At 71.9% G+C, this 57,414-nt stretch carries 44 protein-coding genes and 3 pseudogenes (1 of these 47 cut by a window edge); 33 read left to right on the forward strand and 14 right to left on the reverse strand.

Going from position 1 to position 57,414, the window contains the following annotated elements:
• On the forward strand, positions 1-262 hold the 3' portion of the coding sequence (locus GA0115240_RS11420; RefSeq protein ID WP_093736559.1) for a type II toxin-antitoxin system VapC family toxin. The gene continues 149 nt to the left of window position 1, outside the view; only the last 262 of its 411 coding nucleotides appear in the window; its start codon lies beyond the left edge, outside the window; the stop codon is at positions 260-262.
• A gap of 185 nt (positions 263-447) precedes the next feature.
• Entirely contained in the window at positions 448-2,373 is a 1,926-nt protein-coding gene (locus tag GA0115240_RS11425; protein ID WP_093736560.1) for a GmrSD restriction endonuclease domain-containing protein, read from the forward strand.
• Between the two features lie 50 nt (positions 2,374-2,423).
• Here the strand turns inward: GA0115240_RS11425 and GA0115240_RS11430 are convergent, their stop codons facing one another.
• Complete coding sequence (locus GA0115240_RS11430) at positions 2,424-3,596, reverse strand: pyridoxal phosphate-dependent aminotransferase (protein ID WP_093736561.1); 1,173 nt, start codon at positions 3,594-3,596, stop codon at positions 2,424-2,426.
• A gap of 367 nt (positions 3,597-3,963) precedes the next feature.
• Between GA0115240_RS11430 and GA0115240_RS11435 the strand changes: the two genes are divergently transcribed.
• The 11 genes from GA0115240_RS11435 to GA0115240_RS11485 all read left to right on the forward strand — a co-directional run bounded on the left by GA0115240_RS11435 (position 3,964) and on the right by GA0115240_RS11485 (position 15,281).
• On the forward strand, positions 3,964-4,485 hold the full coding sequence (locus tag GA0115240_RS11435) for a DUF2617 family protein (protein WP_093736562.1): 522 nt from the start codon (positions 3,964-3,966) through the stop codon (positions 4,483-4,485).
• A 122-nt stretch (positions 4,486-4,607) separates the two neighbouring features.
• Entirely contained in the window at positions 4,608-6,146 is a 1,539-nt protein-coding gene (locus tag GA0115240_RS11440; protein ID WP_093736563.1) for a polyamine aminopropyltransferase, read from the forward strand.
• Positions 6,147-6,307: 161 nt separating this feature from the next.
• Entirely contained in the window at positions 6,308-7,420 is a 1,113-nt protein-coding gene (locus tag GA0115240_RS11445) for an SRPBCC domain-containing protein (protein ID WP_093736564.1), read from the forward strand.
• Between the two features lie 19 nt (positions 7,421-7,439).
• On the forward strand, positions 7,440-8,237 hold the full coding sequence (locus tag GA0115240_RS11450) for an aldose epimerase family protein (protein ID WP_093736565.1): 798 nt from the start codon (positions 7,440-7,442) through the stop codon (positions 8,235-8,237).
• Positions 8,238-8,335: 98 nt separating this feature from the next.
• Complete coding sequence (gene pyrE, locus GA0115240_RS11455) at positions 8,336-8,878, forward strand: orotate phosphoribosyltransferase (protein WP_093736566.1); 543 nt, start codon at positions 8,336-8,338, stop codon at positions 8,876-8,878.
• Positions 8,879-9,122: 244 nt separating this feature from the next.
• Complete coding sequence (gene fbaA / locus GA0115240_RS11460; RefSeq protein ID WP_093736567.1) at positions 9,123-10,145, forward strand: class II fructose-bisphosphate aldolase; 1,023 nt, start codon at positions 9,123-9,125, stop codon at positions 10,143-10,145.
• A 227-nt stretch (positions 10,146-10,372) separates the two neighbouring features.
• Positions 10,373-10,786, forward strand: a complete 414-nt coding sequence (locus GA0115240_RS11465) for a DUF3151 domain-containing protein (protein WP_093736568.1) — start codon at positions 10,373-10,375, stop codon at positions 10,784-10,786.
• Positions 10,787-11,187: 401 nt separating this feature from the next.
• Positions 11,188-11,994 carry a DUF3152 domain-containing protein gene (locus GA0115240_RS11470; RefSeq protein WP_093736569.1) on the forward strand — a complete coding sequence of 269 codons (807 nt, stop codon included), beginning with the start codon at positions 11,188-11,190 and terminating at the stop codon, positions 11,992-11,994.
• Positions 11,995-12,166: 172 nt separating this feature from the next.
• Positions 12,167-13,003: a tryptophan 2,3-dioxygenase family protein gene (locus tag GA0115240_RS11475; RefSeq protein WP_093736570.1), complete on the forward strand. Its 837-nt coding sequence runs from the start codon at positions 12,167-12,169 to the stop codon at positions 13,001-13,003.
• Positions 12,996-14,306 carry a kynureninase gene (kynU, locus tag GA0115240_RS11480; RefSeq protein WP_093736571.1) on the forward strand — a complete coding sequence of 437 codons (1,311 nt, stop codon included), beginning with the start codon at positions 12,996-12,998 and terminating at the stop codon, positions 14,304-14,306. The genes GA0115240_RS11475 and kynU overlap by 8 nt, the downstream gene beginning before the upstream one ends.
• 3 nt (positions 14,307-14,309) lie before the next feature.
• Entirely contained in the window at positions 14,310-15,281 is a 972-nt protein-coding gene (locus GA0115240_RS11485) for an alpha/beta hydrolase family protein (RefSeq protein ID WP_093736572.1), read from the forward strand.
• Between the two features lie 223 nt (positions 15,282-15,504).
• Here GA0115240_RS11485 and GA0115240_RS11490 read toward each other — a convergent pair whose 3' ends face one another.
• Positions 15,505-16,179 carry a Crp/Fnr family transcriptional regulator gene (locus GA0115240_RS11490; RefSeq protein ID WP_093736573.1) on the reverse strand — a complete coding sequence of 225 codons (675 nt, stop codon included), beginning with the start codon at positions 16,177-16,179 and terminating at the stop codon, positions 15,505-15,507.
• A gap of 196 nt (positions 16,180-16,375) precedes the next feature.
• Here GA0115240_RS11490 and nth point away from each other — a divergent pair, with 196 nt between their 5' ends.
• The 3 genes from nth (at position 16,376) to GA0115240_RS11505 (ending at position 19,177) form a co-directional block, all read left to right on the forward strand.
• Positions 16,376-17,218, forward strand: coding sequence for an endonuclease III (gene nth, locus GA0115240_RS11495; protein ID WP_093736574.1), 843 nt, complete (start codon positions 16,376-16,378; stop codon positions 17,216-17,218).
• Entirely contained in the window at positions 17,215-17,898 is a 684-nt protein-coding gene (locus GA0115240_RS11500) for an NUDIX hydrolase (RefSeq protein WP_093736575.1), read from the forward strand. The genes nth and GA0115240_RS11500 overlap by 4 nt, the downstream gene beginning before the upstream one ends.
• Positions 17,899-17,977: 79 nt before the next feature.
• A complete protein-coding gene (locus GA0115240_RS11505; protein WP_093736576.1) occupies positions 17,978-19,177 on the forward strand; it encodes a MarP family serine protease in 1,200 nt (399 codons plus the stop codon).
• A 90-nt stretch (positions 19,178-19,267) separates the two neighbouring features.
• Here the strand turns inward: GA0115240_RS11505 and GA0115240_RS38015 are convergent, their stop codons facing one another.
• The 7 genes from GA0115240_RS38015 to GA0115240_RS11540 all read right to left on the reverse strand — a co-directional run bounded on the left by GA0115240_RS38015 (position 19,268) and on the right by GA0115240_RS11540 (position 28,228).
• Positions 19,268-19,450 carry a hypothetical protein gene (locus GA0115240_RS38015; protein WP_093736577.1) on the reverse strand — a complete coding sequence of 61 codons (183 nt, stop codon included), beginning with the start codon at positions 19,448-19,450 and terminating at the stop codon, positions 19,268-19,270.
• A 160-nt stretch (positions 19,451-19,610) separates the two neighbouring features.
• Positions 19,611-20,567, reverse strand: coding sequence for an alpha/beta fold hydrolase (locus GA0115240_RS11515; protein ID WP_093736578.1), 957 nt, complete (start codon positions 20,565-20,567; stop codon positions 19,611-19,613).
• Between the two features lie 13 nt (positions 20,568-20,580).
• On the reverse strand, positions 20,581-21,036 hold the full coding sequence (locus GA0115240_RS11520) for a phage holin family protein (protein WP_093736579.1): 456 nt from the start codon (positions 21,034-21,036) through the stop codon (positions 20,581-20,583).
• Between the two features lie 42 nt (positions 21,037-21,078).
• The gene (gene nhaA / locus GA0115240_RS11525) at positions 21,079-22,434 is read right to left on the reverse strand and encodes a Na+/H+ antiporter NhaA (RefSeq protein ID WP_093736580.1); all 1,356 of its coding nucleotides are present in this window, start codon (positions 22,432-22,434) and stop codon (positions 21,079-21,081) included.
• 142 nt (positions 22,435-22,576) lie between these two features.
• A complete protein-coding gene (gene acs / locus GA0115240_RS11530) occupies positions 22,577-24,535 on the reverse strand; it encodes an acetate--CoA ligase (RefSeq protein WP_093736581.1) in 1,959 nt (652 codons plus the stop codon).
• 88 nt (positions 24,536-24,623) lie between these two features.
• A complete protein-coding gene (locus GA0115240_RS11535; RefSeq protein WP_093736582.1) occupies positions 24,624-26,939 on the reverse strand; it encodes a bifunctional SulP family inorganic anion transporter/carbonic anhydrase in 2,316 nt (771 codons plus the stop codon).
• A gap of 248 nt (positions 26,940-27,187) precedes the next feature.
• Complete coding sequence (locus tag GA0115240_RS11540) at positions 27,188-28,228, reverse strand: ATP-binding protein (protein ID WP_093736583.1); 1,041 nt, start codon at positions 28,226-28,228, stop codon at positions 27,188-27,190.
• A gap of 105 nt (positions 28,229-28,333) precedes the next feature.
• Here GA0115240_RS11540 and GA0115240_RS11545 point away from each other — a divergent pair, with 105 nt between their 5' ends.
• Entirely contained in the window at positions 28,334-29,191 is an 858-nt protein-coding gene (locus GA0115240_RS11545) for an oxidoreductase (RefSeq protein WP_093736584.1), read from the forward strand.
• Positions 29,192-29,331: 140 nt separating this feature from the next.
• On the opposite strand, the gene GA0115240_RS11550 is transcribed toward GA0115240_RS11545, so the two are convergent.
• Positions 29,332-30,177 (reverse strand): HAD family hydrolase, encoded by an 846-nt coding sequence (locus GA0115240_RS11550; protein ID WP_093736585.1) that lies wholly within the window; start codon positions 30,175-30,177, stop codon positions 29,332-29,334.
• Positions 30,178-30,616: 439 nt separating this feature from the next.
• Between GA0115240_RS11550 and ssd the strand changes: the two genes are divergently transcribed.
• The 7 genes and pseudogenes from ssd to GA0115240_RS11585 all read left to right on the forward strand — a co-directional run.
• Positions 30,617-31,726, forward strand: coding sequence for a septum site-determining protein Ssd (ssd, locus tag GA0115240_RS11555; protein ID WP_093736586.1), 1,110 nt, complete (start codon positions 30,617-30,619; stop codon positions 31,724-31,726).
• Positions 31,723-32,877: a TadA family conjugal transfer-associated ATPase gene (locus GA0115240_RS11560; protein ID WP_093736587.1), complete on the forward strand. Its 1,155-nt coding sequence runs from the start codon at positions 31,723-31,725 to the stop codon at positions 32,875-32,877. The genes ssd and GA0115240_RS11560 overlap by 4 nt, the downstream gene beginning before the upstream one ends.
• Before the next feature lie 17 nt (positions 32,878-32,894).
• On the forward strand, positions 32,895-33,860 hold the full coding sequence (locus GA0115240_RS11565; protein WP_237554787.1) for a type II secretion system F family protein: 966 nt from the start codon (positions 32,895-32,897) through the stop codon (positions 33,858-33,860).
• Positions 33,861-34,255: 395 nt separating this feature from the next.
• Positions 34,256-34,669, forward strand: a complete 414-nt coding sequence (locus GA0115240_RS38020) for a type II secretion system F family protein (RefSeq protein ID WP_237554788.1) — start codon at positions 34,256-34,258, stop codon at positions 34,667-34,669.
• Between the two features lie 331 nt (positions 34,670-35,000).
• Positions 35,001-35,138, forward strand: coding sequence for a DUF4244 domain-containing protein (locus GA0115240_RS11575; RefSeq protein ID WP_237554789.1), 138 nt, complete (start codon positions 35,001-35,003; stop codon positions 35,136-35,138).
• 55 nt (positions 35,139-35,193) lie between these two features.
• Complete coding sequence (locus GA0115240_RS11580) at positions 35,194-35,544, forward strand: TadE family type IV pilus minor pilin (RefSeq protein ID WP_370673318.1); 351 nt, start codon at positions 35,194-35,196, stop codon at positions 35,542-35,544.
• 71 nt (positions 35,545-35,615) lie between these two features.
• Positions 35,616-35,840 (forward strand): annotated as a pseudogene (locus GA0115240_RS11585) (Rv3654c family TadE-like protein); the annotation flags it as partial.
• A gap of 39 nt (positions 35,841-35,879) precedes the next feature.
• Here the strand turns inward: GA0115240_RS11585 and GA0115240_RS11590 are convergent.
• On the reverse strand, positions 35,880-38,516 hold the full coding sequence (locus GA0115240_RS11590; protein WP_093736589.1) for a DEAD/DEAH box helicase: 2,637 nt from the start codon (positions 38,514-38,516) through the stop codon (positions 35,880-35,882).
• Between the two features lie 184 nt (positions 38,517-38,700).
• Here GA0115240_RS11590 and bldG point away from each other — a divergent pair, with 184 nt between their 5' ends.
• The 5 genes from bldG to GA0115240_RS11615 all read left to right on the forward strand — a co-directional run bounded on the left by bldG (position 38,701) and on the right by GA0115240_RS11615 (position 44,824).
• A complete protein-coding gene (gene bldG, locus GA0115240_RS11595; RefSeq protein WP_093736590.1) occupies positions 38,701-39,042 on the forward strand; it encodes an anti-sigma factor antagonist BldG in 342 nt (113 codons plus the stop codon).
• A gap of 83 nt (positions 39,043-39,125) precedes the next feature.
• Positions 39,126-39,539: an ATP-binding protein gene (locus tag GA0115240_RS11600; RefSeq protein ID WP_093736591.1), complete on the forward strand. Its 414-nt coding sequence runs from the start codon at positions 39,126-39,128 to the stop codon at positions 39,537-39,539.
• A 340-nt stretch (positions 39,540-39,879) separates the two neighbouring features.
• Positions 39,880-42,306 carry a sodium-translocating pyrophosphatase gene (locus tag GA0115240_RS11605; protein ID WP_093736592.1) on the forward strand — a complete coding sequence of 809 codons (2,427 nt, stop codon included), beginning with the start codon at positions 39,880-39,882 and terminating at the stop codon, positions 42,304-42,306.
• Positions 42,307-42,635: 329 nt separating this feature from the next.
• Positions 42,636-43,208, forward strand: coding sequence for a hypothetical protein (locus GA0115240_RS11610; RefSeq protein ID WP_093736602.1), 573 nt, complete (start codon positions 42,636-42,638; stop codon positions 43,206-43,208).
• 26 nt (positions 43,209-43,234) lie between these two features.
• Positions 43,235-44,824 (forward strand): DUF7059 domain-containing protein, encoded by a 1,590-nt coding sequence (locus GA0115240_RS11615; RefSeq protein ID WP_176725043.1) that lies wholly within the window; start codon positions 43,235-43,237, stop codon positions 44,822-44,824.
• A gap of 69 nt (positions 44,825-44,893) precedes the next feature.
• Here the strand turns inward: GA0115240_RS11615 and GA0115240_RS11620 are convergent, their stop codons facing one another.
• The 3 genes and pseudogenes from GA0115240_RS11620 to GA0115240_RS38025 all read right to left on the reverse strand — a co-directional run bounded on the left by GA0115240_RS11620 (position 44,894) and on the right by GA0115240_RS38025 (position 46,313).
• On the reverse strand, positions 44,894-45,340 hold the full coding sequence (locus tag GA0115240_RS11620) for a DUF2752 domain-containing protein (RefSeq protein WP_370673319.1): 447 nt from the start codon (positions 45,338-45,340) through the stop codon (positions 44,894-44,896).
• Positions 45,333-45,885: pseudogene (locus GA0115240_RS11625) on the reverse strand (TM2 domain-containing protein). Before GA0115240_RS11625 ends, GA0115240_RS11620 begins: the two are co-directional and overlap by 8 nt.
• 74 nt (positions 45,886-45,959) lie before the next feature.
• Positions 45,960-46,313, reverse strand: coding sequence for an ABC transporter permease (locus GA0115240_RS38025; RefSeq protein WP_093736593.1), 354 nt, complete (start codon positions 46,311-46,313; stop codon positions 45,960-45,962).
• A gap of 51 nt (positions 46,314-46,364) precedes the next feature.
• Between GA0115240_RS38025 and GA0115240_RS11635 the strand changes: the two are divergent.
• From GA0115240_RS11635 to GA0115240_RS11650, 4 genes and pseudogenes are all read left to right on the forward strand, one after another.
• A pseudogene (locus GA0115240_RS11635) lies at positions 46,365-47,147 on the forward strand (ATP-binding protein); the annotation flags it as partial.
• Between the two features lie 466 nt (positions 47,148-47,613).
• On the forward strand, positions 47,614-50,400 hold the full coding sequence (gene topA, locus GA0115240_RS11640) for a type I DNA topoisomerase (protein WP_093736594.1): 2,787 nt from the start codon (positions 47,614-47,616) through the stop codon (positions 50,398-50,400).
• Positions 50,401-50,697: 297 nt separating this feature from the next.
• Entirely contained in the window at positions 50,698-54,066 is a 3,369-nt protein-coding gene (gene tmk, locus GA0115240_RS11645) for a dTMP kinase (protein WP_093736595.1), read from the forward strand.
• Positions 54,067-54,241: 175 nt separating this feature from the next.
• Positions 54,242-57,414, forward strand: a 3,173-nt coding sequence (locus tag GA0115240_RS11650) for a BTAD domain-containing putative transcriptional regulator (RefSeq protein WP_093736605.1), incomplete at its 3' end; no start/stop codon positions are given.

Raw genomic sequence — 57,414 nt, forward strand, 5'->3', positions numbered from 1 at the left:
GGAGCGGTGGCCGAAGGTTGAAGCCGCCTTCCTCACCGAGGTGGCCCGTGGCACCTTCGAACTCGTTCACCTCACGCCCGTCGATCTCATCCGCATGGGAGAGCTGATTCTCCAGTACGCAGACTTCCCCTTGGGCGGAGTCGATGCCTCGGTCATCGCCATTGCCGAGCGCTTCGGCGTGGACCGGGTGGCCACCCTGGACCGACGGCACTTCGGCGTCGTCAAGCCATCTCACGTGCCGGCTCTCGTGCTGTTCCCTTAGCAACGGGTGGGCAGGCTGCCCGTGCGTGTTGTCCGTGACTCCTATGTCGGCGATCACGGAGGAGACCGAAGGCAATCATCTGCTCCGCAGAGGGGAGTCGGGCGATTGAAAATACTTCGTCCCTGCGTCGGCGGAAGTGGTTAGGGTGTGGACCAGACACGTTGTGATGAGCGCGGGGGAGCTGCATGGGGCTGGCGAACGAGGAGATCATCTCCCAGGTGGACAGCCTGTTGGCCGGCCGGATCGTCATTCCGTCCATCCAGCGCGACTTCGTCTGGATGCGTACGGACGTACGTGATCTCTTTGACTCCCTTTACCGCGGCTACCCGGTTGGCGCCCTGCTCCTGTGGAGGACGAACCTGGAGGTTCCCTTCCGCACGGCTGCGGTAGTCCAAGCCAGTAAGTCAGCCCACCCGCCTCTGTACCTGCTGGATGGGCAGCAGCGGCTCACCTCACTGGCATGGGTCTACTGTCCCGAATCAAAGGCCGACGGTCGGCTCATCGACCTTCGCTTCGACGTGCGTACCGAGGAGTTCGTCAATCCCAGCGCGGTGCAGCGCAAGGATCCGCTCCTGATCCCCGTCTCGCTGATCCTCAAGCAGAACATCCAGTTCTACGAGGTCCTCGTGGATGCCGGGGTGGAGATGGCCAACCCCGAGTTCAAGCTCTGGACATCCAGGCTTCAGAAGGTTCATAGCATCCGCCAGCATCAGGTCGCCGTGATCACCTACGATTCCGACGACTACGAAGAGGTCGCCGAGGTTTTCGCCAGGCTCAACAAGGGCGGGCGTCGGCTGTCCAAGGGCGATCTGGTCTACAGCGCTATCGCAGCTCGTTGGGCAGACGGCTTGCAGACCATGGACGCCTTCCACGATGAACTGAAGGACATCGGCTTCGCTTTGGACCGCGAGGCGGTCCTCCGGCTTATGAGTCTACTGGCGGGGACGGGGGCCCATCACATCAGGCTCATCGGGGCCGTCATGGATGAGGCGGCCCTCAAGGACGCATGGAAGACCACCGAGACTTCTTTGCGATACGCCATCGACTTCCTGCGCGTTGAGTGCGAAATCCCCCGCTCGGAAATCCTGACCTCGCCGAACGTGGCTGTGGTCCCCGCCCTGCTGCTCCACCAGCGCCAAGGCAAGTTGCTTTCTGGGGAAGCAGCACTGCTGCGCCGCTGGGTTTACACCGCAATGGCCTTCAGTCATTACTCGCTGCAGGTTGAGGGCAAGCTCGACGCGGAAGCTCGGCTGGTGAAGGGCCGGGTTGGTGAGGACCTGTTCACCGAGCTCATCCGCCGGGCCTCCGGGCCCCGTTCCGTGGACAGCCCAATCCAACCTCGGGACTTGGAGCAGAAATATTCCACCCATGCCTTCTTCCGTCTGCTGTACATCGCCGCATTGCAGGGGAAGGCCAAGGACTGGGTCAGCAATATGGCCATCAACGACAAGCCCATGGTCTCCGGTTCCAAGATTGAGTACCACCACGTCTTCCCACGGGCGCGGGTGCAAACCCGGTACGCCAAGGAGGAGTGGAACAGCCTGGCTAACTTGGCGTTCGTAACAGGCCAGACCAACAAGATGATCTCCTCCAAGCTGCCCTCCGAATACATGGCTCAGATCGAACACGAACGCCTAGCGGAGCAGTGGATCCCCGTCGATCCGGAATTGCGGTCACTGGACCGCTTTCCCGCATTCCTCGCCGCGCGGCGTCATCTGATGGCGAATGTCCTCAACAGGCTGCTGGGACTTCCCTCGTACACTGGTCAGACCAGCCATAGGGACGTCGACGAACCGCCGGCGGACGACGAGGTGATCGCTGAGGACGCTGTCGGCCCCAGCCCTGTCCCGGAAGCAGGAGTGGTCGAGGCAACGGACGTCGAGGTCGAGGTGCATGCGGCCTACGACGGGCACCGGGTCTCCGGCCGTTACGACACATCGACCGGCGTACTCACCGTCACGACGGGCCCCGCTCAGGGTACGTACGAATCCCCGAGCGGCGCGGCGGTCGCAGTGGTGAACGATCTCAACCCGCATGTCAAGCCAAATCGCAACGGCTGGTCGTTCTGGACAGTCACCGTCACGGGAGAGCCGCTTCAGAGCCTGAGATAAATGAACCGGCTTTGACGCGACTGCGAGGAAGCTGATTCGGTGAGCGTTGCTCAGCCGCTGAAGGCTTTGCGGAGGCGGGAGGCTGCTTCGGTGAGGACGGTTTCGCGTTTGCAGAAGGCGAAGCGGACTTGGGTGCGGCCGGCGGTGGGGTGGTCGTAGAAGACGGAGTTGGGGACGGCGACGACGCCGCAGCGTTCGGGGAGTGCGCGGCAGAAGGTCAATGCGTCCAAGCCTGGGGCGAGTTCGGCGATGTCGGTGGTGATGAAGTACGTGCCCTGCGGGACGTAGACCTGGAAGCCTGCGTCGGTGAGGCCGGCGGCCAGGAGATCGCGTTTCGCGAGGAGGTCGTCGCGGAAGTCGGCGTAGTACGTGTCGGGCAGGGCGAGGGCCTCGGCGACGGCGTACTGGAACGGGCCCGAGGCCACGTACGTCAGGAACTGCTTGGCGGTGCGGACGGCCGCCACGAGCGGAGCCGCGCCCGTCACCCAGCCGACCTTCCAGCCGGTGAAAGAGAAGGTCTTGCCGGCCGAGGAGATGGAGACGGTGCGGTCCCGCATGCCCGGCAGGGAGATCAGCGGGATGTGGGTGCCGTCGAAGACGAGGTGTTCGTAGACCTCGTCGGTGACCACGAGGAGGTCGTGTTCGACGGCGAGGGCGGCGATCGCGGTCAGTTCCTCGCGAGTGAGGACCGTGCCCGTCGGGTTGTGGGGGGAGTTGAGGAGCAGCAGCCGGGTGCGGGGGGTGACGGCGGCGCGCAGGGCGTCGAGGTCGGGGCGGAAGGCGGGGGCGGGCAAGGTCAGGGGCACGCGGACCCCGCCGGCCATGGCGATGCAGGCGGCGTAGGAGTCGTAGAAGGGCTCGAAGGCGATTACTTCGTCGCCCGGTTCGAGCAGGGCGAGCATGGCGGCGGCGATCGCCTCGGTGGCGCCGGCGGTGACGAGGACTTCGGTGTCGGGGTCGAAGCCGAGACCGTGGAAGCGCTGCTGGTGCTCGCTGATCGCCGTGCGCAGTTCGGGGACGCCGGGACCAGGCGGGTACTGGTTGCCGCGGCCGTCGCGCAGGGCGCGGACCGCGGCTTCCCGCACCGACTCGGGTCCGTCGGTGTCGGGGAAGCCCTGGCCGAGGTTGATCGCGCCGGTCGCGACCGCCAGCGCCGACATCTCGGCGAAGATCGTCGTCCCCATGCCTGCCAGCCTGCGGTTCAGCAGCGGCCTCGCGCTCATCCGGGCTCCTCGCGTCTCGTCGTCGGGCCCATCATGCGGTGGGGCCCGACCGCAGACAAGCAGGCCGGGGAAAGGTCGGCCGCCCGGTGGAGTCCGCCGGAAGGCGGGCCTTTGGCCGCTGATCAGTCGGCGGGCGGCCGTGCCTGGGCTTCGAATGTCGGTTTTCGCGCGCTACCTGAACACCTGAGCCCTAAAGCGCTCCCAGGGATGGAAAGAGGGCACAGATGGGTAAAAACGCTGAAGAGGAACGGCGTTTCATGATTCCGTAGTCGAACGGACCCCACGTGGGCACGAGCCGACGCACCTACCCGAATCGGGGCCTGATGCGGTCGGCCCATCATCCACTGCGTGCTTGCGGAGCCGATCCATGCTCACCACCCTGCGTACCCCTTATACGGACACTCGTGCCGGAGACCTCGCCTGGTGCCTCGACAAAGAGCCGCTGCCGGCGCTCGCCGTGCTCGACATCGAAGTCGAGGACGGCCTGGGGCTGCGCGCCGAGGTCGGCTTGCGGCTGCTCGGCGCGTCCCACCAAGTGCTGGTCGACACCGGGCGCGGGGGCTGCTCGGAGACGGTGGCCTGCATACCCGGCAGCCAGTCACCGCTGCCTTTCGGGGTGGCCAAGCGGGTCGGGCCGTGGGAGTACGAGTTCGCGGCCCGGATCGAATCGCTCTCGCGCGGGTCCTTCGCCGGCCGGGCCCAGGAACTGCTGGCGCTGGTCGCCGAGCACCCGCACGGGCTGGCCGGCACCTTTCCCGGCGACCCGCATGCCTTCACCGCGATGCTCGTGCAGTGCGGGGACGGCGGCGTGCAGTGGCGGACCTGGCACGCGTATCCACAGGAGGGACGGTTGGTGACCACCAGGACCCGCGTCACCGTGCCGAGTTGAGCGCGGGGCGCACGACCCCTGGCGGGGTACGCCGGGGACGCGCGCGTGAACGCCGTCAGCCGCCACTGATCCCACTCTTGTGGGTGACTTGTGGTCGCGCCTACCTGACTTAGCGTGCACTCATGATCGACCAGCAAGGCCGCACCAGCGCGGCCCGACTCGCCGTGACGTTACCCGTGCCCGCCGGGGCGGCACGCGCGCTGGTCCTCGCCGCGGTGTTCGTCTGCGCTGCCTGCGGCCTGATCTACGAACTCGAACTCGTCGCGCTCGCGTCCTATTTGGTGGGCGACTCGGTCACCCAGGCGTCCGTCGTGCTGTCGGTGATGGTCTTCGCGATGGGCTGCGGCTCGCTGCTCGCCAAACGGCTGCGCGGCTGCGCCGCCCTCGGCTTCGCCGCCGTCGAGGCGGCCCTCGCGCTGGTCGGCGGGCTGTCGGTGATGGTGCTGTACGCGGTTTTCGCCTGGTACGGAGAGGCCAGACCGGCGATCGTCGGCTGCTCGTTCGCGATCGGGGTGCTGATCGGGGCGGAGGTGCCGCTGCTGATGACGCTGGTGCAGCGGGTCAGGCGGCAGGACGCGGGCGGCGCGGTCGCCGACCTGTTCGCGGTGGATTACGTGGGCGCGCTCGTCGGCGGCCTCGCCTTCCCGTTCCTCCTGCTGCCGGACTTCGGGCAGCTGACGGGAGCGCTGGTCACGGGGGTGGTCAACGCGGTGGCCGGTGGCGCCACCGTGCTGTGGCTCTTCCGGGGGGATCTGTCGCCGCGGGCGCGGGGCTGGCTGGTGGTCGCGAACCTCACCGTGCTGGCGGTGCTGGCCGCCGCCGCGATGGCGGCCGGCCCCTTCGAACGGGCGGCGCGACAGGCGGTGTACGGCGGCGCGGTCCGGGTGGCCCGGCAGACGGCGGTGCAGGAGATCGTGCTGACCGGCACGCCGGACACCTCGGCCTCCCTGCGGCTCTACCTCGACGGCCGACTGCGGGTCTGCGGGGCGGACTCGGCCGGCTACGACCGGGCGCTGGCGGTCCCGGCGATGGCCGCGGGCCCGCACGGCCGCGTCCTGGTCCTCGGCGGCGCGGACGGCCTGGCCCTGCGCGAAGTGCTCGGCTTTCCCGGCGTACGGGCGGTGACGGTGGTGGACACCGACGCCGTGCTGATGCGGCTCGGCCGCGCCGATCCCGGGCTCGTCGCGCTCAACGGCGACGCCTTCGACGACGGCCGGGTCCGCGTCGCCACCGCCGACGTCTTCGACTGGCTGCGGACGGCCGCCACCACGGCGCCCGGCTCCTACGACGTCATCCTCGCCGACCTCCCCGCCGCCGCCGTCTCCAGCAGCGCCAAGCTCTATTCGCAGGAGTTCTACGGCCTCGCCGCCCGCGCCCTTGCCCCGAACGGGCGGCTGGCGGTGCACGCGGCCCAGTCCGTCTGGACCGTCGCCGCCAGCCTCCGCGCGGCCGGCCTCCCCGCCACGGCCTACCGACTGCCGGCCGCCGCTTGCCCGGCGCCGCCCGGCTTGCGGCCCGCCCCCACCACCTGGGCCTTCCTGCTCGCGGGGTCGTCGCGGCCGCCGCTGCCTGCTTCCTTCCACCGGGCCGCGGCCGCCGCTGCCCGGTCCCGCCCCGCGACGTCACCACCGCCCTCGACGCTGCTGCACCCACGGCTGTAGGGGGTCGGGGGAGGGGGCGGACTTCCGGGGAGCGGGTGGTCGGCCGGGGCGGCGCGCGGCGGGCGGGTGGCCGGCTGAGGAGCGGCCGGCTCCTCGCGGAGTGGGAAAAATGACGTGCCCGCACCCGTCATGGCGCCGCACTCCTGGGTAGGCTCCGGCCCATGGAGCACGAGTCCTTCGTTCCGATCCCGCCGGCCCGGCTGACGCGGGCCCTGCGTACGCCCACCGCGGTTGCCGCAAGCCTGCCCGGCTGGCAGCCCGATGGGGGCGACGGGGTGGCGGACGCGAAGGCACCGGTCACCGGACGGCTGCGGCTGCGTATCGGCGGCTCCACGATCACCTACCGGGGCACCGTGGAGGTCACGGGCGACGGCCCGACGTTCACCGTCGTGGCGCAAGGCACGGAAGTACGCGGCAGCGGCACGGTACGCGCGAGCGCTTCGGTGACCGTGCGGGGCACCGAGCGTCCCGAGGCCGGCTCGGCCGTCAGCTGGCAGGGCTCGGCGCGGACGGACGGGCGCCTGGCCGGGTACGAGGCAGCCGTGGTGGAAGCCGCGGTACGCCGCCTGCTCGACCGTTTCGCGGCGGAGTTGGCCGCGCACGCGCCGGAGGACGAGTCGGAGGCTCGCGCGGAAGCCGGAGCGGGGGCCGCGGCAGACGCTGAGGCGGAGGCGGAGGCCGGAGCTGAGGCGGGAACCGACGCCGGGGCGCCGGCGGACGCGGCACAGGACGTGGTGGCGCGCGCGGAGGCCGAGGCGGAAGTAGCAGCGGAAGCGGCAGCCGACGCGGACCTCGCGGCGTGGGCCGAGGACGAAGCGGTGGCGCCAGCGGAAGAGGAAGCGGCGGCGCCGGCCGAGGAGGACGTGGCGGCTGCTCCCGGGGCGGTGCCGGCCGCGCAACCCGCCGGTCAGGCGGAAGACGACGCGGAGGCCGAGGGCGAGGACGAGTCGGATGTCGTCGACGACCTCGGCGGACCTCTGCCCGCCGCGGAGCTCGAGGAATTCGAGCTCGTCGAGGTGGAGGTCGAGGTCCCGGAGAGCGCGGCCGCCCTGGACGACCTCGTGCCGCCCGCCGAAGCCGCGCACGCCCGCCGTACGATGATCGGCCGCAGCGCCGAAGAGGTCGACCACGCGCCGCCGCGCGGACGCTACGCCCCCGTCCCGGCCCCGGACTCCGGTACGGCCACCGCCACCTTGCGCTGGGCGGCCCCCGCGGCGGCGGCTTTGCTCGCATCCGCGGTGGTCGTCGGCCGTGTACTGCGGCGCCGCAAGTGATCGCCGCTAGGCTCCTCCCGTGGAGAACGAGAAGAAGCTGACGGCGGGCGACGCCGAACTGACCTTGCAGCCCGAGCACGGTTGCCGGATCGCCTCGCTGAAGGTGGGCGGGACCGAACTCCTGCGCCAGGGCGAGAAATTCGGCGCCTTCATCATGGTGCCGTGGTGCGGCCGCACCGAGAACGGGGTGTTCCGCAACGGCGGGGTGAGCCACCAGCTCCCCGTCGACGCGCCACCCCACGCGATCCATGGCACCGGCCGCCATTCCGTCTGGCACGAGGCGGCGCCGGCCACCGAGACCACCGCCGCGTACTACTTCGACCTGGCCGACCCCTGGCCGTATCCCGGCCGGGTAACGCACACGATCGAGCTCGCCCCGCACTCGGTGAAGCTGGCGCTCAGCGTGGAGGCGTCCGAGGACTCCTTCCCGGCGCAGGCCGGCTGGCACCCGTGGTGGCTGCGCAACCTCGGGCAGGGCGGTCAGGACGTCGAGTTGGCCTTCAGCGCCGCCTGGCAGGAGGAGCGCGGCGAGAACCATCTGCCGACCGGCAAGCGCATCGACCCCGAGCCGGGGCCGTGGGACGACTGCTTCGGGATGCCCGACGGGGTCGACGTCACGCTCACCTGGCCCGGGGAGATGCGGCTTCAGGTGGAGAGCCCGTCGCAGTGGGCGGTGATCTACACCGAGCAGCCCGAAGCGGTGTGCGTCGAGCCGCAGTCCGGCCCGCCCAACGGCCTCAACACCCTGCCGCGCCTGGTCACCCCCATCGACCCGCTCGAGATCAGCACCACCTGGAGCTGGCACCGGATCGGCTGAGAGCTGGGATCCGCCGCCCGGAGATTCCGGGGTCCGCCGGCGTGCAGCTGTTTTCCCCTGGCCGGGGGCCCCGAGGGCCCTCGGCTAGTCTCGTGGCCATGAGCGACGACGTACGCGCTGCGCTGCTGCGGCACATCAAGGAAAAGGCCGTGGTGCACGGCAAGGTGACCCTCTCGTCGGGCCTGGAAGCCGATTTCTACATCGACCTGCGCCGGATCACCCTGGACGGGGAGGCCGCGCCGCTCGCCGGCCAGATGATGCTGGACCTCACCGCCGACCTCGACTACGACGCGGTCGGCGGACTGACGTTGGGTGCCGACCCGGTGGCCGGTTCGATGCTGCACGCCGCCGCGGCGCGGGGGCAGCGGCTGGACGCGTTCGTGGTCCGCAAGGCCAACAAGGCACACGGCCTGCAGCGCCGTATCGAGGGCACCGAGGTCAAGGGCCGCCGGGTGCTGGTGGTCGAGGACACCTCCACCACCGGCGGCTCCCCGCTGACCGCTGTCGAGGCGGTGCGCGAGGCCGGTGGTGAAGTGGTGGCGGTGGCGGTGATCGTGGACCGCGGGGCGGCGGCGAAGATTACCGAGGCGGGTCTGCCGTATCTCGCCGCCTACTCGCTGGCCGATCTCGACCTCGGCTGACGACCGCGCCGCGTGGATGCCAGGGCGGTGGCGCAGCCCGGACGGCGGACGGCTGTATGCGCCCTGACCTGCTGTTTTACCGATCCTGAGATGTTTCACGTGAAACACTGCGGGAGCCGGGGTATGCCCCTCCCCGACCGAGGTGGTGTATCCGTTCGCGTCTGGGAAGATAAGGGCGACGATGACGTCGCCACGCCAGCCGTACGCCAGCCGTACCACCCGCAGATCATGAGGAGCGGACACGATGCCCATCGCAACCCCCGACGTCTACAACGAGATGCTCGACCGGGCGAAGGCCGGCAAGTTCGCCTACCCAGCCGTCAACGTCACCTCGTCGCAGACCCTGCATGCCGCACTGCGTGGCCTGGCCGAGGCGGAGAGCGATGGCATCATCCAGATCTCCACGGGCGGCGCGGAGTTCCTCGGCGGTCAGTACAACAAGGACATGGTGACCGGTGCGGTCGCGCTCGCCGAGTTCGCGCACATCGTCGCCGAGAAGTACCCGATCACCGTCGCGCTGCACACCGACCACTGCCCGAAGGAGAAGCTGGACGGCTACGTCCGCCCGCTGCTGAAGATCTCCCAGGAGCGAGTGGCCGCCGGCCGCAACCCGCTGTTCCAGTCGCACATGTGGGACGGCTCGGCGGAGACGCTGGACCACAACCTCGAGATCGCCAAGGAGCTGCTGGCCGAGGCGGCCAAGGCCAAGATCATCCTGGAGATGGAGATCACCCCCACCGGCGGTGAGGAGGACGGTATCTCGCACGAGATCAACGACAACCTCTACACCACGGTGGACGACGCGTACCGCACGGTCGAGGCGGTCGGCCTCGGCGAGCACGGCCGCTACCTGCTGGCCGCCTCCTTCGGCAATGTGCACGGCGTCTACAAGCCGGGCAACGTCGTCCTGCGCCCGAGCATCCTCAAGGAGCTCCAGGAGGCGGTGGGCCAGAAGTACGGCAAGCCCCAGCCCTTCAACTTCGTTTTCCACGGCGGCTCCGGCTCCTCGACCGAGGAGATCAACGAGGCGCTGGAGAACGGCGTCGTCAAGATGAACATCGACACCGACCTGCAGTACGCCTTCACCCGGCCGATCGCGGACCACATGTTCCGCAACTACGACGGTGTGCTGAAGGTCGACGGCGAGGTCGGCAACAAGAAGGTCTACGACCCGCGCGTCTGGGGCAAGTCCGCCGAGGCGGGTATGGCCGCGCGTGTCTCCGTCGCCGCCCACGACCTGCGGTCGGCGGGCAACAAGCGCAAGTGACCCGGCGAGGCTGACACCGGCGCCGGACCCGGCCCCGAGGCCCGGGCCGGGTGCCATGGGCCCCGAAGCCGGGGCCGAGCCCCGGCCCGCGGACCAACGGCGCGGACCAACGGCGCCGGTCAAGGATGCGGGTCAAGGGCGCACTATGCGTCAACCTCCTGCGCGGATCGAGGCCCCCGGCATCTGCCGGGGGCCTTCCGTGTACCGGCTCGGGCAGACTGGGGCCCATGGCCATTAACCAGAACCTGCTCGGGGGCCCTGCCCCGACCCATCTGCCCGACGACCCGGAGCCGCGCGAACTGCTGGCCTCCGGCGCCGCGCCCGCCGAGGTCGCCGCCAAGTACCCGTCCTCCTCGCTGGCCTGGGCGCAGCTGGCCGACGACGCCTTCGAAGGCGGCCGCGTCGTGGAGTCCTACGCCTACGCCCGCACCGGCTACCACCGCGGTCTCGACGCCCTGCGCCGCTCGGGCTGGAAGGGCCACGGCCCTGTCCCCTTCGAGCACGAGCCGAACCGCGGCTTCCTGCGCGCCCTGCACGCTCTCGGCCGCGCGGCCCAGGCGATCGGCGAGCAGGACGAGTACGAGCGCTGCTCGGTCTTCCTGCGCGACAGCTCCCCGACCGCGGCGGACACGCTGAGCTGAGCCGCCGGGACCCGGTGGCTGCGCCCCGGCGGCGGACCCGGGACCGGAGCCGGGCGGGCGAATTCGGCCCGGGCCGGGGTGTCCGCCGGGACGAGTCCGGGGTCGGCCGGGGCCGGCCGGGGGCGGGCCGGGCGGATTGAGCTGCGCGGATTCACTCAGCACATGAGCTGGGCGGATGAGCCGGGCGACCCGGGCCAGGGGCCCCTGCCGCAGTCCCGGCGGTGGGGGCCCCGGCTTGTCACCCGTGCGCACGGATATGCGATTGTGAACCCTGCTGCCGATGTGCCGACCGCACGCGAGGCGGCATGCACGGCATGCGCACCGCGCATCGTCACGTCGATACGCAGTTCGCACGAGCGGCCGGAGGCCGGAGCGCGGCTGCGCACCCGCAGGGGGAAGCCATGGCCGCAAGCCGCACCAAGAGCCGCGCCGCGATAGCCGGCCCGCTCGTCATCCTCTGCGTGATAGCCCTGGGCTGCGGCGCCGCCTACGCCTGGCACACCAGTAGAGACAGCGGCGGCTCGTCGGGCGCCATCGCCACCCCGCTCACCGCCACCAGCAGCCCGGTCGGCCGCGCCGCGCCGGATGCCGCCCACCCGGTCAGCAGCCCCCGGGCCACCCCGAGTACCAGGCCCACCGCGGTCCCCAAGTCCGGCACCGGCCGCTTCACCACCGCGCACGCCTCCGGCAAGGCCGCCGGACACGGCGAGGTGCGCCGCTACAAGGTCGAGGTCGAGGGCGGCATCGACCTGTCCGCGACCGACGCGGCCAACGAGATCTCCTCGATCCTCGCCGACCCGCGCGGCTGGACCGCCGACGGGCACGACGCCTTCCGACTGGTGAGCTCCGGGCCGGTGGACTTCGTGATCAAGATCGCCACCCCGGACACGGTCGACGCCATCTGCGGCGCCGCCGGCCTGCAGACCGAGGGCGAGGTCAACTGCGACGTCGGCGCCACCGTCGTGGTCAACCTCAAGCGGTGGGAACTCGGGTCCCCCGAATTCAGCGGACCCATCGACGACTACCGCGCCCTGATCATCAACCACGAGGTCGGCCACCGCATCGGCCACGGCCACGAGGGGTGCCCCGGACCCGGCAAGCTCGCGCCGGTGATGATGCAGCAGATCAAGGGCCTGCACGGCTGCATCGCCAACGCGTGGCCCTACGACCGCCACGGCCACTACCTCAGCGGACCGCCCACCGCCTGAGCCTCCTCGCCGCACCGTCCCGCCGCGCTCCGTCCTGCCGCGCACCGGGGTGTCTCATCGTCTCGCCTGATCGTCTTGCCTGATCGCCTCGTACCGCAGATGATCTCGGCACGGCCCGGTCGCGCCCCCTGACCCCGTAGGGGACTCCCAGGGCCCTGCTTGGAGGCAACCCATGTCCGACGACCCGATCGGCGAGGCGGAGACCCCGAATCTCGCGTTCGAGGGCTCGACCCCCTACGAGGACTACGTGCAGGCGTCCGTCCTCACCCACATGCAGCACCCCCTGTCCGACGAACCCGGTGAGATGGCGTTCCTGGTCACCACCCAGGTCATGGAGCTGTGGTTCACCCTGCTCGTCCACGAGTGGAGCACCGCCGCCACCGCCCTGGGCGGAGACGACCTGCCCACCGCCATGGCCGCGCTGCGGCGCAGCCTGCCGGAACTCGAATCGCTCAACGCCTCCTGGAAACCGATCGCTCACCTCACCCCCGCCCAGTTCAACGCCTACCGTTCCGCCCTCGGTGACGGCTCCGGCTTCCAGTCCGCGATGTACCGGCGGCTGGAATTCCTGCTCGGCGACAAATCCGCGTCCATGCTCGTGCCGCACCGCGGCACCCCCAGCGCCCACGCCGAACTGGAGAAGGCGCTGACCGAGCCGAGCCTCTACGACGAGGTGCTGCGACTGCTGGCCCGCCGCGGCTACCCGGTGCCCGCCGAAGTGCTCGACCGCGACCCCACGCTCCGCTACGAGCCCCACCCCGAGGTCGAGGCCGTCTGGCAGCGCGTCTACGCCGCCGACGACCAGGACTCCGAACTGATCCGGCTCGGCGAAGCCCTTACCGACGTCGCCGAACTCGTCTGGCGCTGGCGCAATGACCACCTCGTGGCGACCCGCCGCGCGATGGGCGCGAAGGCCGGCACCGGCGGTTCCGCGGGGGTGGCCTGGCTGGAGAAACGCACGACCAAGAATGTCTTCCCCGAACTGTGGACGGCCCGCAGCCATGTCTGAACCGAGCACCTACGACCGCCCGGGCGTCTCCGCACCGACCCCGGCCGTTGCCCCGGACGGCGGTCCCGCCGCGGAGCGGGAAGCCGCGCCGGGCTCCCGGCCCGCATCGGACGAGGCGCTGGCCGCGCGGGCCGCCGAGCTGGACGGCGCCGACCCGCTGGCCCCCGTCCGGGACCGCTTCACCCTCGATGACACGGTCTATCTCGACGGCAATTCGCTCGGCGCCCTGCCCGCCGCTGTCCTGCCACGGCTCACCGAGGTGGTCAGCCGGGAGTGGGGTGAGCTGCGCATCCGCTCCTGGGAGGAGAGCGGCTGGTGGACGGCCCCGGAGCGGATCGGCGACCGGATCGCCCCCCTGGTCGGCGCCGCGGCCGGCCAAGTCGTGGTGGGCGACTCCACCAGTGTGAATGTCTTCAAGGCGCTGGTCGCCGCGGTCCGGATGGCGCCCGAGGCGCGTGACGAGATCCTGGTGGACGCCGCCACCTTCCCCACCGACGGCTACATCGCGCAGTCCGCCGCCCGCCTCACCGGCCGCACCGTACGGGCCGTGTCCGCCGCGGAGATCGCCACCGAGGCCGGGGCCCGTACGGCTGTCGCCCTCGTCAACCATGTCGACTACCGCACCGGGCGGCTGCACGACCTGCGCGGCATCACCGCGGCCCTGCACGGCGCGGGCGCGCTGGCTGTATGGGATCTGTGTCACAGCGCCGGGGCGCTGCCCGTCTCGCTGGACGCGGACGAGGTGGACCTCGCGGTCGGCTGCACGTACAAGTACCTCAACGGCGGGCCCGGCGCGCCCGCCTACCTCTACGTACGCCGGGAGCACCAGGCGCGCTTCGACTCGCCGCTGCCCGGCTGGAACTCGCACGCCGACCCCTTCGGCATGGCGCCCGGCTACGAACCGGCGGACGGCGCCCCGCGCGGACGGGTGGGCACGCCGGAGATCTTGTCGCTGCTCGCCCTCGACGCGGCGCTCGACGTCTGGGACGGGGTGGCCGTGTCCGACGTCCGGGACAAGAGCATCGGCCTGACCGACTTCTTCTTGCGGTGCGTGAGCCCGCTGGTGGACACCGGGCGGGTGCAGGTCGTCACCCCGCTCGCGCATACCGAACGCGGCAGCCAGGTGTCGCTGCGCTGCGCCGGCGCCGGCGACGTGATGCGCGAGCTGACCGCCCGGGGGGTGGTGGGCGACTACCGCAGGCCCGATGTGCTGCGCTTCGGCTTCACCCCGCTCTACACCCGCTACACCGACGCGTTGCGCGCCGCGAGCACGCTGGCCGCCGTACTGGAAGGAACCGCTTAACCGATGACCGCAGCCGACGCCCGCACGTCCCCTCCCGGCCTCGCTGATCCCGTTGACCAGGCGGCGGCCGAGGAGGCGTCGGCCTTCGGCCACCCGCCGGTGCCGCCGGACGCCACCGCGGCCTACGGCGGCCACCCCGACCAGGTGATCGACTTCTACCGGCCGCGCACCCCGAGCGCCCGCCCCGCCCCCCTCGTCGCGCTCCTGCACGGCGGCGCCTGGCGGTCCGCCTACGACCGGGTCCACATCTCGCCGCTGGCCGCCCACCTGGCCGCCCATGGCTTCGCGGTGGCCTCGCTGGAGTACCGCCGCGGCGGCCCGGTGAACGACCCGCAGCAGCCGCCCCAGCACCCCGCGGTGACACCTCCCGACCGGACCGAGGCCGCAGGCGGCGCCCCGCTCCGGCCCGCCGGCCGCTGGCCGGAAACCTTCGACGACGTGGCCGCGGCCCTCGACGCCCTGCCCGGGCTGGCCCTGCGGGCGCTCGGCGACGACACCGTGGATCCGCAGCGCACCCTGCTCAGCGGGCACAGCGCGGGCGGTCATCTCGCGCTGTGGGCCGCCGCACGCCATGTGCTGCCCCCCGATTCCCCTTGGCACCTCTCCACACCTCCCCCGTTGCGTGGCGTCGTGGCTCTCGCCCCGGTCGCCGACTTGGCCTCGGCGATCCGGCTGCGCGTCTGCTCCGGCGCGGTCGTCGATCTGCTGGGTGGCCCCGACCACCTCACCGACCGCATACCGCTTGCCGACCCGGCCGCGCTGCTCCCCACCGGAATCGCTACAACCATCGTGCACGGCACCACTGACAATGTGGTTCCGCCGCAGGTCAGCGAGGCTTTTGCCCGCGCTGCGGCCGCGGCCGGCGAGGGGCCGGTGGTGGCCTGGCTCGCGGAGACCGGCCACTTCCCGCTGATCGACCCGGCCAGTCCGGCGGTCATGGCTCTCATCGATGAGATAGGCCAACTCGTCTGGTGATCGTCCGCTGACCGGCCGACCGACTGACCGGCGGACCGGCTGACCGGCGGACCGGCTGACCGGCCGATCGGCCGATCGGCCGGCTGACCCGGCCCGGCCGTACCGCCGGCACGCCGCGCGTGCCCGGCGCGCCCGCCCGTTCGGTCCCCGGAACGCGAAAGAGCCCCCTGCCGGGGGCAGAGGGCTCCTTCGCGAGTGTCGTCGAGCGGCGAACCGCGCGGGCTCAGCGGCTGCGCTTCGCCAGCCGTTCCACGTCCAGCAGGATCACCGCGCGGGCCTCCAGGCGCAGCCAGCCGCGCCCGGCGAAGTCGGCCAGTGCCTTGTTGACCGTCTCGCGGGACGCTCCCACGAGCTGGGCCAGCTCCTCCTGCGTGAGGTCGTGGACGACGTGGATGCCCTCCTCGGACTGGACGCCGAAGCGGCGCGACAGGTCGAGCAGCGCCTTGGCGACGCGGCCGGGCACGTCGGAGAAGACCAGGTCGGACATGACGTCGTTGGTGCGGCGCAGGCGGCGCGCGACCGCCCGGAGCAGCGCGGTGGAGACCTCGGGCCGTACGTTCAGCCAGGGCTGCAGGTCGCCGTGGCCCAGGCCGAGCAGCTTGACCTCGGTCAGCGCGGTCGCGGTGGCGGTGCGGGGCCCGGGGTCGAAGAGGGACAGCTCGCCGATGAGCTCACCGGGGCCGACCACGGCCAGCATGTTCTCCCGGCCGTCGGGCGAGGTGCGGTGCAGCTTCACCTTGCCGTCGGTCACCACGTACAGCCGGTCCCCGGGGTCACCCTCGTGGAACAGTGAATCACCACGCGCGAGCGTGATCTCCGTCATGGAGGCGCGCAGTTCAGCGGCCTGCTCGTCGTCGAGCGCCGCGAAAAGCGGGGCGCGGCGCAGAACGTCGTCCACGAGCTCTCTCCTTGTCGACATCGAGGGGATCTCCCCATGATGCATGACGTCTCAAACAGTGCGATCAATCACAAGGATGTCTTATCAGAGCGCACGCGGGTGCCACGGGGGTCCGATCGAGGGTCGGCACCCGGTGCCCGGAGCCGGTTCGAGGGCGGATGTCGGTGCCGAGGCTTAGGCTGGCCGGGTGTCAGATATGCCGAGCGCACCGAAGAAACGGACGGCCAAGGCGGCCAAACGAGTGGTCGCCAAGCCGGATTCAGCCGTGAGCGAACAAGCCCCTGCGCCGGCTCTGGTGCGGCGCGCCCGCCGGATCAACCGGGAGCTCGCCGAGGTGTATCCGTACGCCCACCCGGAGCTGGACTTCGAGAACCCCTTCGAGCTGCTGATCGCCACCGTGCTGTCCGCGCAGACCACGGACCTGCGGGTCAATCAGACGACCCCGGCGCTGTTCGCGAAGTTCCCCACACCCGTGGCGATGGCCGCCGCCGACCCCACCGAGATGGAGGAGATCCTCCGTCCCACCGGCTTCTTCCGGGCCAAGGCGAGATCGGTGATGGGCCTGTCGGCGGCACTGCGCGACGAGTTCGGCGGCGAGGTCCCCGGCCGGCTGGAGGACCTGGTCAAGCTGCCCGGCGTCGGCCGCAAGACGGCCAATGTGGTGCTCGGCAATGGATTCGGCGTGCCCGGCATCACCGTCGACACCCATTTCGGCCGGCTCGCCCGCCGCTTCGGCTGGACGACCTCGCAGGACCCGGAGAAGGTCGAGCAGGACGTGGCCCGGCTCTTCCCCAAGTCCGAGTGGACGATGCTGTCGCACCGGGTGGTCTTCCACGGCCGCCGGATGTGCCACTCGCGCAACCCCGCCTGCGGGGTCTGCCCGATCGCCGCGCTGTGCCCGTCCTTCGGCGAGGGCGAGACGGATCCGGAGAAGGCGAAGAAGCTGCTCAAGTACGAGAAGGGCGGCTTCCCCGGGCAGCGGCTCAAGCCGCCGCCGGACTACCCGGGGCAGCCCGCGCCCCCGCTGGTGGCCTCATGACCCAGGCGCAGGGGGCGGGCGCGGCTGGTGTCGAGGTCAGTGCGGCCGGCGTGCCCGGCTGGCTGCGTCCGGTCGTCGCCGCGATGGACGGGATGCGTCCCGAGCAGCTCAGCCGCTTCCTGCCGCCGGCCGACGGCGGCCGCCCCTCAGCCGTTCTGATCCTGTTCGGCCACGGCGATCATGGCCCCGACCTGCTGCTGATGGAGCGCTCGGCGGCGCTGCGCTCCCACGCCGGCCAGCCGTCCTTCCCGGGCGGCGCGCTGGATCCCGGGGACGGCGACCCCGAGGGCGAAGGGCCGCTGCGCGCGGCCCTTCGCGAGGCCGAGGAGGAGACCGGGCTCGACCCGGCGGGCGTGCAGGTCTTCGGCGTGCTGCCGCAGCTCTACATCCCGGTCAGCGGCTTCGTGGTCACCCCGGTACTCGGCTGGTGGCGCTCGCCCAGCCCGGTCGGCGTGGTGGACCCCGCCGAGACCGCGCGGGTCTTCCGGGTGCCCGTGACGGATCTCACCGACCCGGCCAACCGGGCGACACTGATCCATCCCAGCGGCTTCCGCGGCCCGGCCTTCCTGGTCGAGGACGCCCTGGTCTGGGGCTTCACCGCGGGCCTGATCGACAAGATCCTGCACTTCGCGGGCTGGGAGCGGCCCTGGGACCGGGACCGTACGGTGCCGCTGGGCTGAGTCCCGAGCCCCGGCCGCCGGCCGGCCGGTCGGGCGGTACAGTGCCGCGCCCATAGTCCGCCGTGAGACGGTGTCCCCCGTGAACGTGCTGGACATCCTGCTCATCCTCGCCGCCGTGTGGTTCGCCGTGGTCGGCTACCGGCAGGGGTTCGTCGTCGGCATCATGTCGGTGACGGGCTTCCTCGGCGGCGGCCTCGCCGCGATCTACCTGCTCCCGGTGATCTGGGACAAGGCGACCGACAGCGCCACACCCGGCTCGGCGGCGGTGGTCTCCGCCGTCGTCATCGTGATCGTGTGCGCGTCGGTGGGGCAGGCCTTCACCACCCACCTGGGCAACAAGCTGCGCGGCCGCATCACCTGGTCACCGGCCCGGGCCCTGGACGCCAGCGGCGGCGCGCTGGTCAACGTGGTGGCGATGCTGCTGGTGGCGTGGCTGATCGGCAGCGCGCTGGCAACCACGACGCTGCCGACGATAGGGCGCCAGGTGCGGTCGTCGAAGGTGCTGCTCGGCGTGTCCCGGGTGGTGCCGGCCCAGGCGGACACCTGGTTCGACAACTTCAGTACGACGCTCGCCCAGAACGGTCTGCCGCAGGTCTTCGGCACCTTCGGCTCCGAACCGATCACCTCGGTGCCCGCGCCCGATCCGGCGCTCGTGCACAGCACGGTCGTCACCGACGCGCGCCGCAGCATCGTCAAGGTGGTCGGCACCGCGCCGAGCTGCGGCAAGGTGCTGGAGGGTTCCGGCTTCGTGTTCGCCAAGGACCGGGTGATGACCAACGCGCACGTCGTCGGCGGCGTCCGTGAGCCGACCGTCCAAGTCGGCGGCAAAGGCCGGCTGCACGACGCCCGGGTGGTGCTCTACGACTGGCAGCGCGACGTCGCCGTGCTGGACGTGCCCGGCCTGGACGCACCCGCGCTCTCCTTCGCCACCAGCGACGCGCGCTCCAAGGACGACGCGATCGTGGCCGGCTTCCCGGAGAACGGCGGCTTCGACGTCCGCGCGGCCCGCGTCCGCGGCCGTATCGAGGCCAGCGGCCCGGACATCTACCACCGCGGCACCGTGCACCGGGACGTCTACTCGCTGTACGCGACCGTCCGCCAGGGCAACTCCGGCGGCCCGCTGCTGACTCCTGACGGCAAGGTGGCCGGTGTCGTCTTCGCCAAGTCCCTCGACGACGCGAACACCGGTTACGCCCTGACCTCGGACGAGGTCAGCCCGGACGCCACCGCGGGTCGTACCGCCGATCAGCAGGTGGACACCCAGGGCTGCGCGTTGTGAGGCGTCGGCGCCCTGCGCGGAGGCGGGAGCGGCTGGGCGTTGCTTGCGGGTGACGCGGCCCCGGGATCGCCGGATCCGGTCGCGGTCGGCTCAGTCGCGGGGGTGCCGCAGCCGGGCACTCACCCAGCGGGCTCTGCGACCGAGGATGCGCGGGATTCCGAGCCTGCTTTCCACCGGCCGGAGTGCGGCCATGGGCGCCGCGCGGTCGACGGTGGCGAAGCTGCTGCTGCGGCGATTGCGTGATACGTCACGGTAGTCGTGCGTCCAACCCATACGAAGCAAGCTGCCCGCACCTTCGGGTCGGTAATCGCCGTTCGGACGACCGATTGGCTTATGCGTCCGGCATTTTTTAACGATCATTCGATAGTCACACCGGGGCCGTGGCGGTGTCGGGCTCGCGTTCCGACCAGGGCATGTCATCTTGGTCCGGAGTTCACCGGTCGGGCTCCGGGTCCTTCAGCCAGTTGATCAGCTCGGCCGAGAACGCCGCCGGGTCCTCCTCGTGCGGAAAGTGCCCCAGCCCGTCGAAGAGCCGCCAGCGATACGGCGCCTCCACGTACTCCCCGCTGCCGGCCACACTCCGGGTGCCGATCGCCGGGTCCATCGAGCCGTGCATCTGGAGCGTCGGCACCCGCACCGGGCGCTTCATCCGCCGGTTGAACTGGATGCCGTCCGGTCGGGCCATCGAGCGCACCATCCAGCGGTACGGCTCGACCGCGCAGTGCGCCGTGGAAGGGATCTGCATCGCCCGGCGGTAGACGTCCACCGCCTCCTGCTCCGGCAGCCGCGGTCCCGACCAGTCCTGGATCAGCTTGCCGACCAGCGCGGAATTGTCGGCGACGAGCTGACGCTCCGCCAGCCACGGCCGCTGGAAGCCCCAGATGTACGCCCCGGACCCGCTGCGCCGCAGATCGGTGAGCATCGCCGAACGCCAGCGGCGCGGGTGCGGCATGGACGAGACGGCCAGCCGCCGTACCAGCTTGGGCCGCATGGCCGCGGCCGTCCAGGCCAGATAGCCGCCGAGATCATGCCCGACGAGAGCGGCGTCCGGCTCGCCGAGCGACCGGATCACCCCGGTGACGTCGAGGGCGAGATTGCCCGGGTCGTAGCCGCGCGGCGTACGGTCGCTGCCGCCCACCCCGCGCAGGTCCATCGCCACCGCGCGAAATCCCGCCTCGGCGAGCGCCGGCAGCTGGTGCCGCCACGTCCACCAGAACTGCGGGAAGCCGTGCAGCAGCAGCACCAAGGGGCCGTCGCCCATTTCGGCGATGTGGAAGCGGGCGCCGTTGGCGGCCACGTCCCGGTGCGTCCACGGCCCTTCGACGCGCGGGAAGGGCGCACTGGGATGGGAGGGGGCGAACGGTCCGTACGGCCGGGCGGCGGCATTCATGCCCCAGAGCGTGTCACATCCTGGCGTCGATCGCCTTTGTCTCCGCGCTCTCCAGCGGGCGCGGATGCGGCTTGGCCTTCTGCAGGACCGCCGCGGTCTCCTTGGCCGACGAGATCGAGAGCTCCGGCTTCTTCACCTTCTTGAACCGGCCGACCGCCAGCAGGCCGAGCAGCCCCGCCAGCACGAAGAACGCGCCGCACACGATGCCGAAGCACGCGTCGAGCGGCAGCGTCGTCCTGTGCAGCACATAGGCGAGGGCCATGCAGCCCATCGGCACCGCGAAGATCGCCAGCGCCAGAGCCACCACGAGCGCGCCACTACCGATCGCGGCACGCCGGGCGTCCTGCCGCAGCTCGGCCTTGGCCAGGGCGATCTCGTCATGCACCAGGGCGGACATCTCCGCCGTGGCGGCGGCGAACAACTGCCCGATGCTGCGCCCGTCGCCGTTGTGCTCTGGGGCTGGGCTCATCGCGTCCTCCGTCGTCGATACGGTTCGTCCCCCGATCATGCCCTACGGCTCCGGCTCCTCGCCGTCGTCTCCGGCCAGTTGGGCGAGCCCGCGGTGCTCGGCGGTTCCGGCCGCGGTGTCGTCCTCGCTGCGGTTTCCGTTTCCGTTCCCGTCCCGGTTCTCCTCCTCGGCCAGGGTGCGGTAGCGGTTGTTGCGCAGCCTGAGCAGGATCGCGGCCAGCAGCGCGGAGATCAGGGAGCCGGTCAGGACGGCGGCCTTGGTCCCGGTGACGAGCAGCGGGTCGTCGGTGAAGGCGAGTTCCCCGATGAGCAGGGAGACGGTGAAACCGAGGCCGGCCAGTGTCGCCACCGCCAGCACGTCCGGCCAGCGCAGCTCCGGGCTGAGCCGGGCACGGGTGAAGCGGGCCGCCAGCCAGGTGCCGCCGAACACCCCGACGGTCTTGCCGACCACCAGGCCCAGCACCACACCGAGCGTCTCGGGCTGCTCGAAAACATGGGAGAGCGCGGCGGCGGAGAACGGCACCCCGGCGGAGAACAGCGCGAACAGCGGTACCGCCAGGCCCGCGGACAGCGGCCGCATCAGGTGTTCGATGCGTTCGCCCGGGGAACGCCGCTCACCCTTTCGGGTGGTGCAGCGCAGCATGAGGCCCATGGCGACGCCCGCGATCGTGGCGTGCACACCGCTGTTGAGCATCAGGGCCCAGATCACCAGCGCGAGCGGCAGATATACGTACCAGCCGCGTACCGCCAGACGGAGGAGCAGCCAGAAGATCACGAGGCCGGCGAACGCGCCGAGCAGGGGCCCGTACCGGATCCGGGAGGTGAAGAAGATCGCGATGATCAGGATCGCGAAAAGGTCGTCGACGACCGCGAGGGTGAGCAGGAAGGCGCGTACCGCGGCGGGCAGCGCGGTGCCGATGACAGCGAGCACGGCGAGCGCGAACGCGATGTCGGTGGCGATGGGAACCGCCCAGCCCTTGAGCGAGCCGCCGCCGGCGTGGCTGACCACCGTGTAGACGACGGCCGGTGTCGCCATGCCGCACAGCGCCGCGATGACGGGCAGGGCGGCGGCGGCCGGCTCGCGCAGCTCACCGGCGACCAGTTCGCGTTTGAGTTCGACACCGGCCACGAAGAAGAAGACCGCCAGCAGGCCGTCGGCGGCCCAGTGGGAGACGGACAGCCGCAGGCCGAGGACGGACGGGCCCCAGGGGAAGTCGCTGGCGGCGGCGTAGCTGTGGGGGGCGGTGTTGGCCCAGACGAGGGCGGACACCGCGGCGAGCAGCAGCAGGACGCCGCCGACGGTTTCGGCGCGCAGGGCTTCGGCGACGGTGCTGCGTTCGGGGAAGGGAAGGCGGCCGAGCAGCACGGCGGCGCGGCGGCGCGGGCTGGGCTCGGGCACGGGCGGCCTCCTGGGATCGGGCCCCCAGTGTCGCCGGGATCGAACGGCGAAGGCGCACAGGCGCCCCCGAACAGCCGAGGGGCACCCGGCGGTTACCGGGTGCCCCTCAGGGCTTTCACCGCCTGCGGGTCAGCCGCGCGGCTCAGTCCTCGCTGGGCGCCGACGGCAGTTTCTGCTGGATCAAGTCCATCACCGTGGAGTCGGTGAGGGTGGTGACGTCACCGAGCACCCGGTTTTCGGCGACGTCGCGCAGCAGTCGGCGCATGATCTTGCCGGAGCGGGTCTTGGGCAGCTCGGAGACGGTCAGGATGCGCTTGGGCTTGGCGATCGGGCCCAGGGTCCTGCCGACGTGGTCGCGCAGCTCGACCAGCAGTTCCGCGCTGTCCTCGGCGGTGCCGCGCAGGATGACGAACGCGACGATGGCCTGTCCGGTGGTCGCGTCGGTGGCGCCGACCACGGCGGACTCGGCGACCTTCGGGTGCGAGACCAGTGCGGACTCGACCTCGGTGGTGGAGATGTTGTGGCCGGAGATCAGCATCACGTCGTCCACCCGGCCGAGCAGCCAGATGTCGCCGTCGTCGTCCTTCTTGGCGCCGTCGCCGGCGAAGTAGCGGCCCTCGAAACGCGACCAGTAGGTGTCGATGTAGCGCTGGTCGTCGCCCCAGATGGTGCGGAGCATCGACGGCCACGGCTCGGTGAGCACCAGGTAGCCGCCCGAGCCGTCGGGCACCTCGTTGGCCTCGTCGTCCACCACGGTGGCGCTGATGCCGGGCAGCGGCGTCTGCGCGGAGCCGGGCTTGGCCGCGGTCACGCCGGGCAGCGGGGAGATCATCATGGCGCCGGTCTCGGTCTGCCACCAGGTGTCGACCACCGGGGTGCTTCCGCCGCCGATGTGCTCCCGGTACCACATCCACGCTTCGGGGTTGATCGGCTCACCGACGCTGCCCAGCACCCGCAGACTGCCCAGGTCGAACTTGGCCGGGATGTCGTCCCCCCACTTCATGAAGGTCCGGATCGCGGTGGGCGCGGTGTAGAGGATGGTGACGCCGTACTTCTGCACGATCTCCCACCACCGGCCCTGGTGCGGGGTGTCCGGGGTGCCCTCGTAGATCACCTGGGTAGCGCCGTTGGAGAGCGGGCCGTAGACGATGTACGAGTGGCCGGTGACCCAGCCGATGTCGGCGGTGCACCAGTAGACATCCGTGTCCGGCTTCAGGTCGAAGACGGCATGGTGGGTGTAGCTTGCCTGGGTGAGGTAGCCGCCGGAGGTGTGCAGGATGCCCTTCGGCTTCCCGGTGGTGCCCGAGGTGTAGAGGATGAACAGCGGGTGCTCGGCCTCGAACGCCTCCGGGGTGTGCTCGGTGGACTGCCGACCGGTGATCTCGTGCCACCAGACGTCCCGGCCTTCGGTCCATGCCACGTCCTGGCCGGTGCGGCGCACCACCAGCACGTGCTCGACCTGCGGGGTCCGGGACACCGCGTCGTCGATGGCCGGCTTGAGCGCGGCCGGCTTGCCGCGGCGGTAGCCGCCGTCGGCGGTGATGACGAGCTTCGCGTCGGCGTCCTCGATGCGGGAGGCCACCGCGTCGGCGGAGAAGCCGCCGAAGACCACCGAGTGGGCGGCGCCGATCCGGGCGCAGGCCAGCATCGCCACGACCGCCTCGGGGATCATCGGCAGATAGACCGCCACCCGGTCGCCCTTGACGACGCCCAACTCGGCCAGGGCGTTGGCGGCCCGGGACACCTCGTCCTTCAGCTCCGCGTACGTGATGGCGCGGGTGTCGCCCGGCTCACCCTCGAAGTGGATCGCGACCCGGTCGCCGTGGCCGGCTTCGACATGGCGGTCCACGCAGTTGTACGCGACATTGAGCTTTCCGTCGGCGAACCACTTGGCGAACGGCGGGTTTGACCAGTCCAGCGTCTCCGTGGGCTCGACCGCCCAGCTGAGGCGGCGGGCCTGCTCGGCCCAGAAGCCCAAACGGTCGGCCTTGGCCTGTTCGTACGCCGCCGCCGTGACGTTGGCCGCGGCGGCCAGTTCGGCCGGGGGAGCGAAACGCCGCTCCTCCTTCAGCAGGTTGGCCAGGCTCTCGTTGCTGCTCACGCCAGCTCCTTGTCAGGGTGTCCCACTTCTCCCGGCTCTACCTCACCAGTCCTGAGGCACCCTGACAAGAGCTCCAGACGAAAATGGTTTAGACCTTTGCGGCGAGTCCCTCCAGCCCCTCCTGTCCGTCGGTGCCCTCCTGGCCAGGCCCGCCAAGGGTCGCGCGGGTACCGGCAAGACCGGGCAGGGCGTTGTCATCCGGCCGCACCGCGGCAAACACACTTGTCGAGCGGTCCACGATGTACGCCTGCGCCTCGCCGACATGGAAGTACATGCCGTGCAGCTGCAAGGTCCCCTCGCCGACCCTGCGGGACACGCAGGCATGCGCCATCAGATGGTCGAGTTGCGTCATCACATTGACCAGAGCGAGCCGCTCCTGATCATCCGCGATCGGCCGGTCGGCGATCGCGACCTGGCCCGGACCCAGCGGCCCCACCCGGCTCAGCCGGGCCAGACTCGGACGGCCGTGCCGCAGCCACCGGGCCAAAGGCGTCTGCGCGCCGGGCTCGTGGTCGGAACCGAGCAGCGCCTGCATCGCGCCGCACCCCGAGTGGCCGCACACCGTGATGCTGGAAACCTGCAGCACCTCCACCGCGTATTCCACCGCGGCGGCCACCGAGTCGCACGACACGTCGGAACCCGGTGGCGGCATCAGATTGCCGACATTGCGGACCGTGAAGAGGTCTCCCGGCCCGCTCGACGTGATCATGCTGGTGACCAGCCGGGAGTCCGCGCAGGTCAGGAAGAGCTGCCCGGGGCTCTGGCCCTCCCGGGCCAGCCGGGCCAGCTCCTCGCGGACCAGCGGGGCCGTATGGCGCTGGAACGCGCTGACGCCGCCGAGCAACTGACCGCCGCTGGTGGCGGGGACCGCCGCCGAACGGGTGCAGTGATGATTGCGCCAGGGAATCCAGGGGCGGCACACATGCGCACTGACCGGCTCGATGACGGTCCGTCCGGCGCCGTCACCCAGCACCGCCCGGCCGCCGTGCGATCGGTGCCGGACGGACCAGGAACGCAGCGCCTCGTAGGCCGCGTGGTCCATGAACGAGCCGTCCAGCTCCACCACCACATTGGCGTCATCGGGCAACTCGGCGAAGGCCCGGGTCAGCCGGGGCACCGCCAGGAACGTCAACTGCCCGGTCACCCGTACCCGGTGGCAGCCGGGCTCCTCGCTGACGGTCACCCGGGTGCGGGTGAGACGGCGCATCGCCTGGAATACGGCGACCGCGCCGCCGACCAGCACCCCCTGCAGCACCCCGAGGAGCACCACCGAGCCGACCGTCGCCGCGTACACCGGGAATTCGCGGTGCCGGTGGATGTGCCGGATGTGGGCGAAGCTCACCATCCGCACCCCGACCAGCATCACCAGAGCCGCCAGCGCGGCCAGCGGGATCGCCTCCAGCACCCGGGAGGCGGCCCCCGCGCAGAGCAGCACCCATACGCCGTGCAGCACCGCGGCCCGCCGGGTGCGGGCGCCCGCCTCGACATTCGCGGACCCGCGCATCGCGCCGCCCGCCACCGGCATGCCGCCGAGCGCGCCGGAGAGCAGATTGGCCGCGCCCTGAGCGAGCAGCTCTCGGTCGAGCCCGGCCGGAGCGGCTTGCGGACCCTGGCGCTGCGAGCGAAGGGTGTCCACCGCCAGCGCCGACAGCAGGGATTCCATGCTGGCCACCAGCGTGACGGTGACGACCGCCGCCAGCAGCCCCAGCAGCGGGCCGTCCGGCAGCGCGGGCAGTGCGGGGGCGCTCCAACTCGGCAACTTGACCCGCGGCACCGACAGGCCGGTGCTCGCAACCGTGGCCAGCGTGACGGCCGCCAGCGGAGCCGGGATCGCCCGCAGTACCCCGGCTCTGCCCCGCAGCCGGGGCCAGCCGAACATGACGGCTGCCGTCAGCGCCCCGATCACCGGGGTGATGGGGTGGCTGTCGACCAGCTGGCCGGGCAGGGCGGTGATGTTCTCGATCGCCGAGCTCTGCGGGCTGCCGCCCAGCACCACATGCAGCTGGCCGACGGCGATGACCGTGCCGATGCCGGCGAGCATGCCGTGCACGACGGCCGGGCTGACCGCCAGGGCGGCTCTGGCCACCCGCAGGGCGCCCAGCAGGATCTGGGCCAGCCCCGCCAGCACGGTGACGGCGCAGGTGGCGGGCCAGCCGTACCGCTGGACGAGATCCGCGGTGACCACCACCAGGCTGGTGGCGGCGCCGGTGACCTGGAGCGGCGCGCCGCCGAGGGAGCCGGCAACGATCCCGCCGACGGCCGCGGCGACCAGGCCGGCTTGCAAGGGCGCGCCGGTCGCCAGCGCCAGACCGAGGGACAAGGGGACGGCGATCAGGAAGACGGTGATCGAGGCGGACAGATCGGATCGGTGAGCGGTGAATCGGTCGAGTGGGTGCAGTCTCATTTCCCGTCTCCTTCGGTGGACGGCGGGAGCCGGTAGCGGGGCGTGATGCCATCGCTACTCTCAAGTGCCAGTAAATGGAGAGTAATGCATCGACTGCGGAGAGTGAAGTCCAGAGGTCTGATCGGGAGTGTATTTACCGCCATCGAGTGAATTGTCGTGAGATTGGCGTGGAGCTGCGGCTACGGTGAGTCCGCGCCGAGGGGTTGGCGAAGGATCTGGCCGCCGGCGGGAGCCGCGGGCGCCGGCGATCAGGCGTGGGCCGGAACCGTCAGAAGTGATTCGCTCAGCACGAACCCGGGGTCGATCTGGGCCGTCAGGTCCGCACCGGTCCTCGCGTTGCCCCAACTCTCGGCATTCCGCTGGTGGAAGTGCACCATCTGGCGGGTGTAGCGCGCCCAGTCCCTCGCCCCGTAGGCCTCGTCCGCGCGGTCGTGCATGGTGCGCAGGGCCCGCCGGTTGGTGTCCTCCAGCAACTCGAAACGCGGGGGGCGGCCCTTCTCCATGGCCCGCACCCAGTCCGAGTGGCCGACGGTGACCAGCAGGTCGTCGCCCACTTCGGCCCGCAGGAAGTCCAGGTCGTCCTCGCCCTGCACCTTGTTGCCCACGACAGCGAGGCTGACCCCGAAATCGCGGGCGTACTCCTTGTACTGGCGGTAGACGGCAACGCCCTTGCGGGTCGGCTCGGCCACCAGGAACGTCAGGTCGAAGCGGGTGAACATCCCGGACGCGAAGGAGTCGCTGCCCGCGGTCATGTCGACGACCAGGTACTCCCCGCGGCCGTCCACCAGGTGGTTCAGGCACAACTCCACCGCGCCGACCTTCGAGTGGTAGCAGGCCACGCCCAGATCAGCCTCGTTGAAAGGCCCCGTCACCATCAGCCGTACGCCCGAAGCGGCGTCGGGGTCACTGCCGCGATCTCCGTCGGAACCCGCGGTCCCGCCTTCGTCGAAGGTGACCCGCCGGGCGCAGGCGGCATAGACCGGGTTGTCCTCCAGCAGACGCAGCAGCCTGGAGCCGTGGCCGGGCGGGGTGGTCTTGATCATGGCCTCGGCGGAGGTGATCCGCGGGTTCGCACCGCGCAGATACTCCTTGATCTCCGGCAGATGGGCGCCGAGCGCGGGCAGCGCGGCGGCCTCCTCCTCGTCGAGGCCGAGCGCGGGGCCCAGGTGCTGATTGATGTCCGCGTCGATCGCGACGACCGTGATGCGTGCCGCGGCGAGGTGACGGATGAACAGGGACGACAGCGTGGTCTTGCCGCTGCCGCCCTTTCCGACGAAAGCGATCTTCATGTTCGGTCAGCGTAGCGGCGGAGCCTTGCTGGAGCAGGTTTGAAGTGGGGAAGGCCACTCGATCGAGGTCGTGTCGCCCTGCGGGGGGTGCGTAGGGTCGGAAGTATGGCTACGAAAGCAGCTTCATTCCCCGCTCCCGAGCCGGTCGACCCACTGGCCGTTTTGGGGGCGCTGCCGGGTGTTCCCGAGGCGGTGGAGTCGGTACGGCAGGCCGTGGACAGGCTCTACGCCCATCGGGTGATGCGCCGTCGGTCCGACGAGGTGGCGTCCGAGGCGGCGCTGCGCGGGGCGCGGGCATCGGCGGCGTTGTCCGGCGCGGACTGGTCGCTGGAAGAGGTGCGCCGGCGCAGCGACTTCTCCGCGGACGACGAGGCCCGCATCGTCGGCGCGGCGCTGCGGTTGACCGCGGAGGCCGGCCAACTCCTCGCTGTCTGGCGGCGCTCGCCCCTACAGGCACTGGCCAGGCTGCACCTGGTGGCGGCGGGCGGAGCCGCTGACGAGGCCACGGTCGGCCGGCCGCGGCTGGCCGGGGAGCCGGTGACCGAGTCGTTCGTCGGGATCACCGGGATTCCGCTGCCGGAACCGCGTGAGGTGGCCGCCCGGCTGGACGGGCTGGCCGACCTGCTGCGCTCGGGAACCGCGGCGCCCGCGCTGGTGGCCGGCGCGGTGGTGCACGGAGAACTGCTCTGTCTGCGTCCCTTCGGCTCCTTCAACGGTCCCGTCGCCCGCGCGGCCGAGCGGATCGTGCTGGTCGGCAGCGGACTCGACCCCAAGTCCATCTGCCCGGCCGAGGTCGGCTTCGCGGAGTTGGGCCGGGCCGGCTATCTCAAAGCCCTCGAGGGGTACGCCTCGGGCACGCCTGAGGGGATGGCCGAGTGGATCGCGCACTGCGGTCGGGCCTTGGAACTGGGCGTACGGGAAAGCGTCGCTGTGTGCGAGGCGCTCCAACGGGGAGCGGCCTGACCGCCGGCCGAAGCGCCGGCGGCGGGTCGTCATGAACGGGGACTTCGTCCGGCCGGTGCGTGGCGGCGTCGGCAGGGTGTCGCCGCCGCGGTGTCTCCCTGGCTGCACTTTTCACTTCTCAAGTCACTTCTCAAGGTGGATCAGGAGGCGGCGATCGGCCGGTGGCGGCGTGCGGCCAGCCATACCAGGCCCGCGGCGGCGGCTGCCGCGCCGACCGCGACGACCGCGAGGGTGGGCCCCGTCGGCATCGACAGCGACGGGATCCGCTGGTTCAGCCGGACGGGACGGCTGAAGGTGAGCACCGGCCAGTCCCGGGCGACGGCCTCTTTGCGCAGTGCCCGGTCCGGATTGACCGCATACGGATGCCCGACCGTCTCGAGCATGGGGATGTCGGTCACCGAGTCGCTGTAGGCGAAGGACCTCTCCAAGTCGTAGCCCTCGGACTCCGCCAGCTCGGCGATGGCTTCGGCTTTCGCCGGACCGTAGACGTAGTGGTCGATCTCGCCGTTGTAAGCGCCGTTCTTGACGACCATACGCGTGGCGACCACATGGTCCGCTCCGAGCATCTCCCCGATCGGCTCGACGACCTCCGATCCGGACGCGCTGACGATCACCACGTCGCGGCCGGCCGCGTGGTGTTCCTCGATCAGCGACGCCGCCTCGTCGTAGATGATCGGGTCGATCAGATCATGCAGCGTCTCCGCCACGATCTCCCGTACCTGCTGGACATTCCACCCCCGGCACAGTTCGGAGAGGTATTTGCGCATGCCCTCCATCTGGTCGTGATCCGCACCACCGACCAGGTACACGAACTGCGCATAGGCGGTACGCAATACCGCTCGTCTGTTGATGAGACCGCCGTGGTAGAAGGAGCGCCCGAAGGCGAGCGTGCTGGACTTGGCGATCACGGTCTTGTCGAGATCGAAGAACGCCGCGGTGCGCGGTGGCAGGTGGTTTTCCACGAGACGAGCATAGGCAACCACCATTCGGCGTAAGCTCAGGCGCGTGGGTTTGCTTGGAGACGCCTCCGGGTACACCATGGAAGTCACGGATCGTTCGCGACCGTGCTAACCCGGTCTGGCTCCTCCCCCCCCGAGTCAGATCGTGGGGACGACCCCCGCTCTCCCCCCCGGCGGGGGTCGTCGCATGTCCGGACACGTTTTGCCCCTGTCGGCCGTGTCCCGCGTCGCCGCCGTTCATGTCGCTCTCCTTCGTATGTGTGTGCGTGTCACCGTGTATGACGCGTGACGGAGCGTAATCGTTTCGGGTTGGAGGGGAACTCACCCGACCGAGTGGCGAAGTTATCCACAAAGGCCGAGTTGTCCACAGATTCCAACCGAGACCGTCTCAATTCCTCGCACTGTCCCAAGCTGATCGCAGGCGAAGCACACCGTGCTCGCATCACAAGCGACGGGGGACAGGGAAATGACAGGAACCACCAAGAACGACCGCTTGCCGACGTCGGCGGAACGCTCCGCCCGACCGTTGATTGTCACCGATGACGAAAGTCTCCTCGACGATCTGCTGCGGCTGTGCGCGGCGGCGGGTACGGAACCGGAAGTCGTCTTCGCGAGCCCGCCACGCGCCACGAGTTGGGACGACGCACCCCTTGTCCTGGTCGGAGCGGAAGCGTCCGGAAGAGTCCGGGGTGCCCCGCGACGCAAAGGCGTGCTGCTCGTCGGACGGAATCTGGACGATCCGGAAGTCTGGCGCCGCGGTGTCGGAATCGGAGCCGATCATGTCCTTTTTCTTCCCGATGCCGAGAGCTGGCTGGTCGACCGGATCGCCGACGTCGCCGAAGGCGTCGGCGAACCGGCACTGACCATCGGCGTCGTGGGCGGGCGTGGTGGCGCCGGGGCGAGCACGCTCGCCTGCGCGCTGGCGATCACCGCTGCCCGGAGCGGGCGGCGCACCATGCTCATCGACGGCGATCCGCTCGGCGGCGGGCTCGACATCATGCTCGGCGCGGAACGCACCAGAGGGCTGCGCTGGCCCGACCTCGCCGACTCGCGCGGCCGGGTCAACAGCGGCGCACTGGAGGAGTCCTTGCCCAGGCTGGACGCGCTCAGCGTGCTCAGCTGGGATCGCGGCGACTCCGTCCTCATCCCGCCGCAGGCCATGCGGTCGGTGCTGGGCGCGGCCCGGCGGCGCGGTGGGGTGGTCGTGGTCGACCTGCCCCGCAGGGTCGACGAAGCCATCACCGAGACGCTTGCCCAGATCGATGTCGGGCTGCTGGTCGTCCCCGCGGAACTGCGGGCGGTGGCCGCCGCCACCCGGGTGGCGTCCGCCATCGGCATGGTCCTGAAAGACCTGCGCGTCGTCGCCCGCGGACCCTTCGACTCCGGGCTTCGCGAGCGGGAGATCGCCCGCCTGGTCGGAGTGCCATTGGCTGGTGACCTGTCACCGGAGCCGGCCCTGGCCGACGGGACGCCAGGTACCGGCCCGCCCGGCGCCTCCGGACGCGGTCCCCTCGCTCGCTTCTGCGGCGCCTTCCTCGAGCGGGCCCTCCCGGGTGTCGGGAGCGTGCCGGTATGAGCACCGAACTCCTGGAGGCCGTGCGGCTCCACCTCGCGGAGCACGGCGGCGAGCCCACGCCGGCCCGGGTGGCGGCGGCACTACGAGCCCGCGGGCGGTTGCTCGGTGACGCCGAAGTACTCGACGTCGTGGCGGCGTTGCGCTCCGAACTCGTCGGCGCCGGCCCGCTGGAACCGCTGCTGGCCGACCCGGATGTGACCGACATCCTCGTCAACGCACCCGATCAGGTGTGGATCGACCGCGGACGCGGTCTGGAGCGCAGCGGCGTCGCGTTCGCGGACGCCGCCGCGGTGCGCCGCCTTGCCCAGCGGCTGGCCACCACGGCAGGAAGGCGGCTGGACGACGCGCGGCCCTGGGTCGACGCCCGGTTGCCGGACGGTACTCGGCTGCACGCGGTCCTGCCGCCGGTCGTCGTCGGTTCGGCCTGCCTCTCGCTTCGGGTGGTGCGGTCCCGGGCCTTCACCCCGGCCGAGCTGGTCGCCGTCGGCACCCTGGACCGTGAGACTGCCGCGCTGCTGCGGGACGTGCTCGATGCCCGGCTCTCCTTCCTGATCAGTGGAGGAACAGGCTGTGGCAAGACGACCTTGCTGAGCTGTCTGCTCGGCCTGGTCGACCCCGGTGCGCGCATCGTGCTCGCCGAGGATTCGGCCGAACTGCGACCTGACCACCCGCATGTGGTCCGGCTGGAGACCCGGCCGGCCAATCAGGAGGGCGCCGGGCAAGTCACCTTGCGGGACCTGGTCCGGCAGGCGCTGCGGATGCGCCCTGACCGTTTGGTGGTCGGCGAGGTGCGCGGCCCCGAAGTGACCGATCTGCTGGGCGCGTTGAACACCGGGCATGAGGGTGGGTGCGGCACGGTGCATGCCAACGCTGCCGCCGATGTGCCGGCCCGGCTCGAAGCGCTCGGCGCCACGGCGGGCCTGGACCGGGCGGCCCTGCACAGTCAGTTGGCGGCCGCCCTGTCTGTCGTCGTCCATCTGGTGCGGGAAGGGTCGGGGCGCCGCCGGCTGGCCGAGATCCATGTCCTGCGGCGGGATTCCGACGGCCTGGTCGCCACTGTTCCGGCCCTTGTCCGCGACAGAAGCGGGCGGATCGACCGAGGCCCGGGCTGGCAGCGGTTGACCGGACTGTGCTCGGCGGGTGCGCGATGAGTCCGGGACCGACACCGATGGCCCTCGGGTGGGCCGCCGCTCTGTGCGCCGCGGTGCTGATCCTGCGCACGGCCCGCCCCGCTGTGGCGGTACGCCGGCGCGCCTTTCGGCTGGTGGGCGGAGCCGAGCACCGGATCGCGCGCTCGACCGGGGAGCGGGCGCGGGAAGCGGCCACGCGGCTGCGGCGAGCCGCGGTGGGAAGACCTTGGGTGCCCTGCCTGGCGCTGGGGCTGCTGCTCGGGCTGATGACCAGGTCGTTGCTGCCGGTGGTGGGCAGTGCGGCCGGCGCGCCTCTGACGGGGCGGGCCCTGAGCAGGCGGGCGGAGCGTGCCGCAGCCGAGCGCGGGCTCGCCGCGGTGGGGACACTGTGCGGCAGGGTGGCAGGCGATCTCAGAGCCGGGAGGCCGCCCCATGCGGCGCTCGCCGACGCCGTGGAGTCGGCGGGATGGGCCCGGATGCCCGAACTCGCCCAGTCGGCAGGGCTGATGCTGTCGGCCGCGCGCTTCGGTGGTGACGTGCCGGGAGCACTGCGCGCGGCGTCCCGGCTCCACGAGGGCACCCGCGGGCTCGCCGCGGTCGCCGCCTGCTGGCAAGTGGCGGTGGACGGCGGGGCGGGGCTGGCAGCAGCCCTGGACCGGGTGGCCGCCGTGCTGCGTGCGGAGGCCGATCAGCGGGAGGACTTGCGAGCGCAATTGGCGGGCCCCCGCTCGACCGCCGTACTGCTGGCCCTCCTGCCGTTGTTCGGGCTCGTCCTGGGCACCGGGCTCGGCGCCCACCCCACGGCGACGCTGCTGCACAGCCCGGCCGGGCTGGTCTGCCTGCTGGCGGGGGCGGCCCTGGAATGGGCCGGCCTCGCGTGGACGGCACGGATCATCCGCGCCGCCGAGGACGGTCACCGAGGCGGACCACCCAAGGAACGCGGGCAGCAGACGGAGGCTGATCCAGTGGTCATGGCGGGGCCGGCCCGAGAGGCGGCGTCATGAGCGGCGGGACCGGATGGGCTGTCCACAGCCTGGGGACGACTGGAGCCGTTCTGGCCGTCGTGGCCGCCGGGCTGCTGGCCCTGGCCGAGCTACGGCAGCGAATGCGCGGTGTCCGGCGAGTGCGCTGGGCGCTCGGTAGGAGGAGTTCGGCGCGGGCGACTGCGGGCGGCGCCCTGCGATTGCACGGGTGGCCGGAGCTGCTGCGGGAGTGGGGGCCGGTGGTCGCTGCCGGGCTCGGAGTCTCGGTGCTGATCGGTGGGCCGCTGGGCGCTCTGGCAGGAGCCGGGGTGGGGGTAGGGGCTAGGAAATGGCTCAGGAGGCGACAGGCGCCTGCTGAGCGGCCTGGAGGGGACGGGGAGGCCGAGGACTCCGAACTGCCACTCTGCGCCGACCTGATGGCCGCCTGCCTGGCCGCCGGGGCCACCCCGGGAGAGGCAGCGGGAGCCGTGGGGCGCTGCTTGGGCGGTCCATTGGGGGACGCGCTGATACGGGCACACGCCGAGCTGCGGCTCGGCGCGGAACCGGCGGAGTGCTGGGACCGGTTCGGCACCCTGCCGGCCGCGCGGGAGATGGGCCGGTGCCTGGCTCGGGCCGCCACCACGGGCAGCGCGCCGGTAATGGAAATGGCCCGACTGGCGGCGGACTGCCGGGCCGTGCGAGCCCGCCGCGCCCTCGCGAGGGCCAGACGCGCGGCGGTGCTGGCCACCGCGCCGCTCGGGGTGTGCTTCCTCCCGGCCTTCCTGCTGGTCGGCGTCGCCCCAGTGGTGATGGGCCTGGCCGGCACGGTCCTCGGGACGCGGATGAAGTGACCGCCGACCGGACCTGACCGCGATACCGGACCTGACCGCGATTCACCTCACCCGGATCCGTCTCACCCAGCGATTCACCTCACCTCGCGGGTCACTTCGAGCTTCGACCTGCCCTTATCCACCACTTCCACCACAACTTTCGATGCGCCTCCGGCGACCGAGCCGGAGAACCGACCAACGGGAGGACCCCCAGATGAAGACGACGAAGGCCACGAACACGATGAAGGCGACGAAGGCCACGGGGCACACACCCGACGGGCCGAGGCGAAGGACGCCGACCTCGGGGCTGGTCCGACGGGTTCGGAGGTGCCGGGCGGCGGCGGAGGCTGGGATGAGTACCGCCGAATACGCGGTCGGCACCATCGCGGCATGCGGTTTCGCGGCCGTGCTCTACAAGATCGTGACGAGCGGACCGGTGCGGACCGCGCTCACCGGGGTCATCGTGAAGGCTCTCCATGTGCCGTTCTGAGCGGCTCGGATCGCGGGGCCAAGGTGACGGCGGGTATGTCACGGCGGAGGCGGCCGTGGTGATCCCGACACTGGTGGCGCTCACCGCGTTCCTGGTGTGGGGGCTGATGGCGGGCGCCGCGCAAGTGCGGTGTGTGGACGCGGCCCGGGCCGGTGCCCGGGCCGCGGCCCGGTCCGAGACACCGGCGGAAGTGCTGCGGGTGGCCCGGGCCGCGGCGCCGAGTGGCGCCCAGGTGGCTGTCGGCCGGGACGGAGACCTGGTGCGGGTGCGGGTCGCGGTGCCGCTGCCCCGATTCCCGGTCCCGCTGGCCGCCGAGGCCGTCGCACTGGACGAGAGCGCTGTCGAAGACGCCGCCGAGGACGCCGAGGACAACGTCAGGGGCGCGAGGGGAGGTGGCCTGCCGTGAGGGGTCGCGCCGTGACGGACCGTGCCGGGCGGGCGGAGCGCGGCTCGGCGACTGTGTGGTCGATGGGGCTGATGGGAGTGCTGCTCGCTCTCTTCGTCGCGCTGCTCCAGCTGGACCGGGCAGTGATCGCCCGGCACCGTGCGGGCGGCGCGGCCGATCTGGCGGCCCTGGCTGCCGCGGATCACGCGCTGGATGGCGAAAAGAGCGCCTGCGGTCTCGCCGCCCGGGTCGCCGGCGCCCAAGGTGCGGCCTTGAGCGGCTGCCGGCTGACCGGGGAGGTGGCGGATGTGGTGGCCGAGGTCGGTGGAGCGCGGGTCGCTTCGCGGGCGGGCCCGTCACTCGCCGCCGGAAGGGCCGCCGACGACCTCCTGAACGCCGTCCGGGGCCACCCGGCTCACGGGGACCGTGCCGGGCTCCGGGGGCGTCCGGGACCCCGTGGCGGGGCCGGCGGAGGTGCCGACTCCAGCGGTCGGTGCGGTTCCGTCGACCATGGCGCGCGGGAAGCTCTCGCTGCCCCCACCGTCGCCGGAGTCCTCGCTGCCGCCACGGATCCCGTCCGCACCGTCCGCCCTTTCCGGCTCGCCGTCCGAGGAGATCCCCGAGGAGATCCCCGAGGAGCCGGCCGGGTCGGTCGAGAGCAGGCAGTCCAGGAGGCGGACGGCGGCCGCCTTGTCGAGGGGATCGTTGCCGTTGCCGCACTTCGGGGACTGCACGCAGGAGGGGCAGCCGAACTCGCACTCGCAGGCGGCGATCGCCTCGCGGGTGGCGGTGAGCCAGCTGCGGGCGGTGCGGTAGGCGCGTTCGGCGAAGCCCGCACCGCCGGGGTGGCCGTCGTAGACGAAGACGGTGGGCAGACCGGTGTCGCCATGCAGCGGTATGGAGACGCCGCCGATGTCCCAGCGGTCGCAGGTGGCGAACAGCGGGAGCAGGCCGATGGAAGCGTGTTCGGCGGCGTGCAGGGCGCCGGGGAGCTCCTCGGGGTGGATGCGTGCGGTGTCGAGCTGGTCGTCGGTCACCGTCCACCACACCGCCCGGGTACGCAGGGTGCGCGGCGGCAGGTCGAGCTTGGTCTCGCCCAGCACCTCACCGGTCAGCAGCCGGCGCCGCAGGAAGGACACCACCTGGTGGGTGACCTCGACCGAGCCGAAGTGGATGCGGGCCTCACCCCACGGCTCCTCCAGCTCGTCGGACAGGACACGGATCTCCGTGGTGTCGCGGGCCATCGTGGAGTAGGGCGGGTCGGCCTGTTCCACGAGGGCCACGTGGTCCTCCAGGTCCAGCCGCCGCACGAGGTAGCTGCGGCCCTGGTGGAGGTGGACGGCGCCGTCGTGGACGGTGGTGTGCGCCGCCCCGGCGTCCACGGTGCCGAGCAGTCTGCCGGTGGCGGACTCCACGACCTGGATGGGCTTGCCGCCCTCGCCGCGGATGTCGGTGAGGTCGGCGGCCCGCTCCCGCCGGGTCCAGTACCAGCCGCCCGCCCGGCGCCGCAGCAGTCCGCGTTCGACGAGCTGCGCCACCAGGGAGGCCGCCTCCGGGCCGAAGAGTTCGAGGTCGGGGTCGGTCAGCGGCAGCTCGGCCGCGGCGGCGCACAGGTGCGGGGCCAGGACGTAGGGATTGTCCGGGTCGAGGACGGTGGACTCGACGGGCTGCTCGAAGATCGCCTCGGGGTGGTGGACGAGGTAGGTGTCCAGCGGATCGTCGCGGCCGACCATGACGGCGAGCGCGCCCTGGCCGGAGCGGCCCGCGCGGCCGGCCTGCTGCCACAGGGAGGCGCGGGTGCCGGGGTAGCCGACCAGCAGCACCGCGTCGAGGCCGGAGATGTCCACGCCGAGTTCCAGCGCAGAGGTGGAGGCCAGGCCGAGCAGGCGCCCGGAGTGCAGATCGCGTTCGAGGGCGCGGCGTTCCTCGGCGAGATAGCCGCCCCGGTAGGCGGCGACGCGGCCGGGGAGCGAGGGGTCGATCGCGGCGAGGCGTTCCTGGGCGATCAGGGCGATGAGTTCGGCGCCGCGCCGGGACCGGACGAAAGCGACGGTGCGCACGCCCTGGATGACGAGATCGGTGAGGAGTTCGGCGGCCTCGGCCGTGGCGGTGCGGCGGACCGGGGCCCCGTGCTCGCCGGACAGCTCGGTCAGCGGCGGCTCCCACAGGGCGAAGGCCAGTTCACCGCGCGGCGAGGTGTCCTCGGTGACCTCGGCCACCGGCACACCGGTCAGCCGGGCGGCTGCCCGCCCCGGGTCGGCGGAGGTCGCGGAAGCCAGCAGGAAGACCGGGTCGGCGCCGTAGCGGGCGCACACCCGCCGCAGCCGGCGCAGCACCTGGGCGACGTGGGAGCCGAAGACCCCGCGGTAGGTGTGGCACTCGTCGATCACCACATAGCGCAGCCCGCGCAGGAAGGAGGCCCAGCGGGCGTGGCCGGGCAGGATGCCGCGGTGCAGCATGTCGGGATTGGTCAGCACGTAGTTCGCGTACTGGCGGACCCACTCGCGTTCCTCGAAGGGCGTGTCGCCGTCGTAGACGGCCGGGCGGACCGCGGCGCCCAGGGGGGCGGCCAGCGCGCTCACCGCGCGCCGCTGGTCGGCGGCCAGCGCCTTGGTGGGCGACAGGTACAGCGCGGTGGCGCCCCGGGGGCCGGTGCCGGATCCTTCCAGCAGGGCGCTGAGCACCGGCGCCAGATACGCCAGCGACTTCCCGGAGGCCGTGCCCGTGGAGACGACCACCGATTCGCCGCGGGCCGCGTGGCCCGCCGCGAGGGCCTGGTGTTCCCACGGACGGTCGATCCCGGCCGCCCGTATCGCGTCGATGACCTCGGGCCGGATGGCCGCCGGCCAGGATGCATGGCGACCGACCCGCGCGGGCACGTGCTCCGTATGGGTGATGCGTACGGCGCGGTCCGCCCCCTCGGCGAGCCGCTCCAAAGCGGTCCGGGGGGACGGGCGACCGTGCGCCGACTGCGGAGAATGTTCCTGGGCCATCGGCACTCAGTGTGTCACCGGCGTGACCGACAATCGCAGCAAGGCGTCGTGCTCGCCCACCGCGAAGTGATTGAATGCCATCGCGGCTGCCAACCATCCCCTACCTTCGGTGGGGAGGCCCCTACTACCGTTCGGTGGGAGAGGCTCGGGGGGAGCCGCGTCGATGCAAGGTGCTGGAGGATCCGTGGACCTGTCCCTGTCGACCCGAACCGTCGGCGATCGAACGATCGTCGAGGTCGGCGGCGAGATTGATGTGTACACCGCGCCCAAGCTGCGTGAGCAGCTGGTGGAGCTCGTGAACGACGGCAATTACCACCTGGTCGTGGACATGGAGGGGGTCGACTTCCTCGACTCCACCGGTCTGGGTGTGCTCGTCGGCGGTCTCAAGCGGGTGCGTGCTCATGAAGGATCGCTGCGTCTGGTGTGCAACCAGGAGCGCATCCTCAAGATTTTCCGTATCACCGGTCTGACCAAGGTGTTCCCCATCCACACCTCGGTCGACGAGGCTGTCGCGGCGACCGACTGACATTTCGCCGAGAGGGGTACCGGACGGGTCGCCGTCCGGGCCCCCGTGATGCCCGCCCATGGACCCGAGGGGGAGGCCAGGCCATGCCCACCGTAGAACTGCTCTTCAGCGCCCAGCCCGAGCACGTGCGCACTGCGCGGCTCGTAGCGGCACAAGTGGCGCGCCGGGCGGGGGTGGACGAGGCGGCTCTCGACGAGGTGCGGCTTGCCGTGGGCGAGGCCTGCAGCCGGGCCGTCGGCCTGCACCGCAGCAATGGCGTGCAGGAGCCGGTCCGGGTGCTGCTCAATGAGGAGGAGAAGAAGTTCTCCATCGAGGTGGTCGACGAGGTGCCCGGCAACGCCACCGGTTCGACCCCCGACAGCGGCGACGACGCGCCGGCCGATGACGAGGGCGAGATGGGCCTGGCCGTGATCAGCGGCCTGGTCGACGACGTCGAGGTCATCGAGGGCGACACCGGCGGCACCATCCGCATGAGCTGGCCCACCGTCTCGGCCTGAGTGCCCGGGCTGCCCCGAGTGCCCGGGCGGTGACGCCTGAGCCCGAGCGTCCGGCCATGAGCGCGCGTGCCTGAGCGCCCGCGTCCCGGTGCCTGGTCGCCCCGGCCTCCGTGTACCCGAAGGCAGGCGGCCCGGACAGCGCGATCGGCCCGCTGCTCCGATTTCTGACCTTCATTTACCGTGGGATTCCGAACCATTCCGTGGGAATTCCTTACCGGCACCCTTTTTTGATCTTCGGCTGCTCCCTACAATCCCGTCCATCTTGCTCAGCTCGCCTGAGCGTGGCGGCTCGTGCGCCGTAGGAGCCGCACGCCCATGCGCCAAACGTCAAGGAGGACGAATGGCGGGGCCACTCACCCACCACACGCTTGCCGCCGGGCCGGTATTGACCAGCGGTAACCAGGTGCTCGTATGGATCATCGCGGCGGTCGCCCTGGCCGCTCTGGGGCTCGCCTGGGTGCTGGTACGTCAAGTGCTCGCGTCGGACGAAGGCACCGACAGCATGAAGAAGATCGCCGCTGCCGTGCAGGAAGGCGCCAACGCCTACCTCGCACGGCAGTTCCGCACGCTGGGGATCTTCGCTGTCGCCGCGTTCTTCCTGCTCATGCTGCTGCCGGCGGACACTTTGTCGCAGCGGATCGGGCGGTCGATCTTCTTTCTGGTGGGCGCGATCTTCTCCGCGGTCACCGGTTATGTCGGAATGTGGCTCGCGGTCCGCAGCAATGTGCGGGTCGCCGCCGCGGCACGGGCGGCGACACCGGAACCCGGTGAACCCGCGGCCGACCTGACCACTGTTTCGCACCGGGCGATGAAGATCGCTTTCCGGACCGGTGGCGTGGTCGGCATGTTCACCGTGGGACTCGGACTGCTGGGCGCGTCCGCCGTCGTATTGATCTACAAGGCGGACGCGCCGAAGGTGCTGGAGGGATTCGGTTTCGGGGCGGCGCTGCTGGCGATGTTCATGCGGGTCGGCGGCGGCATCTTCACCAAGGCGGCCGATGTGGGCGCCGACCTGGTCGGCAAGGTGGAAAAGGGCATCCCGGAGGACGACCCGCGCAACGCCGCGACCATCGCGGACAACGTGGGCGACAACGTCGGCGACTGCGCGGGCATGGCCGCCGACCTGTTCGAGTCGTACGCCGTCACCCTGGTGGCGGCACTGATCCTCGGCAAAGTCACCTTCGGCGACTCCGGTCTGGCGTTCCCCCTGCTCATCCCGGCGATCGGGGTGCTCACCGCGATGGTCGGCATCTTCGCGGTCGCCCCGCGGCGCTCGGACCGCAGCGGTATGACGGCCATCAACCGCGGCTTCTTCATCTCCGCGGTGATCTCCCTGGTCGGCGTGGCCATCGCGGTCTACGCCTACCTCCCGTCGTCGTACGCCGACCTCAAGGGCGTGGATTCCGACATCTCCGGCCACCACGGCGACCCGCGCGTCCTGGCGCTGGTCGCGGTGGCCATCGGCATCGTGCTGGCCGCGGTGATCCAGCAGCTGACCGGCTACTTCACCGAGACCAGCCGGCGCCCGGTCCGCGACATCGGCAAATCGTCGCTGACCGGACCCGCCACCGTGGTGCTCTCCGGCATCTCGCTGGGCCTCGAGTCCGCGGTGTACTCGGCGGTGCTGATCGGCCTGGCCGTGTACGGCGCCTTCCTGCTCGGCGGCACTTCCGTCTGGCTGGCGCTGTTCGCGGTGGCGCTGGCCGGCACCGGGCTGCTGACCACGGTCGGCGTCATCGTGGCCATGGACACCTTCGGGCCGGTCTCCGACAACGCGCAGGGCATCGCGGAGATGTCCGGCGACGTGCACGGCGAGGGCGCCCAGGTGCTCACCGACCTGGACGCGGTCGGCAACACCACCAAGGCCATCACCAAGGGCATCGCCATCGCCACCGCGGTGCTGGCCGCCACCGCCCTGTTCGGGTCGTTCAAGGAGGCGGTCGACACCGCGGTCAGCACGGCGCATCCGGCCGCGTCCGACGCCCGCTGGCTCTCCCTGGACATCTCGCAGCCGAGCAACCTGGTCGGACTGCTGTTCGGGGCGGCGGTGGTCTTCCTCTTCTCCGGCTTGGCCATCAGCGCCGTCTCCCGGTCCGCGGGCGCGGTGGTCTACGAGGTGCGGCGGCAGTTCCGCGAACACCCCGGGATCATGGACGGCACCGAACTGCCGGAGTACGGCCGGGTGGTGGACATCTGCACCAAGGACGCGCTGCGCGAACTGGCCACCCCCGGCCTGCTCGCAGTCCTCGCGCCGATCGCGGTCGGCTTCTCGCTCGGCATCGGGTCGCTGGCGTCCTATCTGGCCGGCGCGATCGGTGCGGGCACCTTGATGGCGGTGTTCCTGGCCAACTCCGGCGGCGCCTGGGACAACGCCAAGAAGCTGGTCGAGGACGGCCACTACGGCGGCAAGGGCAGCGAGGCGCATGCCGCGACCGTCATCGGGGACACCGTCGGCGACCCGTTCAAGGACACCGCAGGCCCCGCCATCAACCCGCTGCTGAAGGTGATGAACCTGGTGGCACTGCTGATCGCCCCGGCGGTGGTGAAATTCAGCTACGGAACGGACGCCAATCTCGCGGTCCGGATCCCGGTGGCGGTAGTGGCCGTGCTGATCATCGTGGTGGCGGTCTACATCTCCAAGCGCCGCGGTATCGCCATGGACGGCGATGTCGACGGCGACGGGGAGAGCCGGGACGACGGCGAGCTCGTGGTAGGCGAGGACGGTTCCGCGGTCCCCGCCTACCGGTCGGGCACATCGGCCGTCTGACCGTCGGCTCACCCGACAGCAAGACAGCAAGACAGCAAGACAAAAAGACAACCCGAAGATCCGATGAGGCATCACGGCGGCGGGCGACCGGTCCGAACCGGTCGCCCGCCGCCGCCGCGTCCGCGCGCACCCGCGCCCGCCCCGCACACATCCGCACACCCGGCCCCCCGCGCCCGAAAAAACGGTCAACAAAGCTGCTACGAATGGCTTGAATATCGGACGAATCCGATCAGATCAGGTCAGGAATTCACGGGGGGTACCCCTCATCCGTGTAAGTTCCAGGGCGGTAAGGCCGCGGTAGGGCCACGGAAGGGAACCATCCGGTGAAGGTGAACACCAAGCTCTTGCCCGCGCTGTGCGGTACGACGGCCGTGCTGCTGGCGCTGTCGGGCTGCAGCAGCGACAACACCGGCAAGAAGCGCGACGCGTGGGCGAAGGGCGTCTGCGACCAGGCCGCCGCCCAGTTCAAGAAGATCGACGACGCCAACACCGCGATCAGCAAGGTGAACAGCGGCGGCAAGCCGCAGGACGTGCAGCGCGCCGACTCGGCCGTCTTCCAGACGATCTCCACCGCGTACAAGTCGCTGGGCGGCATCTTCAGCGCGGCCGGCCCCGCGCCCGGCGGTTCCGAAGGCGCGGAGTTCCAGCAGAACGGGGTGTCCGTCTTCAACGGCCTGTCGTCGCAGTACGCCGATCTGAAGAAGCAGGTCGACGGCCTCGACACCGCCAACCAGTCGAAGTTCGCCGACGGCCTCAAGGGTGTGTCCGACCTGCTCAACACGACGACCGCCAAGGCCAAGACGTCGCTGGACACCCTCGACCAGGGCGTCACCGGCAAGGCCCTCGCCAAGCAGCCCGGCTGCCAGCGGGTCGCCGGCGTCCCGTCCCCGTCGGCTTCCTGACGATCGGCGTCCGCGACAATGACTCCGTGAGCAAGCCCCTCCTCCCCGCCCCCGGTACTGCCGCTCGGCTGCGTGACGAACTGCGCGCCGCGGCCTTCACCGCGGACGGCTGCCTCGAACTGCTCGGCGCTGTGGCCTACGCGGCCCTGTCCCGCGCCGAGACCGTCCCGGCGCTGCGCGCCACCCGGGGCGGCAGCCCCCTGGAAACCCTGGTCCGGCTCTTCCTGCTCCAACAGCCCGTCTCCCGCGAGCGGGCCGGCGCCGCGCTGAAGGAGCTGGACCGCTACGAGGCCGACGGATGGCTGCAGGACGACGGGGCGGCCGGCCTGCGCGCCACCGTGGACGTACGCCCCTACGCGCAGGACGCGGGTAAGGACTGGTGGATCGTCTCGGACCTCGGCTGCGCGGTCGGCGGGGCCGGCGGTATCGGCAGCGCGCCCGGGGTGGCGCGGACCGATCTCGTGCTCGGCGTCGGTGGGGCGTCCACCACACTGGCCGGGCTCACCGTGCGGCAGCCCTTCGCCACCGCCCTGGACCTCGGTACCGGCTCCGGCATCCAGGCACTGCACGCCGCCCGCCACGCCACGCGGGTGACGGCCACCGACGTCAATCCGCGGGCCCTGCACTTCGCCCGGCTCACCCTCGCGCTGTCCGGCGTGCCGGCGGCGGATCTGCGGCAGGGCGGGCTCTTCGAGCCGGTGGCCGGGGAGCGGTACGACCTGATCGTCTCCAATCCGCCGTTCGTGATCTCGCCCAGCGGCCTCGGCCCCGATGCCGGCCTCGGCGACGGTTCTGGCCCCGGCACGGGCCCCGGCCCCGGCCCCGGCGCCAGCGGCCGGCTCACCTACCGCGACGGCGGCATGGCGGGGGACGACCTGTGCCGCACCCTCGTCCAGCAGTCGGCCGACCACCTCAACGACGGCGGCTGGTGCCAGCTGCTCGCCAACTGGCAGCACATCGAGGGGCAGGACTGGCGGGACCGCCTCGCCTCCTGGGTGCCGCCGGGCTGCGACGCGTGGATCGTGCAGCGGGAGGTGCAGGACGTTGCGCAGTACGCCGAGCTGTGGCTGCGCGACAGCGGGGACCACCGGGGGGACCCGGCCGCGTACGCCGCCCGCTACGACGCATGGCTCGCCGAATTCGAGCGGGCCGCGGTGAACGGCATCGGCTTCGGCTGGATCACGCTGCGCAAGTCCGGCGCGGTGCGGCCCGCCGTCACCGTGGAGGAGTGGCCGCACCCGGTGGAGCAGCCGCTCGGCACGCACATCGCGGACTGGTTCGCCCGGCAGGACTTCCTGCGCGCCCACGACGACGCGGCCCTGCTGGAAGCCCGCTTCACCCTCGCGCCCGACGTCGTCCAGGAACAGGTGGGACTGCCCGGCGCGGAGGACCCGGAGCACGTGGTGCTGCGTTCGGCTCGCGGCATGCGGCGCGCCACCAAGGTGGACACGGTCGGCGCGGGCTTCGCCGGCGTCTGCGACGGTACGCTGCCGGCTGGCCGGATCCTGGACGCGATCGCCCAACTGCTGCGCGAGGACCCGGTCATACTGCGGGACCGTACGCCGCAGGCGATCCGGCTGCTGGTCGAGCAGGGGTTCCTGGAGCCGGTGCGCTGAGCGGCGGGCGCCGGCGGTGAGCGACCAGCCGCCGCACCCCCCGGGCGCCGCCGGCCTGACCGGCGCGCGTCAGCGCACGTTGCGGACGACCGTCCACGCCACCGCGGCCGCCAGCAGCGCGTACTGCGCCCGAGCGTTCAGCATCAGCGGCCGGCGGCGCCCGCGCAGCCCGTCGACGAACCAGCGGCCGCCCAGCACCAGGGCGAACGGCAGCAGGAGCAGCATCAGCGCGTTCTCGTGGAACGCCCGCAGCGGCTCACCGTGCAGCAGGTCGTAGGCGAGCCGGGTGCCGCCGCAGGCCGGGCAGAGCAGGCCGGTCAGCCAGTTGAACGGGCAGCGCGGCAGCCAGTGCCCGCTCTGGTGCGGGTCGGTGCGGTAGAGGTACGCGGACGCCGCGATGCCCGCCCCCAGCGTCACCAGCGGAGCGACGGCCGGATGCAGACGTCGTCCGGGCCCGGCGGGCCGGCGCACCGCGGTGGATACGGGTACGCCGGCCTGCCGGAGCTGATCAGCCACGCAGCACCCGCCCCTGCGCGTCGGTCTGGTCCCGGCCGGCCAGCAGGATGATGCCGTCCACCAGCGCCCAGATGCCGCAGCCGCCGCAGGTGAAGAGCTGGGCGAGCGCTATCCCGGTGTGGCCGGTGTAGAAGCGGCCGACGCCGAAGGTGCCGAGGAAGAGCTGCAGTACGCCCGCGGTGACCTTCGACTTCTCCGAGTACGGGCGCCCGTAGGGGTCGTAGCCGTAGGGCGCGTTCGGGTCGCCGGTGTAGGTGCCCGGCACGGGCCCGTAGCCGGGGGGCTGCTGCGGGTAGCCGTAGCCGGCCTGCGGTCCGCCGGGCGGCGGCGCGGACGGCCCTCCTTGCGGGTAGCCGTAGCCCGGATTGCCGTAGCCGGGAGTGCCGTAGCCGGGAGTGCCGTACCCGGGGGTGCCATTGCCCGGGGCCCCCTCGGCCCGGACCGGCGCCCCCCGGCGGCGGGTAGCCGTAGCCCGGCGCGGATCCGGGCTGTTCGTACGGGTTCTTGCCGTACGGATTCTCCTCGTACGGATTCTGGTCGGACAAGGCCGTTCCCCCTGACGGTGCGTTGATGTGGTTCCATCCTCGCAGCCGATCGGGCGGTCCGTCTCGCTCGGGGCTCAGGTCGTCGCGAGGGCCTCGGTCGGGGTGAGGCGGGCCGCGAGGACGCCGATGACCGCGCCCGCGATGCCGCCGGGTGCCGACAGGATGACGGCTTCGGTGAGGAACTGGCGGCGGATCTGGCCCCGGTTGGCGTCCGGGGGCCGGGCGCAGCCAGATCGCACCGTCAGGTGGGTGTTGGCGACCGCGGCGGCGTCGGTGACCGGAGCGATCCGCCGGGCCGTCGCGTCCGTTTCCACTGGCAGTCGGACCGGCGGGGTCTGGTCGGGCTGCGGCTGGGCCTGGAGCATGTTGGTGCCGAGCGCGGTGAGCTGGGTGAGCAGCGCCCGCCGGCTGGAGGCCGGGCGGCTCAACCGCAACTTCGGCTGGAGTTGGCGGGCCGCCCCATTCGGCAGCCGGGCCGCGGCGCCGCCACTTTCCTCGGCCTGTCCCCCGGCAACCGGATCAGGATCGCCGAGGTCACCGGGCTCGCCCTGCTGCTCACCCTCACCGTCGCCCTCACCGCGCTGGCCGGCACCCGGATGATCCGGCCGCAGCGCGCGCTGGCCGGGGCCGCCCGGCGGATGACCGAGGGCGATCTGACGCCGGGGTCGCGGTGCGGGCGGGCGACGAGATCGGCGGGGTGGTCGCCGCGTGTAACACCATGTCGGAGAAGCGCGAGGAGTCCGAGGGCCTGCGCAAGGCCATGGTCAGCGACGTGGCGCACGAGCTGCGCACTCCGCTGAGCAACATCCGCGGCCGAGACCCTGCTGCTCCAGCACGTCATCGACGACCTGCGGGACCTGAACCCGGCCGATGCCGGCGAGCTGCGGCTGCACCGGGAGGAGACCGACCTCGCGGACCTCCTCGGCCAGGCGGCAGGCGGTCGGCAATCCGGTGTCGAACGCGGTACGGCACACCCCGCCCGGGAGGCCGTCACCCTGCGGGCGCGCATCGAGGACGGCCGGGCGGTGCCGGAGGTGGCCGACACCGGGTCCGGCATCCCGCCCGAGGAGCTGCCCCGGCTCTTCGACCGCTTCTGGCGGGCGGAGAAGTCCCGCAGCGGGCAGACCGGGGGCAGTGGGCAGGACCTTTCCATCGTCCGCAAGCTCGCCGAGGCGCACGGCGGGACGGTTTCCGCGACCGGCGCCGAGGGCCGCGGGTCGGTGTTCACCGTCACTCTCCCGGTGCTTCCTCAGGGCGGGTGAGCGTCGCCGGTACCGGTAGGGGTATTGATAAGGGTGCCGACAGGTCCGCGGTGCGGTCGCGGTCGGCCCGGCCCTCCGTTTCCGGTCCGATCAACCGACTGATCCCAGCCGGATCGCCACCGGATCCCAGCCGGATCTGGACCGGATCTGCACTGGATCGCCGCCCCGTCCGGGTGCGGTCCCGGCCCGATGGGGCTCCGTTTTCCGTGCCGCAGCCGTGCCGCAGCCGTGCCGCTCCCGTGCCGCCGGAGGGTGACGCGGACCGGTGGCAGGGCCGGAGAACAGGCATTTTCGGGCGGGATCCAGCCCGGGGACGTAGCCTGCATGAGGACCCCGACAGTGTGGATAGAACGTACATCGGGTTACCGTTCGAGTGGCGTTGTGGACTTTTCCCGTTTGACACGGGACCAGGAGGTACGGTCACACTCCGCAGCGACACCCCTTCGACCCGGAGAGAAGAGCGAAGTTGTCCCCGACCCGCGAGACCGCACACAGCGGCCGCCGACTCGTCATCGTCGAGTCGCCTGCCAAGGCGAAGACGATCAAGGGCTATCTCGGCCCTGGATACGTCGTCGAGGCCAGCGTCGGGCACATCCGCGACCTCCCCAACGGGGCCGCCGAAGTGCCGGCGGAGTACAAAGGCCAGCCGTGGGCACGGCTCGGTGTCAATGTGGACAGCGATTTCGAGCCGATCTACGTCGTCAACGCCGACAAGAAGGCTCAGGTCAAGAAGCTCAAGGATCTCCTCAAGGACTCCGACGAACTATTCCTGGCCACCGATGAGGACCGCGAGGGCGAGGCCATCGCCTGGCATTTGCAGGAAATCCTCAAGCCCAAGGTTCCGGTGCACCGGATGGTGTTCCACGAGATCACCAAGGACGCGATCCAGGAAGCCGTCCGCAATCCGCGTGAGCTGAACCAGCGACTGGTGGACGCGCAGGAGACCCGCCGTATCCTCGACCGGCTCTACGGCTACGAGGTCTCCCCGGTGCTGTGGAAGAAGGTCATGCCGCGGCTGTCGGCCGGCCGCGTGCAGTCGGTGGCCACGCGGCTGGTCGTCGAGCGCGAGCGGGAGCGGATCGCCTTCCGCACCGCCTCCTACTGGGACCTGACCGGCACCTTCGACACCGGCCGGCCCGGCGACGCCGCCGACCCGTCGACACTCGTCGCCCGGCTCATCGCCGTCGACGGCCGCCGCGTCGCCCAGGGCCGCGACTTCGACGCCTCGACCGGAGCCCTCAAGGACAGCGCGAACGTCCTGCACCTGGACGAGACGAACGCCCGGGCGCTGGCCGCCGCGCTCGCCGAGAGCCGCTTCTCGGTCCGCAGCGTCGAGTCCAAGCCGTACCGGCGCTCGCCGTACGCCCCGTTCCGTACCACCACCTTGCAGCAGGAGGCCTCGCGCAAGCTCGGCTTTGGTGCGAAGGCCACCATGCAGGTGGCGCAGAAGCTGTACGAGAACGGCTTCATCACGTACATGCGTACCGACTCCACCACGCTGTCGGAGACCGCGATCCGCGCCGCCCGCGCCCAGGTCACCCAGCTCTACGGCGCCGACTACCTGCCGGACAAGCCGCGCGTCTACACCGGCAAGGTGAAGAACGCCCAGGAGGCGCACGAGGCGATCCGCCCGTCCGGCGACCGCTTCCGCACCCCCGCCGAGACCGGTCTGACCGGCGATCAGTTCCGGCTCTACGAGCTGATCTGGATGCGGACCGTCGCCTCCCAGATGAAGGACGCGGTCGGCCAGTCCGTGACCGTCAAGGTCGGCGGGTCCGCCGTCGACGGCCGGGACGCCGAGTTCTCCGCCTCCGGCAAGATCATCACCTTCCACGGCTTCCTCAAGGCCTACGTCGAAGGCGCCGACGACCCCAACGCCGAACTCGACGACCGCGAGCGCCGGTTGCCGCAGGTCAGCGAGGGCGACCCGCTGACCGCCGAGCAGATCACCGCCGACGGCCACGCCACCAAGCCGCCGGCCCGCTACACCGAGGCCTCGCTGGTCAAGGAGCTGGAGGAGCGGGAGATCGGCCGCCCGTCCACCTACGCCACGATCCTCGGCACCATCCTCGACCGCGGCTACGTCTTCAAGAAGGGCACCGCGCTCGTCCCGACCTTCCTGTCCTTCGCGGTGGTCAACCTGCTGGAGAAGCACTTCGGCTGGCTGGTCGACTACGACTTCACCGCCTCGATGGAGGACGACCTCGACCGGATCGCCCGCGGCGAAGCCCAGTCGGTGCCGTGGCTGCGGCGCTTCTACTTCGGCGCCGAGCCCAACGGCGGCCCCCCGGTCGCGGTCACCGGCAACGGCGACGGGGACCACCTCGGCGGCCTCAAGGAACTCGTCGAGGACCTCGGCGCCATCGACGCCCGGGAGATCTCCTCCTTCCCGGTCGGCGAGGGCATCATGCTGCGCGTCGGCCGCTACGGCGCCTACGTCGAGAAGGGCGAGCGCGGCGAGGAGGACCACCAGCGGTCCGACGTCCCCGACGAACTGCCGCCGGACGAGATGACCGTCGAGTTCGCCGAGGAGCTGTTCGCCCGGCCCAGCGGCGACTTCGAGCTCGGCACCGACCCCGAGACGGGCCGGCCGATCATCGCCAGGGACGGCCGCTACGGCCCCTACGTCACCGAGGTCCTGCCCGAGGACACCCCGAAGACCGGCAAGAACGCGATCAAGCCGCGGACCGCCTCCCTCTTCAAGTCGATGGCCCTCGACACGGTCACCCTGCAGGACGCGCTCAAGCTCATGTCCCTGCCCCGGGTGGTCGGCACCGACGCCGAAGGCGTCGAGATCACCGCGCAGAACGGCCGCTACGGGCCCTACCTGAAAAAGGGCACCGACTCGCGCTCGCTGGAGACCGAGGACCAGCTCTTCGACATCACCCTCGACGAGGCGCTGGCCATCTACGCCCAGCCCAAGGCCCGCGGCCGCGCCGCCGCCAAGCCCCCGCTGAAGGAACTCGGCACCGACCCGGTCAGCGAGCGCCCCGTCGTCGTCAAGGACGGCCGCTTCGGCCCCTACGTCACCGACGGCGAGACCAACGCGACGCTGCGCCGCGACGACGAGGTCGAAAGCATCACCCCCGAGCGCGGCTACGAACTCCTCGCGGAGAAGCGCGCCAAGGCCCCGGCCAAGAAGACCGCCAAGAAGGCCCCGGCCAAGAAGACTACCGCCGCCAAGAAGGCCCCGGCGAAGAAGGCCGCCCCCAAGAAAGCCGCGGCCAAGAAAACCTCCAGCTCCGCCGAGTAGCTCCGCCGAGTAGCTCCGCCGGGTAGCTCCGCCCCCGCAAGGGTGGTGGAACCGGACGCAGGCTTGACCGGGGGCGCCGGGGGCACCCCCGGGCGGAGTCCGGGGGCGGAACCGCGCGACCAGCCGGCCAGCGGCGGACGGCCCGGCGTCGACCGCAACCGTCCCCGCCGGACGGCACCCGCCCACCCCTGCCAGACGGCGGCCGCCCACCCCTGTCGGACGGCACCCGCCGACCCCCGGAGGCCGGCGGCCGGGTCGGCACCCCGAACCCCGGCGGCAAGCCGTTAGGCTGTCGGGATGACGCCATCCGAGCAGCCGAACCAGCCCGCGGACGTCACCGACGCGTTCGCCGCCGACCTCGCGGCGGACTCCCGTGAGCGGGCCGTCGGAGCGCTGCTGAAGATCCCGGCGCTGCGCAGGCTGTGGAGCGCCCAGTTGACCGGCGCGGTCGCCGACCGCCTCGGCCTGCTGGCGTTGCTCGTCCTGACCGTGCAGGCCGTCGCCGCCTCCGGTTCCTTCGGCGGCGGCTACCGGGGCATCGCCCTCGCCACCGCCGCGGTGCTGGCCGCCCGGCTGATCGCCACCCTGCTCTTCGGCGCTGTCCTGCTGGGCCCGCTGTCCGCGCTGACGGACGCGAGCGGCCCGCTCGACCGCCGCTGGACCATGATCGGCGCCGATGCCCTGCGGCTCGCCGTCTTCATCGTCGCGCCGCTGTGGGTCACCTGGGTGCCGGGCAGCGCCCATCTGTGGCTGCTCGCCTCCGCGTTCGTCACCGGCCTGGCCGAGCGGCTGTGGACCGTGGCCAAGGACGGCGCCGCCCCCTCGCTGCTGCCGTCGCCCGGGGACACGTCCGTCCGGCCCGCCCCCGACCACCTGGCCACGCTGCAGCGCCTCTCGCTGCGTACCAGCTTCGTCGCGCTGCCGCTGGCCGCCGCCGCCCTCGTTGTGATCACCCTGGTCAACACGCTGATCGGGGTGGGAGTCGACTGGTTCCATCTGCACCAGGTCGCACTCGCGTCCTACGTGGCCGCCGGGCTCTTCTCCTCCTCCGTCGCGGTCCTCTTCCTGCTCGAACTGCCCTCGGAGACCGCCGCCCGTCCGCGTTCCCCGCTGGAGGGCCTGCGGCTGCCGAAGGGTCCGGCAGGCGCCGAACGCGGCCGGAGCGGCGCGCTGCCGCTGCTCGTCCTGGCCACCTCGGGGGTGGCCGGCGCGATCGGCGCCGCCGTGGGCCTGGCGATCCTGCACGCCCGCGACCTCGGCTTCGGCCCGGTCGGCTTCGGGCTGCTGGTGTTCGCCCTCACCGCCGGCACGGTCATCGGCATCCGCGTCGCCCCGCGCACCCTGCCCGGCCTGTCCCGGCGCCGGCTGCTGTCGCTGGCCATCGGCGTCACCGGGCTCGGCCTGCTGCTGACCGGCGCCGTCGGCGACCAGACCACCGTGCTGCTGCTGGCCCTGCTCTCCGGAGTCGGCGCCGGCATCACCGCCAACACCGGGCACGTCCTGATCGAGCAGGAGGCCGAGGAGCCCCGCCGGGCCCGTACCACCGAGCATCTGCAGGCCGTGGCCCGCGCGGTGGTCGCCGTCGCCGCGATCGGCGCGCCGCTGCTGGCCGCGGCGATCGGCCCGCACCGAATCCACCAGGGCCACTTCACCTTCGACCACGGCGGCGCCGCCTACACGCTGATCCTGATCGGCGCGCTGCTGCTGCCGATCGCCGCGCTCGTCCTGGGCAAGATCGACGACCGCAGCGGCGTACCGCTCCGGCGTGATCTGCGCGAGGCGCTGCGCGGCGGCGAACCGGCCGCCGCTCCCGCCGCCAGCGGCTTCTTCATCGCCGTCGAGGGCGGCGACGGCGCCGGCAAGTCCACGCAGGTGGAAGCGCTGGCCGACTGGATCCGCAGCAAGGGCCACGAAGTCGTCGTCACCCGCGAGCCCGGCGCCACCGCCGTCGGCAAGCGACTGCGCTCCATCCTGCTCGACGTCTCGTCGGCCGGGATCTCGCACCGCGCCGAGGCCCTGCTGTACGCGGCGGACCGCGCGGAACACGTCGACAGCGTGGTCCGGCCCGCCCTGGCCCGCGGGGCGGTCGTCATCTCCGACCGCTACATCGACTCCTCGGTCGCCTACCAGGGCGCGGGCCGCGACCTGGCCCCCACCGAGATCGCCCGGATCAACCGCTGGGCCACCAGCGGGCTCATCCCGCACCTGACCGTGCTGCTCGACGTCTCCCCGGAAACCGCCCGCGAGCGGTTCACCGAGGCGCCCGACCGGCTCGAGTCCGAACCGGCCGCCTTCCATCGGCGGGTACGGGCCGGCTTCCTGACACTCGCCGCCGCCGACCCGGCCCGCTACCTGGTGGTGGACGCCGGGCAGGCGCCCGAAGCGGTCACCACCGTCGTACGCCACCGGCTCGACCAGCTCCTCCCGCTGTCCGAACAGGAAATAGCCGCCCGTGCCGAGGCCGAGCGCAAGGCCGCGGCCGAAGCGGCCCGCCTCGTCGCCGAGGAGGCCGCCCGCAAGGCGGCCGAGGAGCGTGCCGCCCGCGAACGCCAGGCACAGCTGGAAAAGCTCCGCCGCGAGGAGGAGGAGCGTCGCCTGGCCGCCGAGGAGGCCGCGCGCCGCGAGGTCGCCGAGCGCCAGGCCGCGCAGGAGGCCGAGGCCGCCCGGCTCCGCCAGGAGGAAGCCGACCGGATCGCCGCCGAGGAGGCGGCCCGCCGCGAGGCGGAGGAAGCGGCCCGCGCCGCCGAGCAGGAACGGCTGCGCCGCCTCGCCGAGGAGCAGGCGCGGCTGCGTTCGGAGGCGGACGAGCGGCGCCAGGAGAAGCAGCGCAAGGCCGAGGAGGCGCTGCTGCGTGCCGAGTCGGCGCGGACGGCTGCCGCTGCGGCCGCCGCCGCAGCGGACACCACACCGGACCGCGTGGCGGACGACCGGGCGGAAGACCCGGCGGACGGGACCGCGGACGAGACAGCCGTGCTCCGGGCGGTGGCTCCGGCGGACCGGAGCGAGGCCGAGGAGACGGCGGTGCTCCCGGCCGTCGTTCCCGAGCAGCCGGCCGAGCGGGACACAGCATCAGGGTCCGGGTCCGGGTCCGCGTCCGGAACCGGGTCCGGGTCGGGATCCGGGTCGGGATCCGACGAGAACACGACCGTCATGACCCCGGTGCCGGCCCCCGTATTCCAGGATTCGGAGGAGACCCGGGAGACGACCCGGGTGCTGCCGCCGGTCGTACCGCAGGAGCCGGAGCGGCCGGCAGCCCCGGCGAAGGCGCAGCGGCCGGTGACCCCCGCCGCCCCGGCCACCCCGGTGCAGGCGGAGGAGCCCCGGCGGTCGCCCAGCGCCGAAGCGGACGAAACGGCCGTGCTGCCCGCCGCCCGGGAGGCCGACTCCCCGACCGACCGGGTGCCGGAATGGCTCTTCCGTCCCGAGCGCCCGGAGGGCGAACACACCCGCGAGCTCCCCCAGCCCAAGGCCCGGCCGACGTCCCACTCGACGTCCCACTCGACGTCCCACTCGACGTCTCAGCCGGCGTCCCAGCCCAAGCCCCGCTCCCGCCCCCGCCCCGACTGGGCCGAGGAAACCCCCCTGGACGACCTCCCCACCCTCGCCGACGAACTCCTGGGCCCCCACGACGAAGAGGGCCCGGACAGCCCGCAGCGCCCCCGCTGAGCCCCGCGCCGGGGCATCTCCCGGCCGTCTCCGCCCGGCCGTCTCCGCCCGGCCGTCTCCGCCCGGCCGTCGGCCGGGGGAGCGCCGGCGGGTCGTCCGCGCGGCTCGGGTGCCCGGGACCGCGGCCGCCCCGCGTTCGACGGCGAACGGGCCGGTGGACGGGGAGAATGGACGCGTGCGCTACTCGGTGCTGGGATCAACACAGGTGTGGGACGGCGATACTCCCGTCCCCCTCGGAGGAGGCAAGCTCAGAGCCCTCCTCACGGTCCTGGCTGTCCGCGCCGGCGAACCCGTCACGCCGCACGTCCTGATCGACGAGATATGGGCCGACACCCCGCCCACCGACAGCGGCGGCGCCCTGCAAGCACTCGTCGCTCGCCTCCGCAGGACCCTCGGCCGGGACACGATCACCTCCGGGCCGGGCGGCTACTGCCTCAACACCCCCCGCGACACCGTCGACCTGCACCACTTCGAGACCCTGCTGCGTACCGGCGAGGCCCAGCTGCGGACCGGCACCCCGGCGGAAGCCGCCCGTACCCTCGGCCGCGCCCTGGAGCTGTGGCGGGGGCCGGCGCTGGCCGACCTGCCGGACCGGCCGACCGCCGCCGCCCGCCCGGAAGCGCTGCGGCTGTCCGCGCTCCGGCTGCGCGTCGAGGCCGACCTCCAACTGGGCAGGGCGGCGGACGCACTGCCGACGCTGGAGGAAGCGGTCGCCGACCATCCACTGGACGAGGCCTTCCGGGCCCAGCTGATCAGGGCGCTGCGGTCCGCGGGCCGCACCGCCGACGCCCTGGTGGCGTACGACGACGCCAGGACCGTACTCGCGGAAACGCTGGGCGCCGATCCGGGCCCCGAACTCCGCTTGCTGCACGCCGAGTTGTTGCAGCAGCACGAGCCTCCCCAGCCGCAGGCCCCGGTCCGCAAGCAGAACGGCAACCTCCGGGCCCGCCTGACCAGCTTCGTCGGCCGGGAGTCCGAACTCCGCGACATCGCTCAGGACTTGGCGGCCGGCCGCCTCGTCACGCTCACCGGCCCGGGCGGTTCCGGAAAGACCCGGCTCGCCCAGGAAGCCGCCGAGGGGGCCGCCGAACCGTATCCCGACGGCGTCTGGCTGGCCGAACTCGCCCCGCTGGACGACCCCGGCGCCATCCCGCACGCCGTCCTGAGCGCGCTGGGCCGGCGCGACACCCTGGTCCTCTCGACGCCCGGCCGCGACCCGATGAAACCGGACGCCACCGCCGAGGACCCGACGGCCCGGCTGCTGGAGCACTGCGCGCCGCGCCGCCTGCTGCTGGTGCTGGACAACTGTGAGCACCTGATCGCCGCCGCCGCCCACCTGACCGCCGAACTGCTCGCCGAGTGCCCGTATGTCACGGTGCTGGCCACCAGCCGCGAGCCGCTGGGGGTGCCCGGCGAGGTGGTACGGCCGGTCGAACCGCTGCTGCCGCTGCCCGCCCACCAACTGTTCGCCGAGCGGGCCGCCACCGTACGACCGGGCAGCTACGACAGCGCCGAGGACGACGCCGCGATCCGGGAGATCTGCCGCCGTCTCGACGGCCTGCCGCTGGCGATCGAGCTGGCCGCCGCCCGGCTGCGAGCCCTGTCGCCCCGGCAGATCGCCGACCGTCTCGACGACCGCTTCCGCTTGCTGACCAGCGGCAGCCGGACCGTACTGCCCCGCCAGCAGACGCTGCGCGCGGTGGTCGACTGGAGCTGGGACCTGCTGGACGAGCCGGAGCGGGCGACGCTGTGCGCGCTCAGTGTCTTCGCCGGCGGCTGCACGCTGGCCGCGGCGGAGGCGGTGTGCGGGCCGGACGCCCTGGAGACGGTGGCGACCCTGGTCGACAAGTCCCTGGTGGTGGCGGTGCACGGGCTGCCCGGCGGGACCCGCTACCGGCTGCTGGAGACCATCCACGAGTACGCGGCCGAGCGCGCCGCCGGCCCAGCCGGGGAACTGGCCGCGGCTGCGGGCCGGCACACCGCCTACTACCGCGACCTGGTCCGGGAGACCGATCCGCAGCTGCGCGGCGCCGACCAGTTGCGCCGGCTGGAGGAGCTGGAGACCGAGCTGGACAACGTCAGGGCCGCCCTGCACCGCGCCCTGGAGGCGCGCGACGAGGCGGACGCCCTGGCGATCACGCTGGCCATGGGCTGGTTCTGGTGGCTGCGCAACTATCAGGACGAGGCGGCCGGCTGGCTGCGGCGGGTCACCGAACTCGGCGGCGAGCCGCCCGCCGACGAGAGCGACCCGATGTACTGGCCGCGCTTCGACCTGCGGTTGCTGTACTTCTTCGTGATCAGCGATCACGCCTCCGAGGAGCAGTGGTCGAGCCAGGAGTCGCGGGACACCGCCCAGCAACTGGTCGCCGCCTACCGGGTCGGCGGGCCGGCCGCCGCCCGCTTCCCCGGTCTGCTGTGGCCGTTCAGCCTCTACATGCTGGGCGGCAACGACGCGGCCCGCCGCCACACCGACGCCGTGGTCGCCAACTGCCGGGTCCACGGCGGGGACTGGGAGCTGGCGGCGGCTTTGATGTTCCGCACCCACATCCTGGTCGACTCGCCCGGCGGCATCGAGGCCGCCGACGTCGACTGGGCCGAGCTGCAGGAACTCAGCGCGGGCCTGGGGGACCGCTGGATGCGCGCCCAAGTGCACGGCGCGAACGCCGAGATCGCCACCGCCCGCGGCCACTACGCCAAGGCATATGTCGAGTTCGAGGCCGCCCACCGGCTCGGGCGGGAACTGGGCGCCGTCAGTGAGGGCGCCTTTCTGCTCGGCCGGATGGCGGAGCTGGCGCACCGCTCCGGTGACGACGAGCGGGCGGCCGAGCTGCTCGACCAGGCCGAGGAGGAAGCCGAGCGGTACGCGGTGCGGGACGCGCAGACGTACATCCGCTATCTGCGGGCGGTGCTGCTGCTGCGGCGCGGCGAGTCGGCCGGGGCCCGCGAGCTGGCCGAGCTGGCCGCCGGGCACATCGCGGACGGCACGCCACCGCCGGTGTTCCGGGTGCTGCTGCTGGCGCTGACCGCCCGGATCACCGCCGCCGAGGGCGATCCGAGCGGCGCGCTGGCCGGTCTGGCCGGGGCGGCCCGGATGGCGCTGGACGTGGGCTGCACCGAGCCGGTGGTGGCCGCCCAGCTGGACTCTGCGGCCGAGGTCCTGGTCGCGCTCGGCGACCCGCGCTCCGCGGTGACGCTCACGGCCGCCGCGGACGGCGTTCGCGGACCCCTGCCGCGGACCGTGCCCGAGCGGGAGGCCGACGAGGCGGTGCAGCGTCGCGCGGCGGCGCGGCTGGCTCCGGCTGGACTGGCGGCGGCGCGGGCGGCGGGCGCGGCTCTGGACCGGGAGGG

The organism is Streptomyces sp. DvalAA-14 (assembly GCF_900091855.1).
Lineage (GTDB): Bacteria > Actinomycetota > Actinomycetes > Streptomycetales > Streptomycetaceae > Actinacidiphila.

Coding starts and splice junctions, on each gene's coding strand:
- nth (WP_093736574.1), top strand. CDS start 16,376: ATGCCGAGCGCACCGAAGAAACGGACGGCCAAGGCGGCCAAACGAGTG.
- GA0115240_RS11535 (WP_093736582.1), bottom strand. CDS start 26,939: ATGAGACTGCACCCACTCGACCGATTCACCGCTCACCGATCCGATCTG.
- GA0115240_RS11430 (WP_093736561.1), bottom strand. CDS start 3,596: ATGAGCGCGAGGCCGCTGCTGAACCGCAGGCTGGCAGGCATGGGGACG.
- GA0115240_RS11435 (WP_093736562.1), top strand. CDS start 3,964: ATGCTCACCACCCTGCGTACCCCTTATACGGACACTCGTGCCGGAGAC.
- GA0115240_RS11470 (WP_093736569.1), top strand. CDS start 11,188: ATGGCCGCAAGCCGCACCAAGAGCCGCGCCGCGATAGCCGGCCCGCTC.
- kynU (WP_093736571.1), top strand. CDS start 12,996: ATGTCTGAACCGAGCACCTACGACCGCCCGGGCGTCTCCGCACCGACC.
- GA0115240_RS11540 (WP_093736583.1), bottom strand. CDS start 28,228: ATGAAGATCGCTTTCGTCGGAAAGGGCGGCAGCGGCAAGACCACGCTG.
- GA0115240_RS11520 (WP_093736579.1), bottom strand. CDS start 21,036: ATGAGCCCAGCCCCAGAGCACAACGGCGACGGGCGCAGCATCGGGCAG.
- GA0115240_RS11515 (WP_093736578.1), bottom strand. CDS start 20,567: ATGAATGCCGCCGCCCGGCCGTACGGACCGTTCGCCCCCTCCCATCCC.
- GA0115240_RS11550 (WP_093736585.1), bottom strand. CDS start 30,177: ATGGTGGTTGCCTATGCTCGTCTCGTGGAAAACCACCTGCCACCGCGC.
- GA0115240_RS11500 (WP_093736575.1), top strand. CDS start 17,215: ATGACCCAGGCGCAGGGGGCGGGCGCGGCTGGTGTCGAGGTCAGTGCG.
- pyrE (WP_093736566.1), top strand. CDS start 8,336: ATGAGCGACGACGTACGCGCTGCGCTGCTGCGGCACATCAAGGAAAAG.
- GA0115240_RS11605 (WP_093736592.1), top strand. CDS start 39,880: ATGGCGGGGCCACTCACCCACCACACGCTTGCCGCCGGGCCGGTATTG.
- fbaA (WP_093736567.1), top strand. CDS start 9,123: ATGCCCATCGCAACCCCCGACGTCTACAACGAGATGCTCGACCGGGCG.
- GA0115240_RS11475 (WP_093736570.1), top strand. CDS start 12,167: ATGTCCGACGACCCGATCGGCGAGGCGGAGACCCCGAATCTCGCGTTC.
- GA0115240_RS11590 (WP_093736589.1), bottom strand. CDS start 38,516: ATGGCCCAGGAACATTCTCCGCAGTCGGCGCACGGTCGCCCGTCCCCC.
- tmk (WP_093736595.1), top strand. CDS start 50,698: ATGACGCCATCCGAGCAGCCGAACCAGCCCGCGGACGTCACCGACGCG.
- GA0115240_RS11545 (WP_093736584.1), top strand. CDS start 28,334: ATGGCTACGAAAGCAGCTTCATTCCCCGCTCCCGAGCCGGTCGACCCA.
- GA0115240_RS11440 (WP_093736563.1), top strand. CDS start 4,608: ATGATCGACCAGCAAGGCCGCACCAGCGCGGCCCGACTCGCCGTGACG.
- GA0115240_RS11575 (WP_237554789.1), top strand. CDS start 35,001: ATGAGTACCGCCGAATACGCGGTCGGCACCATCGCGGCATGCGGTTTC.
- GA0115240_RS38015 (WP_093736577.1), bottom strand. CDS start 19,450: ATGGGTTGGACGCACGACTACCGTGACGTATCACGCAATCGCCGCAGC.
- GA0115240_RS11425 (WP_093736560.1), top strand. CDS start 448: ATGGGGCTGGCGAACGAGGAGATCATCTCCCAGGTGGACAGCCTGTTG.
- GA0115240_RS11560 (WP_093736587.1), top strand. CDS start 31,723: ATGAGCACCGAACTCCTGGAGGCCGTGCGGCTCCACCTCGCGGAGCAC.
- GA0115240_RS11445 (WP_093736564.1), top strand. CDS start 6,308: ATGGAGCACGAGTCCTTCGTTCCGATCCCGCCGGCCCGGCTGACGCGG.
- GA0115240_RS38020 (WP_237554788.1), top strand. CDS start 34,256: ATGGCCGCCTGCCTGGCCGCCGGGGCCACCCCGGGAGAGGCAGCGGGA.
- GA0115240_RS11465 (WP_093736568.1), top strand. CDS start 10,373: ATGGCCATTAACCAGAACCTGCTCGGGGGCCCTGCCCCGACCCATCTG.
- GA0115240_RS11565 (WP_237554787.1), top strand. CDS start 32,895: ATGGCCCTCGGGTGGGCCGCCGCTCTGTGCGCCGCGGTGCTGATCCTG.
- GA0115240_RS11600 (WP_093736591.1), top strand. CDS start 39,126: ATGCCCACCGTAGAACTGCTCTTCAGCGCCCAGCCCGAGCACGTGCGC.
- GA0115240_RS11485 (WP_093736572.1), top strand. CDS start 14,310: ATGACCGCAGCCGACGCCCGCACGTCCCCTCCCGGCCTCGCTGATCCC.
- ssd (WP_093736586.1), top strand. CDS start 30,617: ATGACAGGAACCACCAAGAACGACCGCTTGCCGACGTCGGCGGAACGC.